The following is a 57,671-nucleotide window of genomic DNA, read 5'->3' as shown; positions in this document are numbered from 1 at the left end:
TAATATTACCCTTATAAGTAATGAAGTCGTTTTATTTATTTTTAAAGAACTCCTTAGCCTGCTGTTCATCAATCTTCATCTGACCAATTAATTCATCTAAGGAATTAAACCGCTGTTCTGGACGCAATAATTGCCAAAATTCAACCGTTGCTTCATGGCCATATACCATTTGATTAAAATCAAAAAGATGAACCTCAAAACGGTGATATTGATTTTCAAAGGTTGGATTATCTCCTAAGTTCCCTACTCCTTCATACCATTGACCATCAAGAAATACACGATTCACATATACTCCATCAGGTGGCAAGGTAAGTTCTTTAGGAAATAAGAAATTCAGTGTAGGAAACCCTAAGGTGCGCCCACGCTGATCCCCTTCAATTACTACTCCACGAAACATGTAGGGTCTGCCCAATAAGGCTTTAGCAAAGGCTAAATCCCCTTTACGAACAGCTTGTCGAATTAATGTACTGGATACATGTTCTTGTACTTCTTGGCATTGTGCTAATGACAGCGCGTGTACAACAATCGGTCTATCTTGTAATAACTGTTGAATTAAAGCAGGCGTTCCTTTGCCGCCAGCACCAAATGTAAAATTTTGTCCTACTACAAAAGCAATCACATTATTATGAGCCGTCAAGGCTACTACAAATTCCTCAGCCGGTATAGCTAATAATTCTTTAGTCATTGGCAAACACAATACATAATCAACACCAAGGTCGTGTAAAATTTCACCTTTCAACACAGCCTGTAAAAGCATGGTCGGACAACGAGATGGATTTAAAATATGCAAAGGGTGATGATCAAAGGTCACCACTACCGTACTAGCCTTCGCCGCCTTTGCTTCAGCTACAGCACGCTGTATTACCGATTGATGACCACGATGAAGGCCATCAAAGGTACCTAATGCATAGACAATATTAGTGTTTAATTGTTGTAACTCTGCAAAGGACGTTAAAATCTTCATACATCAATTCCTATAAAAAAATATTTTTTACTACTTTTAAGGTACTTTCCGTACCCTCTACTATACCAAAGAAACCATTTGAGCTATAGGCACAATATAATTGTTGTGCTACCCCTTCAAAATTGGCAATAGCTTCATAAGGCCATTGCTTGCCTTGTTTTAACGCTAATAAACCAGCTTCAGATACCTGAACTATAGGCATATGACTTAATGCCGACTCTGTAGGCAAAACACAGGTCTCCCCACGCTCTAGCAATTCCTCCGCTGTAATAGCTTGCTCTATTGTATAAGCACCAACAGCAGTACGAGCTAGTTGTGTCATAGTTCCTGGAATACCTATGGCTGTTGTAATATCACGTAATAAAGCTCTAATATAAGTACCTGCCGAACAAGTTACTCGTATTGTAAAATAAGGATACGCATAGGCTAATAATTGGCATTCATAAATAGTAATAGTGCGACTGGGCAGCGTAAACGCAACCCCTTCACGAGCCAATTCATAGGCACGACGACCATTGACTTTTATTGCCGAATATATTGAAGGTTGCTGACTTTTCTCACCAATAAAAGAATGAATCACATCTTCCAATCTTTGCCAAGACGGCACATCGTTGGGCACGACTTCCTCCTGCAAAGGTATGCCTGTACTATCTTCAGTATCAGTACCATAACCAAAGCGACATTCTGCTACATAGGTTTTAGCTACATTTTCAGTATATTCTATAATACGCGTAGCTTTACCTACGAAAATAGGTAATACACCATAGGCCAATGGATCTAATGTCCCACTATGACCAATACGACGCTCTTTTAGAATACGTCGACAAATGCCTACAGCATCATGACTCGTGATCCCTGGTGGTTTCAAAAACGGAAATACGCCATCCATTAATGAATCACCGCTATTAGTTGTGCTATCGCACCAGCTATATCTGCCTGAATCGTACAGCCAGCAGCTTTTACATGGCCACCACCACCAAATTGGCTAGCAATAGCATTTACATCAGTTTCTTTGGCACGTAAACTTACCCGTGTCGTTTTTTTATTTACAGCTTTTAATAAAATAGCTACATCAACTGTATCAACATTACGAATCAAATCAACATAACCATCTGTATCATCCCCTACTTTAGCCATTAATGCTTCATCAAGGGCAATAACTGCGACTTTTCCATCCTTAAAAAACTGAATAGTCTGTAAGGCTTCTTTCATAACTTCAATGCGCGCTATGGTAGTCACTTCTACATGTTCTGAAACAATATTAGGCTGTGCCCCACAAGCTACGCAAAGAGCCCCCATTTTTAAGGTTTGCTCCGTAGTGTTACTAAAGCGGAAGAACCCACAATCTGTGGCAATCGCCATATATAAAGCATTGGCCATAGACGCAGTAATCTTCCAGCCCCAGCTATCACACAGATAAGCTAAAATTTCACCAGTAGCAGCAAAGTCAGGACAGAGGAATAAAGCCTCAGCAAATTGGCTATTAGAAATGTGATGATCAATATTATAAATAGGTGCTTTACAATAAGTACCAACTTCACCAATACGCTCAAACGTACTGGCATCGAGCACTAATAACATATCTGCATCCCAAGTAGTCATTTCCTTAGGCTGCTTAATTTTATCGCTATGTGCTAAAAAGCTGTATTTAGCAGGCACTATATCATCGACTACCATAGTAACGTTTTTGCCTTCATTAGTGAGTGCTTCATAAAAGGCTACCATGGAGCCAATAGCATCTCCATCTGGATGAACATGAACGGTTAAAATAATATGCTGTGCATCATCTAATGCAACTTTTAACTGTTCTTTAGTTATGGCTGCCATTGTCTTCATCCTTTTTTATATCTTGTAACAAGGACTCAATATGCATACTATAATCTAAAGATGTATCGGCATCAAAAGAAATTTCAGGTACATAGCGGAGACGTAATACTTTACCTAATTCGCTACGTACATGACCAGCTGCATGCCGTAAAGCCTGCAAAGAAGCCTTTTTTTCTTCATCTTTACCAAATAAACTTACATAAATAGTTGCTTGTCGTAAGTCCCCCGTCACTTCTACATCAGTAACAGTGACAAAGCCGATGCGTGGGTCTTTAAGACCACGCATCAACATGCTACTCACTTCTTGTTTTATAAATTCTTGTAATTTACGTACACGTACGTCGCTCATTGAGGCCTCCTAAATCTGTGGCGCAATTTCTTCCATTGTGAAGGCTTCAATTACGTCGCCTTCTTTAATATCACGGTAACGCTCAATGGAAATACCACATTCAAAACCACTCTTCACTTCTTTTACTTCATCTTTAAAGCGACGTAAGGAATCAACTTCCCCTTCATGAACAACTACACCATCACGAATTAAACGAATTTCAGATTTATTCGTAATCTTACCTTCTGTAATATAAGAACCAGCAACAATTGCTTTTGGTGTAGAAATTACTTGTCGTACTTCAGCACGACCAAGAATTACTTCTTTAAATTCTGGTGTTAACATACCACGCATAGCGCTTTCTACGTCATTAATAGCATCATAAATAACGCGATATGTACGAAGATCTACGCTTTCTTTCTCAGCGGCTTTACGAACCACAGCATCTGGACGTACATTAAAGCCAATAATAATTGCATTAGAAGCAGAAGCTAACATTACGTCAGATTCATTAATAGCACCTACAGCCGCATGAACAATAACAATGCGCACTTCTGGGTTTTTAATAGCTTCTAAGGACTGGCGTAATGCTTCTACAGAACCTTGTACGTCAGCTTTAATAATAATATTTAAATCTTTTAATTCACCTTGTTGAATTTGGTTGAAAATATCATCTAAGGTTACTTTATGCGTAGCCCCTAATTCAGCAATACGTTGTTTTTCCACACGTTTTTCTGCAATAGTACGTGCTTCGTTATCATCAACGGCATCCATGATTTCACCAGCTTGTGGCACATCAGAAAGACCTAGTACTTCTACTGGCATAGATGGGCGGGCTACTTTAACTTTTTCGCCTCGTTCATTGGTCATAGCACGGACTTTACCATAAGCAACGCCAGCAATGATATTGTCACCTACACGCAAGCTACCTTTTTGTACTAATACTGTACATACAGGACCACGGCCTTTATCTAACTTGGCTTCAATAACCACGCCTTGAGCATTACGATTTGGATTAGCTTTTAATTCCATCACTTCTGCAACAAGCAAGATATTTTCTAATAAATCATCAATACCTTGACGTTGTTTAGCCGATACAGGCACCATTATGATATCGCCACCCCATTCTTCTGGGATTAAACCATGTTCAGCTAATTGCTGTTTTACATGGTCAGGGTTAGCACCTGGTTTATCCATTTTATTAATCGCTACAATAATAGGCACATTAGCGGATTTAGCATGGTTAATCGCTTCAATAGTTTGTGGCATAACACCATCATCGGCAGCTACTACTAATACAGCAATATCTGTTGACTGAGCACCACGCAAACGCATAGCTGTAAATGCTTCATGGCCAGGTGTATCTAAGAAGGTAATCTTATTCCCTTTATAGCGAACCATATACGCACCGATATGCTGCGTAATACCACCAGCTTCCGAAGCCGTTACATTAGTCTGACGGATTACATCCAATAAGGAGGTTTTACCATGGTCAACATGACCCATAATAGTAACAACGGCTGGACGAGGTTGTAAGCTTTCTGGAGAATCTTCAATTTCACGAATTTCAGTAGGATCTTCTTCTGGTGCAGCTTCAGAAACATTAACACCAAACTCTTCTGCTACAATAGCAGCCGTTTCGAAATCAATTTCTTGATTGATTGTCGCCATTACACCTAAAAGCATAAGTTTTTTAATGATTTCACTCACTTCGCGGCCCATAGTTTCAGCCAATTCTTTAACTGTTAATGTTTGGCCAATTTCAATGTGAGTAGCAATCATTGCTTCTGCTTTACGTTTTTCTTCTTCTTTATGTTGGCGATTTTGTTCATTACGCTGTTTTACGCGATTCTTGCTTTTTGCCAAAGAGGTAGATAATAAAGACTGCGGGCGGTTACCATTGCGATTCTTTTTATCTTTTTTATTGCGACGATCATTGTTATTATTGCCATCACGATTGCTACGAGCATCTTTATTATTGCGATTATCACGGGTATCACGATTATTTTTCCGATCATTAGGACGTTCGTTACGGTCATTGCGATTATTTGTTTCGTTCTTCTTATCCGCATGACGAGTATTATTGCGATCTTGCCCTTTATTGTCATTGCGATTATCTTGACGTTGGCCAGCTTGATTAGTTTTATTAGCTGGTTTCTGATTGCGAGACTCTTGCTTATGCTCAGACCCTTTGTGAGTTTGACCAGCTACTTTACGGTTCTCTGGTTTCTGACCATCTGTTTTATGACCTGCAGCTTTATGAGTATCCTGCTTCTTAGGCTGCTCTGCTGTTTTATGAGCTGGTTTTGAATTAGTTTTAGGTGCTTCAGCTTTAGGGGCTTCAACTTTCGTAGCAGCTTCTACTTTTTTAGGTACAGAAGTATCTGCTTTCTTAAAATGCTTTTCTACTAAAGCTACACCGGCTTCATCTAAACCACTAGCTGGCGTTTTTGATTCATAACCATTGCGGCTTAAGAAATCTATAATTCGTTTATTTTCTACATTTAGTTCTTTACTTAAATCACGTATTCTTTTTTTTGACATCTACATGCCCCCTTAATCAATTATCTATTTCCTTGAGCATTGCTTTGGCAAATCCCGCGTCATTAACGAGAACAATAGCTCGTTGTTCTTTTCCGATAGCTTGCCCTAATTCAGCCTTTGTTAATACCTCACGTAAAGGAACCTTATGCTGTTGAGCTAGCCAATTATATTTTTCAGCATTATTTTTTGCACAATCTAAAGCTAATATAGCCAATGGGATATTCCCTCGTTTGATAGCTTTTTCTGCTACAAAGTCGCCTGATAATAATTTACCGGCCCTCTGTGCCATGCCTAATAAGTTTTTAAGTTTAATACTATCCATAAGCCCGTTTATTCCTTAGTTGGAAATAATTCAGCTCGTAAATTTTCATATATATCTGCAGAAACAGCACGTTTCAAAGAACGCTCTAAGCGCTTAGCCTTATAGGCTGTTTCAAAGCAGTCTGTCTTTGGCTCTATATAAGCGCCACGACCTGCGGCCTTCCCCGTCCGGTCGATAGTGATAACCCCTTCTGGAGATGCTACAATGCGCAACATGTCTTTCTTATTTCGAAGTTCGCCACAACCTACACAAATGCGCATTGGTGGTGATTTCTTCTTCATTAAGCCTCACCATCCTCTGTTAGGATAAATTCGGAGGAGTCAGCTGTACTTGGTTCTTCTGTATCAGCTTGAGTTTCACTCTTAATATCAATCTTCCAATTAGTCAATTTAGCTGCTAATCGAGCATTTTGCCCTGCTTTGCCAATGGCCAATGATAATTGATAATCAGGCACTACAACGCGAGATGTTTTCTCTTCTTCATCCACCTCTACAGAAATAACCTTAGCCGGACTTAAAGAGTTTGCAATATAAATAGCTGGATCTTCATCCCATTTTACAATATCAATTTTCTCATCATGTAGTTCATCCACAATATTCTGAACGCGCTGACCTTTAGGACCCACACAAGCGCCTACAGCATCAATTGTTTCATCACGAGACACTACAGCGATCTTAGAACGCATTCCTGGCTCACGAGCTACTGATTTAAGTTCAATAACGCCCTCATAAATTTCAGGCACTTCCAATTCAAATAAGCGCTTTAATAATCCAGGATGTGTACGGCTAATCATAATCTGTGGCCCTTTAGTCGTTTTCTTAACTTCCACAATATAGCATTTGATACGATCGCCTGCTTTATATGTTTCCGTTGGAATTTGTTCAGCTGGTGGTAAAATAGCTTCCGTTTTACCTAAGTCGACAAATACATTACGCCCTTCAACGCGCTGAACAAGACCTGTAATAATATCGCCTTCACGGCTGAAATATTCTTCGTAAACAATGCTGCGTTCTGCTTCTTTTAAACGTTGAATTAACATTTGTTTTGCTGTATGAGCCGCGCTACGACCAAAGTTTTTAGGCGTCACATCTACTTCAACAATATCGCCTACTTCAAAGCGCATATCTTTTTGTTGTGCCTCAACTAAAGCAATTTCTTTTTCAGGATCTGCTACTTCAGCTACTACAGTTTTCTTAGCAAATACTTTATATTCACCGGTTTCACGATTTAATTCTACATATGCTTCCTGATTAGAGCCTGGTTCTTTACGATAAGCCTGCAATAATGATGCCTCTAAGGACTCAAACACCACTTCTGGTGAAACACCCTTCTGCTTTGTTAACACCATAACTGCCTGTACTAATTCTTGACTCACTGATTATTCCTCCAATATCCTATTAGTTTTAAAATTCAAAATGCAATCGAATCTGAGCAATCGCACTACGTTCTAATTCAATCGACGTTTCACCTACCATAATGGTAATTGTCGTATCCGTAAACCCAGCTAATGCACCAGTATATTGTTTTTTCCCATCCACTGGCTTAAATAGTTGTACATCAACATCGGCGCCATTATAGCGTACAAAATCTTTGTCCTTTTTAAGCACTCGATCAAGTCCTGGAGAAGATACTTCTAACAAATAATTCTCTTTAATGGGATCTTTTGCGTCCAGTACTTCGCTCAACTTTTCACTAACTAGCTGACAGTCATCAAGGTCAACTCCGCCTGGCTTATCTAAGTAAACGCGCAAATACCAATCTCGTTCACGAACGTATTCCACATCTACTAATTCCATATCAGTACCTTCTACAATACCTTCCACAATAGAGGACACAAACTCTTCGACGGCTTCTCTTTTCATGGTCATCGCCTCCTTTAATATGATGTAACACTTGTTATCCATGGCTATGCGTATCACTTGCATAGAGTTTTTACTATAAAGTAAAGAGTGAGCCAAGGCCCACTCTTCTAAAAAAGCTTATATCAAATCACGTATATTATATCATGAACACTGCAAAAACACAAATACTACAAACGATTTTCCAAGTCGATTAAAACACGCTCTAATTGTGTTGTCAATTTTTCTTCCAATTCTGGAATTGTTACCGCATCAAAATCGTGATTAATTTCTGGATAATTATGACGACGCAACTCTACAAAGAATTCATCGCGTAGTACATTATAGAAAAGGAGCAGTCCCGACGACTCCTGAGACTTACAATACTCAGCAATAATAAAAGAACCATTAATCATACAAATTCCATTACTGGGCGCAATATCTCGAGTAAAACTGCCTATGGATTCAGGTAATACAGAATCATAGACCCAATCAACTAAGCCTTTTTGCTTATACGCATAAGTGAACATTTGCTGCGGTTCTACCAAACGCTTAGTAATACCGTCTATCCCACGTTCACGTAATACGGCCTCAAATTCACCCCAAGTGTTGCAAACAAAGTTAATGTCTACAAAGGAAAATAAAGGCATAACCACATGAACAGTAAAATCATTGACCTCTTTATCATATACAGCTTCCCAACGCCAGCCTAAAGGATTTTCATAGTGAAAAAAACGAAAACCTAAGACTTCATCTTCCGCTATATCCACTACTAATGTGAAATCTCCAATAGTAGTAGGAAGCCATGAAAAATCATATATTCTATCTTTACACTCTGCTATTATATCAGCCATTAAGAGAACGTCCTTTCTTAACGATTTAATAGATGAAAAATATCTATTAGAGTCTATGGCATACTAATCTCGTTTCACGGAATAAAGAGATTCATAATGCTCTTGATTCTTAAGCACAGTAGCCACATATTCACGCGTTTCAGGGAACGGAATTTCATCAATGGTATCAAAATCAGAATTCCAACCATATTGAGTCATCCACTCTTCCACATGCCCACGCCCTGCATTATAAGCAGCCAGCGCTAATACTTTATTGCCTTTAAACTCGTCTAATAAATACGCTAAATACCATGTCCCTAACTTAATATTAGTTGCCGGCTCGCGAATATCACTATCTGTTAATTTAGCTTCATTACGTTGTTCAGCAATCCAATGGGCTGTTTCTGGCATAAGTTGCATTAAACCTAAAGCACCTGGTGCTGATTCAGCATGTTCATTAAACTTACTTTCTGCTAATATAACACCAGCCACTAAGGAATAAGGCACCTTATTTTCTTGTGCTGCAGCGTATACAAGTTCACTATGTTCTAAAGGATATGCATAGGTGCGCGCTAAATATGGCTCACCTACCCAAAAGTAATATCCTCCTAAAATGACCATACACCAGGCAAAAAATGTAGAGCCTCTCATGAATCCTCCTTAGCAAATAAATGACCTTTCGCTTGCCATAAATCTGCTAGCTGAGTCATTAAATCTTCTAACGTTCCATTATTATCAATTATTACATGACTATATGCCTTTTTATCAGCTAATGGCATCTGACTAGCAATCCGAGCCTTCGCTTCAGCTTCCGTAAATCCATTACGAGCCATTAATCTATCTTTTTGCACATCTGGCTCCAATGATACTAGCCATACTTCATCCATATCCTTATACCAATTTGTTTCAATAAGTAAAGGAATATCATAAATAGCCGCTTCATGGCCCGCGTTAGCAAACTCACTTGCTAACTCTTCAATTCGTTCATGAATATAGCGATGTAAAATTTGATTTAACTCACGCCGTTTCTCTTCATTATTAAATATAATAGCCCCTAATTTAGGCCGATCTAAGGTGCCATCCCCTTGTAATATGCTGGGGCCAAAATGAGCCACTAATTCTGCTAAACCAGCTGTACCAGGTTCTACGACTTCACGAGCCACTACATCAGCATCAATAATAGGCGCCCCTTTTTGGGCTAACCATTCTGAAACAGTACTCTTACCAGATGCAATACCACCAGTTAATCCAATTTTATACATACAATCTCCTACTGTGAAGATTAATTATTATATAATTCTGCCACCATATCTATACTAAGTCATATTATGTACTGACAGTCATACTAATTAATACTAAAAATATTCACTAACAGAAATATACTATACCTACTAATTTTATTTTTGACAATGGCCACAAAATACAGTATGGCGGCCACGTAATGTCATATCTTGTAATGGTCGTTTACAAACTAAACAAGGTTTGCCACCACGACCATACACAAGCAAATAGTCTTGATTTTGTCCTTTATTACCAGCACCATTTTTATAATCTCTGAAACTAGTGCCACCACGCGCTAAACTATCACGCAATACTTTTCGTAACGCCCGATGTAAGGCTTTCACTTCCTTTTCAGTAAGTGAATCTGCCGGCCGTGTAGGTAATACATGCGCTAAAAATAGTGCTTCATCTGCATAAATATTGCCGATGCCCGCTACATACTGTTGCCCTAATAGAAAAGGTTTAATAGGCATACTGCTACGGCGTGTTAACTCATATAGTTTACCACTCGTAAAGGATTGACTCAAGGGCTCCAGTCCCATATGTAAATAAGCTTTTAAATCAATTTGCTTAGGGGATTCGAAAATATATAAAGCCCCTAAAGTACGCACATCGCCATAGGCTAGTAGAGTGCCATCAGTAAAATGAAATAAGATACGATCAAATCGTTCTATTTCAGCTTGAGGTCTAAAGATTAAACGCCCTGTAAGCTTTAAATGAATAATAAGCTGTAAAGAAGTATTTTGAAAGGTAATAATAAGATATTTACCTCGCCGTTTTACTGCTTCAATGGTCTGTCCTACTATAAGTTCTTCTGCCATAGGCGCTGGACAATTTCGCCACATACGGGGCAGCAAAGACTCTACGGACGCCACAGTCTTACCTGCTGTATGTTCGTGAATATATCGCTTTATTAATTCTACCTCTGGTAACTCTGGCATCCTATCACCCTACTTCTTTCACTAGCTTATAATCTATAACACGTATACTCTATTATTTTACATCTACTCTATTATTTTACATCCGCCCAATTCGTAGCACTATGTACATCCACAATAAGTGGTACAACCAATTCTACCACGCTGTCCATAATATCTGCTAATAAGGTTTCTACAATGGCTTCTTCTGCTTTTACTACTTCTAATACTAATTCATCATGTACTTGTAAAAGTAAACGAGATGTGAGCTTCTCCGCTTCTAATCGCTGTGCCACTTGATTCATAGCCAATTTAATAATATCTGCTGCACTACCTTGAATAGGCGTATTCATAGCAGTACGTTCTGCAAAAGAACAACGATTAAAATTACGACTATTAATATCTGGTAATGCTCGTACGCGGCCAAACATAGTACGTACTGACCCCGTTTCATGAGCCTCCGCTACCATAGCATCCATATATTCTTTAACTTTTGGATAACGACTAAAATATAAGTCAATATATTCTTTGGCTTCCCCTCGGGTAATACCTAAATCGCGGGATAGACCAAAATCACTGATACCATAAATAATCCCAAAGTTGACAGCCTTTGCATGAGAACGCTCTGTAGGCGTTACCTCCTCAATAGACTTGCCTAATACTTCAGCGGCTGTAAAACGATGAATATCCTCACCATCTAAAAAGGCTTTAATGAGTGCAGGGTCTTCTGACAAATGGGCCAAGATTCGCAATTCAATTTGAGAGTAGTCAGCGCTTACCAAAGTGTCATAGCCTTCACCAGGCAAGAATAACGCACGAATTTCACGGCCTTTTTCAGAACGGACAGGAATATTTTGTAAATTAGGATCAGAACTACTTAAACGACCTGTCGCTGTAACCATCTGATTAAAGGTACTATGAATACGTTCCGTCTTAGTATTAATCAGTGGTTTTAAGCCTTCTAAGTACGTGGAAATCAACTTAACTACTGTACGATATTTTAATATTAGTTCAATAATAGGATGATCATTACGCAATAAATCCAATACTTCTGCATTGGTAGAATATCCAGTTTTTGTCTTTTTAATAACTGGCAAATTTAGTTTTTCAAATAAAATAACCCCTAGCTGTTTAGGTGAATTAATATTAAATTCTTCACCCGCTTCTTTGTAAATCGCCTCACGAAGTTCATCCGCTTCTTTTTCAAAGAGTGCTTGCGTTTCTTCTAACGCCGCTTTGTCAATATAAATGCCATTTTTTTCCATCACCAATAATGTACGAATTAATGGCAATTCAATAGTTTTATATAAATCCCAAAGGCCATTATCAGTTAATACTTCAACAGCTACGGACTTCATATCGACTAAAGCGTTTACAGTAGCTACAAACTCTACATCATCACCACTTGCAGGTACTACAGGCGCACCAAAACGTTCACATAAATAAGAGATACCATAGTTAGTGCGCGTTGGATCTGCTAAATAGGCCATTAAGGTTATATCCCAAACTCGAGGCTCTTTAGATGTATCAAATAAATCAAGCGGGCCTGGTGTCGTTTCACCCGTTACCTCCATAAGAAGTTTAGCATCTTCCGTTACAATGCCAGCCGCCTTTTGTAACATAGAAGCCACTAATTCTTTTATTGCTTCTGTACTACCATCTAATTTAGCAACTGCTTCACCATTACTTACATAGACTGTATCAATCGTTCTAAATGGATGGCTACCAGCTGTTTTTAAATGAAATGCTAATACCTTATTTGTATAAAAATCAGCACTTACTTCAGTTTCCCCTAAAGTAGTCACTGTTTCTTTTGTATCTATCGGTGAATCTGCAAAAGCGGCAAATAAAGACTCACTATCAGATGGTGCTGGTGCTGTAATCCCCATGGCTTTAATAAGACGTGGCGTTACATTATGAAAACCTAATCGATCAAACAAAGGCACAATTTCTGTTTCATGAGCCGCTGTTACAAAATCCTCTAGCGTATAGTCTAAATCCATGTCAGTTTTAATCGTTGCTAATGTACGAGATAAAAAGGCCAGCTCTTTATTATCTGATAGTTTTTCTTTTAACTTACCTTTAATGCCATCAATATTTTCATACACACCTTCCAATGTGCCATATTCAGTTAGCAATTTAAGAGCCGTTTTTTCACCAACACCTGGCACCCCTGGAATATTATCTGAACTATCACCCATAAGGGCTTTCATATCAATTACTTGCTCTGGACCATAACCATATTCATCAGCCATTGTATCAGGACGCACTTCGAGCATATCACTAATCCCTTTTTTCGTTAAATACACAGTACTATGCTCATCCACAAGTTGTAAACTATCCCGATCCCCAGTAATAATATATACAGCTGTATCCTTACTGCCTAATTTTTTACTCAAGGAGCCAATAATATCGTCCCCTTCATAGCCTTCTTGCTCGATAACTGAAATTCCTAAAGCTTCTAGTACTTCACGAATAAGTCCAAATTGAGGACGTAAATCATCTGGCGCATTAGGCCGATTCCCTTTATAATCAGCATATAGTTCTGTACGAAATGTTTCTTTCCCTTTATCAAAGGCAACCGCTACATAATCAGGTTGTAAATCATTATATAATTTCACAAGCATTGTTAAAAAGCCATACACCGCATTCGTTGGTACACCTAGGGCATTGCTAAGGGGTGGCAATGCAAAAAAAGCACGGTATAACAAGCTACTACCATCTATAATCATTAATTTTTTCATAAAACACCTCTCACGGATAGGAACTATACTGTATGAAAACTTTCCTGTCTATTATATCTTAAACTATTATATCACAAATATATAACAAAACTAATCCTTCAAAGGTATTGCACAACCATACGCTCTATGCTATAATTATTCAGGTATATTATTGTAATCATAAGGAGGTGACTCAATTGCCAAATATCAAATCCAGTATTAGAAGCGTAAAAACAGACGCTGAACGTCGTGCGAAAAACTCCGCTGTGAAATCTCAAATTCGTACAGCTACACGCAAAACGGTTGAAGCTGTAGAAGCTGGCGCAGTAGAAGATGCTAAAAAAGCACTTGTTCAAGCTACTAGCGTAATTGATAAAGCAGCCTCCAAAGGCGTTCTTCATAAAAACACAGCAGCTCGTAAAAAATCCAACTTGGCTGCTAAAGTGAATGCTTTATAATTCTAAGGCACTAAAAGCGTTGTAACCTAGTTACGGCGCTTTTTTTAATTTGTGCATATAAAAAGGAACTACTCTCAAATATTAACTGAGACGTAGTTCCTTTTGTCATTTCGACTCTTATTATTTCTTCAAATCCCCATGCATAATGCAACGGAATAAATTAAGCGCTACAGCTACTGGCTGACCAGCTTCAAGCGCCGTTGTAGCTTGGCCTAAAGCGCGACGAAATACAGCATGCACTTCCTCTGTGCCAGATTGACTCACAGCGTTTACATCTAACTCCATAATATATTTAAATAGAGCATGCAATTCTGTACTATCCATACCTTGTGCTTTAGCTACTTCAGTTTGCTGCTTTGCCCAATCATAGCGTGCTCTTTCTTGTGGATCCGTAGGAATTTCTTTCTTATTATGTGTACAACTCATACTATTTTGCCTCCTTAATACATTCTAAAAAACTTGTGCCCATATGACCAACCAGTCCAAAATTATCTAATATAGTCTGCCCCACATCAGCAAAAGTATCACGGTCCCCTAACGCAACAGGTCGACGTAAACCCTTCCAATAACCTAATAGGGGCACTAATTCACGAGTATGATCTGTGCCAGCCCATGTAGGATCATTTCCATGATCTGCCGTAATTAATAGTAAATCCTCAGGCTGTAATAATTCTATAAAACCGCCTAACTGGTAATCAAAGTCTTCCAAAGCGCGCTTATAGCCTATTACATCACGACGATGGCCATAGAGGCTATCAAACTCAACTAAGTTAATCATCATAAGGCCTTCTTTAAAAGTACCTCCTAATAAACGAGCAGCTTCATTCATGCCATGTGCATTCGATTTTGTTGGATAGGATTCACTAATACCTACATTAGCATAAATATCACCAATTTTACCAACGCCAATAGTTTGTAGCTTATGCTGCTGTAAAATTTCCCAATATAAGGTTTTCTCTGGCATACGACTATAATCATGACGATTAGCAGTTCGCTTAAAATGACCTAATTCACCCACAAAAGGTCGTGCAATAATACGCCCCACGTAATAATCACCAATACATACTTTTTCACGAGTAATCTTACAAATGCGATACAACTCCTCTAACGGAATAATATCTTCGTGTGCCGCAATTTGAAATACTGAATCAGCTGAAGTATACACAATAGGCTTGCCTGTCTTTATATGCTCAGCTCCTAAACGCTCTATAATTTCAGTACCAGAAGCCACTTCATTACCTAAATATCCATATCCGGTTTCACGCGTAAAGGCATCCATCACTTCCTTAGGAAAACCTTCGTAAAATGTGGGAAATGGCACCTCTACAGGATGACCTAATAATTCCCAATGACCACTAGTCGTATCTTTCCCTTTACTCTTTTCATGAAGACGACCAAATAACCCTTGTACGGGTTCTTCATCACGCTGAATATCAGAAATTTCTGCTAAACCTAAACGTTTTAACGTAGGACAACGTAACACCCCACCGACTTTTTCAATATGGCCAATAGTATTAGCACCTTCATCACCAAATAAATTAGCATCTACGGCGTGACCAATACCAACACTGTCCATGACAATTAAAATTATTCGTTTAAACATAGTACGCCTCAATTCTTATTTACGTCACTACAACTTTCTATTACTTTACATTATGTAATATTAGGCCTTATTGCTACTATCAGTTATTTAAGATAGGGCATGGCTAATGCTAAAGCAGCCAAAGTTTTGCCATCTTTAATTTCTTCGTTACGAATCGCTTCCATTAATTCGTTTAAAGTATAATATTCAAGCTCTACATACTCATCTTCATCCCAATGAGTCTGCCCTTTGCTTAACTCTTTAGCAATAAACAAATGAATAATTTCATTACAAAAACCTGGGCTAGTAGCAATAGGTCCTAAAGAAATCCATTCTGCTGCTTTATAGCCTGTTTCCTCTTCTAATTCACGCTTAGCACAAGTCAGCGGATCTTCCCCTTTATCTAGTTTACCGGCAGGAATTTCTAATAAACCACAATCTAACGCATAACGGAACTGACGTTCCATAACAATGCGCCCTTTTTCATCAATAACTACAATGGCACTGGCTCCCGGATGATGAACAACTTCACGCCAGGCTTCTTTACCATTTACTTCCGCCACATCAAAAGTAACTTTGATTAATCGCCCATCAAATTTCATTTCTGAAGATATTTGTTTTTCTTTATGTATACTCATATATACGCTCCTACTAAGCCCTATACGTTATAAAAAGTTAACGCAAGCACTATTTTACAACAATTTACGACTAAATAAACTTACAATCTCTACACTGTAAAATTACAAAATTGAAAGGTATTCTCTATTTATTGTAACATACTACAACCAAAGGTAAAGGAAAAATAAAAATACTCCTCAGAGTATGTTCATTTCTTATTACTTATGCAATAAAGCAAAATAGATAAGAACAGAACTCACTCTGGGAGTATTTGTTTAATTAATTATTACCTGTGCTACCAATGCCACCAGTACGAATACCTGTAGCATCATCATCACTAGTAATTAAATATTTAGAGAAAATACCTTGCGCCACTCGCTCACCTTTTTCAAGACTTACTGCTTCTTGCCCCATATTAATAAGAGCAATTAAAATATGGCCTTCATTTTCTTCATTGTTGTAATAATCACTGTCAATAATCCCAGTGCTATTTACTAGCATGAGATGCCGCTTAATGGCCATACTTGAACGAATATGAATCGCCAAGTATTCATCATAATTCATAAAGGCCTTAAGACCTGTAGCAACTAACTTCATTTCACCAGGGTTAATTGTCACAGCCTCGGCACATTCAATATCATACCCTGCACTTTCCGTTGTTTTACGTCTAGGTAATGCAATATCTTTATCATCATACTGCGAGACAACTTCAAATCCACGTATATCCATCTAACGACTCCTCTTTCAATCGGTAGTTTATTTCAAACAATCTTTACGAGACAAATTAATACGACCTTGTTTATCAATTTCGATAACTTTGACCATAATTTCATCGCCTACGTTAACAACATCTTCTACATTTTCTACACGCTCTTTAGCCAATTTAGAAATATGTACTAACCCTTCTTTACCAGGTAATACTTCAACAAAAGCACCAAAGTTCATAAGGCGTGTTACTTTACCAAGGTATACTTCGCCTACTTCTACTTCTTTTGTCAAATTAGTAATAATTTCAATCGCTTTATTAGCAGATGCTTCTTCTACAGCGGCAATAAAGATCGTACCATCATCTTCAATATCAATTTTGGCACCCGTTTCTTCAATAATGCTGCGAATTACTTTACCACCTTGACCAATAACATCACGAATCTTATCTGGATCAATATGCATTGTAATAATGCGAGGTGCCCACGGTGACATATTGCCACGTGGAGCCTCAATAACAGCTAACATTTTACCCATAATGTGCATACGACCTTTATGAGCTTGTTCTAATGCTTCTTTTAAGATTTCACGGGACAAACCAGAAATTTTAATATCCATTTGGATAGCTGTAACACCTTTTGCCGTACCAGCCACTTTAAAGTCCATATCCCCTAAAGCATCTTCCATGCCTTGAATATCTGTCAAAATGGTATAATGTTCACCTTGTGTAACAAGACCCATCGCAATACCAGCTACTGGTGCTTTAATAGGTACCCCTGCATCCATTAAGGATAAGGTACTACCACATACAGACGCCATAGAGCTGGAACCATTAGATTCCAATACTTCAGACACTAAGCGCATAGCATATGGGAATTCTTCTTCTGTTGGTAAAACAGCTAGTAAAGCACGTTCCGCTAAAGCACCATGACCAATTTCACGACGACCTGGCCCCCGAGAGGAACGAGCTTCACCTACAGAATAAGATGGGAAATTATAATGATGAATGTAGCGTTTTTCTGTTTCAATACCAATACCATCAATAGTTTGTTTTTCAGATAATGGAGCTAATGTACAGATATTAAGTACTTGTGTTTGGCCACGAGTAAATAAACCAGAACCATGAGTCCGAGGCAATACACCAACACGAACGCTAATTGGACGTACTTCATCTAATTGACGACCATCAGGACGAATTTTTTCTACCGTAATCATATGACGCACAATTTCTTTGGTCATTTTTTCAAGAGCCATAGAAACATCAGCCATATTGTCTGGGTAGATTTCTTCAAAATGAGCCTTTGTATCAGCATATACTTCATCTTGTTGAGCATCACGTTGCTGTTTATCAGCACAACGAACAGCTTTATCTAATGCATCATGAGCATATTCTTTAACAGCTGCTAAAATTTCTTCGTTAAGCGCATGGGTTGGCAATACACGTTTTTCTTTGCCCGCTACGGCTACCATTTCTTCTTGGAACGCTACAATGCGTTTAATTTCTTCATGAGCTGCCATGATAGCATCTAACAATACGTCTTCAGCTACTTCCTGAGCGCCACCTTCAACCATCAAAATAGCATCTTTAGTACCAGCAACTACTACATTTAAATCACTCGCTTCTAATTGTGCTACAGTTGGGTTAATCACAAAAGTGCCACCAACACGGCCAATGCGAACCCCGGCAATTGGGCCAGCCCAAGGAATATCAGAAAGCGCTAATGCTGCGGAAGCACCAATCATGCCGCAAATTTCAGGGGCATTATCTTGGTCTACAGACAGTACAGTAGCACATACATGTACATCATTACGGCAACCTTTATCAAATAATGGGCGAATCGGACGGTCAATTAAACGACTATGAAGAATCGCCGTTTCTGGCGGACGTCCTTCACGTTTTACAAAGCCACCAGGAATACGTCCTACAGCATACATTTTTTCTTCATAATCAACGGTCAATGGGAAGAAGTCAATATCTTTTGCTTCTTTAGATGCTGTAGCAGTTACTAACACTACTGTATCACCATAACGCACTAAGGCTGCACCGCCTGCTTGTTTTGCAAGTTCCCCTGTTTCAATAGTAAGGGTACGACCTGCAAGGTCCATTTGGAATTGTTCCATTCCGATTCCTCCTCTGAATCACTCTTCTACAATTTTTACATTCTATCTTATTGTAAAGGATTATAGGATAAAATAAAAGTCTTTTTCGTACTTTTATTAGAATAAGTCTCTATTTTTCTTACTCTATACTAAAATACATATAAAAAAAGCGGCCAAGGCCGCTTTTAAGTTACGCAATTATTTACGTAAGTTTAATTTTTCAAGAATTGCACGGTAACGTTCAATATCTTTACGACGAAGGTAGTCAAGCATATTACGACGTTGACCAACTAATTTTAAAAGACCACGACGGGAGTGATGATCTTTTTTGTGTTCCTTCAAATGTTCAGTAAGATATAAAATGCGGTTAGTTAAAATCGCAATTTGTACTTCTGGAGACCCAGTGTCACCTTCATGAACAGCAAATTCTTTGATGATAGCTTGTTTAGCTTCTGTAGTTAACATTTTGTTTCCTCCTAAAAATAAAAACCTCGTCAAGCCAAAGTAAACGTTGGAGATTCGCATACTTCGCTTGCGTTATAGTGCTCTTTGCACCTCAATCAGTATACTATATAGACTAGTACTTGTAAAGGATTACTTGAATATAATTCTAGTACTTGTAAAGGATTACTTGAATATAATTCTACTACTTGAATATAATTCTGCGATCCTCTTTAACTGATAATACCTACTTGAATCTGATTCAAGTATTCTATCGACTATCCTATTTAGCCCCTAGTACCATGCGGTCACTCACGGTATCACCGGCTACTTCAAAGCGTTCTAATAAATCTTGAACCGTCAATTTCTTCTTTTCTTCGCCTCGTACATCAAAGATAATTCGACCATTATTCATCATAATTAATCGATTACCAAAACGTAAAGCATCACGCATATTATGAGTAATCATAAGAGTGGTAAGGTTATGCTCTTGTACTAACTTATCAGTAAGATTTAATACATTTTCTGCTGTCTTAGGATCAAGAGCTGCCGTATGTTCATCTAATAATAATAACTCAGGGCGCAACATGGTAGCCATAAGCAAGGTAATAGATTGACGTTGACCACCACTTAAGAGCCCCATACGAGCTGTTAAACGATCTTCTAACCCTAAACCCAATAAAGATAAACGCTCTCTAAATAGTTCGCGCTCTTTTGGCACGAAAGCCCATTTCAAGCCCATTCGTTTACCACGGCGTAGTGCTAACAACAAGTTTTCTTCAATCTGCATATTACCAGCAGTCCCCAACATGGGATCCTGGAATACACGACCAATAAAAGCCGCTCTTTTATATTCAGGCATCTTAGTAATATCTGTATCATTAATATGAATGGACCCAGAATCTACAGGAAATACACCAGCAATCGAATTCAATAAGGTACTTTTACCAGCCCCATTACCACCAATAACAGTAGCAAAATCACCTGATTCTAAACGCAAATCTACTCCGTGAAGGGCTACTTTTTCATTAACCGTCCCCTTAAAGAACGTTTTTACAATTTGTTTCACTTCTAACATAGGTAGGCCCTCCTTATCGACTCTGCCATTTTGCCTTTAATGTCGGTAAAGACAAAGCAATAGCAACTAACACGGCAGTAAATAATTTCAAGTCATTTGGTGGCATACCTAAGTATAATACAACAGCAATAACAATACGATATACTACAGAGCCAAGCACTACAGCCACTAAATTTTTTACGAAAGATTTTGTGCCAAAAAGAACCTCACCAATGATAACAGAGGCTAAGCCAATAACAATCGTACCAACGCCCATACCGACATCGGCATACCCATTACCCTGTGCGACTAAAGCACCAGCTACGGCTACAAAGGCATTAGATAATAACAAACCTAGAACAATCATTGAATCTGTATTCACACCTTGAGCACGAATCATTTGTGGATTAACCCCAGTGGCACGAATAGCAGCCCCAATTTCCGTTCCAAAGAACCAAAATAGGAAGATGCCTGTAATAATGGCAATTAATAAACCTACAAGGGCTAGTGCCCAAGTGGCAGAAATATTCATAGATTCAAAATAGGTATAAATCGTCTTCATACGCAATAAAGAAACATTCGCTTTCCCCATTACATGAAGGTTGACAGAATATAAAGCAATCATTGTTAAAATCCCTGCCAATAGAGCGGGAATTTTTAATTTAGTATGCACCCAGCCAGTCACTACACCAGCTAACATACCTCCTACGGCGGCGCCCAAAATCGAAAGAATAGGATTAACGCCTGCTACAATCAAAGTTACCGAAATGGCCGCCCCTAAAGGGAAACTTCCTTCCACTGTTAAATCGGCAATATCCAATACTCTAAAAGTAATAAATACACCAATGGCCAACAATGACCATAATAACCCCTGACCTAAGGTTGAAATAATTAGGTTTTCCATATATTCCTCCATCTATAAAAAGAAAAAGGCCGAAGCCCTTTTCTTTTTGAATTATTTACTTGCTTCCGCTAATACATCAGCTGGAAGGGTAATACCAAGACGTTTAGCTACGTCTTCATTAATAACAAGTTTAAATTCTTTCTGACTTTCAATTGGCATATCACTTACTTTGGCTTCGCCAGATAAGATTTTAGCCCCCATTAAGCCAGCTTGGAAGCCTAATTGATAGTAATCAACGGAATAAGTTGCAAGACCACCAATTTTAACAATATTATCTTCACCTGGGAATACAGGAATTTTAGCTTCATCAGTAATTTTTACTAAATTAGGCATAGCCGATGCCACTACATTATCAGTTGGCATATAAATAGCTTCTACCCCTTGTGAAACCAGATTCTGAGCAGCTTGTTGAATATCATTTACATTCTGAACTGTTGCTTCTACTACTTCAAGACCTTTTGCTTTAGCATGAGCTTTCATACGTTCTGCTTGTAATTGTGAGTTAACTTCACTAGCACTGTAAATTAAGCCTACTTTTTTGGCATTTGGTAATACACGAGTAATTAAATCTACTTGTTGTTCTACCGGATTCATATCAGTAGTGCCACTTACATTAGTACCTGGTTTTTCATTACTATTTACTAATTTAGCTTGTACATAATCAGTAATAGCAGTTCCTAAAATAGGAATATCTTTTGATGCATTTGCCATAGCCTGTGCTGATGGTGTTGCAATCGCTAAAACTAAATCTTCTTTATCTGATACAAAGCGTTGCGCAATACTATTTAAATTAGATTGATCTGCTTGGGCATTTTGTTGGTCAATTTTGACATTATCTTTATAGCCCTTAGAAGCTAATCCATCTACAAAGCCCTTATTAGCCGCATCTAAAGCAGGATGTTCTACCAGTTGAATAACCCCCACTTTGTACGTCTTATCTGCACCACTACCATTGTCACTACCGCAGCCACTAAGCAAACCTACAGCCATCAAAGCTGTGGCAGCAGCCACTACTACACGTTTTTTCCACATATAAAATGCTCCCTTCTACCATACTACATGTATCCACCTACACGGGATATTGCATTTATTATAGCTTGTTTCCTATTCTATTTCAATAGGAAATACAAGCAAATTTCACATTTTTACCATAACCAATTTAGATATGAATTATCAGTTATAACACCACTACAAATATTACTACTATTTTAAATAACCATTACGGCGCAAGGCTTCGTCCCATTCAGCTTCTTTAAAGCCTACTAGTACAGTATCTTCCAATACTAGAATAGGCCGTTTCACAAGCATACCATTAGTAGCTAACAGAGCCAATTTCTCATCTTCATTCATAGCCGGTAAACGATCTTTAATATTTTCACTGCGATACACTTGACCAGACGTATTAAAAAACGCCTTTACCTCTTTGCCACTTTTAGGCTGCCATAAACCTAATTCTTCTACAGTAGGATTTTCTTCTTTAATATTCCGAGCCGTAAACTCAATGTTATGACTTTCTAAATATTTTTTTGCTCGTTTACAAGTCGTGCATGTAGGATATTCTACTAATAACATTAGCTAACTACCTCCTTCATTACCTCTTGGATGCTCTCTAAGGTAAAGCCATTAGCCGCTAACACATATTCTTCTAGTTTACCACGCTCGATAGCCATTTTCATAACAGGAATTTCAAAAGGATCAAGTAAAACAGTCAGTAATATTTCACCAGTTTTAAAATAGCCGACTACCCCTTGCCCTTCTTCTGGATCGAGAGTTTCACGCTTTACCTCTTGGCAATATTTTGCCATAACATCCTCTGCGGCGGTCGCACATTCTTCACGATCTTTTAAATACTGTTGTGCTTTATCTTCTTCAATGTCAAAAATATCAATTCGTACCGTCCGCTTTTCTTTATTTGCTTCTGTCATTATAGGCTCGCTTCCTCTCCTGCTGCCTGTAAAAAGGCTACATAGCATTTTTTAGCTTCATACACATCAGCTTTACTTGTTACTTCCCACGGCGCGTGCATACTTAATACAGCCACACCACAGTCAATTACATTCATACCGTAAAGAGCCATGATATACGCAATCGTACCGCCGCCACCGAGGTCAACTTTACCAAGTTCAGCTGTTTGAAAATTAACTTGATTATCATCCATAATACGACGAATAAAGCCCATATATTCCGCATTCGCATCATTAGAGCCAGCTTTACCGCGCGCACCAGTGAATTTATTAAATACTACCCCCTTACCAAGAAAGGCTGCATTCTTTGCTTCAAAAGCGGATGCATATAAAGGATCGTAGCCAGCACTTACGTCAGAAGATAGCATACGACTCCGCTCCAAAGTGCGACGAACTGCCAATGGTGAATTATGGCCAACCATAGCTAATAATTCTGCCACTACATTTTCAAACCAACGAGATTGCATCCCCGTAGCACCAACAGAACCAATTTCTTCTTTATCCACTAATAACGTACAAGTTGTGCGTTTTACAGAGTCTACTTCTAACATAGCGGCTAATGAAGTATAAGCACAAACGCGATCATCTTGTCCATAAGCTAGAATCATGCTACGGTCAAATCCCATTTCACGAGCACGACCAGCTGGTACGATTTCTAATTCAGCAGATAATAAGTCTTCTTCCGTAAAACCATATTCTTTTTCAAAAATATCACTTAAAAATTTTGTAACCCCATCTTTCAATTCCCCTTTAACAGGTTGGCTGCCAATAAGTAAATCCAAGTTTTCCCCTTCAATAACTTTATTAGCTTTTTTCTCCATCTGTTCTTGCCCCAAATGTGGCAATAAGTCAGTAATGCAAAATACTGGATCCGTATCTTTTTCACCAATCGCTAACGGAATAACAGTACCATCTTTTTTGACAACTACGCCATGTAAAGCTAATGGCATAGCTACCCAGTGATATTTTTTAATACCACCATAATAATGAGTGTCAAAAAATGCTAAATTGCTATTTTCATAGAAAGGATTTTGTTTTACATCAAGACGGGGAGAGTCAATATGAGCGCCTAAAATATTAAAACCTTGTTCTAAAGATTCATTGCCAATATTAAACAAGGCAATAATTTTTTTCATATGAACCGCATAGATTTTATCGCCTGCTTTAATAGGCTGCCCTGCTTTTTGTAAATCTTTTAAATTTTTATAACCCTTCGCCTCTGCTTGACGAATTGTTTCATCAATACATTCACGCTCTGTTTTACCAATATCTAAAAAGCGCATATAATCTTGACACAACGCTTCTATTGCTTTTGTGTCAGCCTCTGTATATTCATGCCATGCATATTTACGTTCCATTGTATCATCCCTTCCTAATTAGTATATAAACTAATATTTAATATCTATAATAAACAACTATCAAAATAATTGTAATTGACCACTTTTATTTACTTTCTTTTTTCTTTTGAGCTGACAAACGTGCTAAATAGGCTTCCTCTTTAATACGGTTCTGCTCAGTACGTTCTGCATATAAAGTCTGCAATTTTTCTGGCGCTTCTGTAAGCATCTTCGTCACATAATACCGCAATACATTACCCCGTTTCATATATTTACCAATGCGCCAATGAACAGCTAATAAGCCATGATTACGACAACGACCTAAACTAATAAATTTATCACCACTAAGGCGTTGTATTTTTTCCAAAGCCAGTAAGGTTTGACACTGAGGACAATGGGCATGACGTACACGGCTATCATGTAATACTGTACGCTTATCTGCAAAATTTTCATAAATAAAAAAACTCAAGGCTTCGGGAAAGTATGCTGGTGAATAAGTATGCTTAATAATCTCATCATATTGAGCAATGCCCTCAGCTAAAGGAATTGCTTTACATACGCGGCCAGTAAAAATAGAATCATTTAATGCATCATGAGCTGGTAAATCATCTTTGGTAATAGCCAACTCTTCTAAAGCTTTACTTAACGCAACTTGCTGTGTATTACCATGTTGCAAATGGGCAAAAATTAATTGCGCGTCATACCAAGTATGCTTAATGCGACTAGGCAAACCAAAGAGACGCAAATTTTCCCGTAACATCACAATATCGTCAGAGCCCCAGGTAAGTAAGACAGCATTAGAGCCACACCAAGTTTCAAAACTCCGATAGGCCTGCGCAAATGAAACGCCCAAAGCTAAGTCAGCAGCTGAAATATGAGTCAACTTTTCCACATGCTTATGCATGCGCGTTAGATACTGTGGTTTGATAAGCATACTAAAGGTATCAATTAACTCTAGATTAGCATCTAATTTAACGGCACCAATTTGAATAATTTCGCCTGATACAGGTAAACCCGTCCGTTTCATAAAGCTAATATCATTCGCAAAGGGCTGATTCCATTCCAAATCGAAAATTACATACTCCATTACGCTTCCTCATTCCCGGTTTCACAGAGTAGCGACTGTGCTGCCTCAATGACGGACTGAGTGGAAATAACACTAACCCCTTTATAATTACCTTCTTTTATAATCTGTTTCATACTCTTACCTACTTCATAGGTATCCATAGATTCTAAGACAACACAGTTTTGCGTATATGGTCCATAAAATTTAGGATTAGACGGCCCATAGAGTGCTACTAATGGTACATGTTGGCTCACCGCTACATGCATTGGTCCAGAATCATTGGTTATAAACAAGCTACAACGCTTAATAGCTGCTGTAAGCTCACCAAGACTAAACTGTCCAGTAGCCACAACAGGTTTATGATGCATATGAACGACTACAGAATCTACCATATCTACATCCATAGGGCCACCAAAGAATATCACTTTATACCCTTTGTCACAGAAATAATCAGCCACTTGAGCAAAACGCTCTTGAGGCCAACGTTTCTCTGGCACAGCACTCCCTACATTAAAACCAATAACAGTATCTACTTCAGAAATTCCATGTTTCTGATAAAACGCATCAACTGTCTGTTCCCATTCAGGACAAGTATATATTTCTAAGCCTTTATTAGAGGTATCCTTTACTCCCAATTGTTCAAGAACATTAATATACATATCAGCCGCATGCCTCGTTTTACGATCAAGCCGTGTATATTTTGCCATGAATGGACGGAATAAAAAGTGACTCATTCCCGTTGTAATCTTCCCCCGTAAAGCCCAAGCAAAGAAACTAGTCCGTTCATTAGGGTGAAGATTTATAACAATATCTGGTTGCCCTCCAGATTGGCGCACATATTTAGCAATATTTTGTAAAGCGGCAATACTATTATCCCGTCCTTTTTTATCAATACATACTATACGGTCAATATTGGGATTATATTGCATTACTTCCTTTAATTTTCGGTCCATTACAAATGTAATGTGACTATCTGGCGCTGTTTGGCGTAGTACGTGTAAAAAAGGTGTTGTCAAAATAACGTCCCCTAAATGCATTAAGAAGGTGACTACGATTCGTTTATGATTTAACTCCATACAAACCTCCTTTATTAAAGTAGGGCTTTAGCTGTATCCCACACTTGATCAATTGAAATTTGAGCCATGCAAGCTGGATCATCCACAAGAGGATTTTCTGGCGTTGCCTTTGAAGTCGGTGATACAATGCAATGCACATGCTCACCACCATAGGGACCAGTCCGCTCAGGTGAAGTTGTACCATATAAGCCTATCAAAGGTCGTTTCAAAGCATTGGCAATATGCAAAGGACCTGTATCAGCACTAATAAATAACTTGGAGCGTCGAATAAGTTCAATTAATTCTTCTAAATTCGTTTGTCCCGTCATATCAATAACAGCTTCACTACTAACTTGCGTTTTAATTGCTTGCGCCTTTTCTTTATCATTCTCAGCACCAATTAAGACTACATACTGCTTAGCTGCCACCAATCGCTTTGCTAACTCACCAAAAGAATCAATGGGCCATTCTTTTACAGACCAACGTGCACCAGGTGCTATCACTACATAATCATGACCGTGTGGAAGGCCCGCTTCACTTAATTTTGCTTCACAACTAGTAGCTGCTGCTGGAGATTCCTTAATAGGAAACTCAACCCCAGCCACAGTGCCGCCAAGGGCTCGCACGGTGTCCAAATAACGCTCAATAACATGACCATATTTATGAGGACCCTCTAACCCTTTATTAATAAGCTTACTACCTTCACGTAGTTCCCAGTATCCATACTTTTCGTTAGCACCCGATAAGGCTGCTACAATAGCACTTTTAGCTAAACATTGTAAGTCTAGACACATATCGAACTGATAACTATGTAATACTTTGCGTAAAGACCATAAATACCCTAAGGATTTCAATTTTTTCTTATCAATAAATAGAACCTCGTCTAACCAAGGCTTCCCTGGCAAAGGACCACTAAATTGTTCATGCACTGCCCAGGTAATATGCGCCTCAGGCCAATTCTTACGAATCGCATATAAAGTGGGCAATGCATGAATAACATCACCAAGGGAACTCATTTTTACAATTAAAATGCGCTTATAATCTTTCATTTGACCGTCCCATTCGTTACATTTTCTCGCTGCTGTAAAATAGGCAATAAAAATTCTTCTAAATTAGTACCTTCAAATAAGTAACCCGTTAACCCCGCTGCTTCAGCAGCAGCTACATCAGACGGCTTGTCACCGACCATAAAACTTTTCGTTACATCAATATCATAATCGGCCATAGCTTGTAATAACATGCCTGGCTTAGGTTTACGGCAATCACAGTCCTTAGTAAAAGTAGCTATAGTCCCCTTTACATGATGCGGACAATAATAAAAATGAAGGATAGAAGCCCCCTGCGCTTTCAGGCGGTGATTAATTTCTGCATGTAATTTATTCATATCAGCTTCTGTATAGTACCCACGAGCAATACCACTTTGATTCGTTACAACAATTAAGTCATAACCCGCTTTTACAGCGGCTGCTAAAGCTTCTGGAGCACCAGCAACAAATTGTAAATCTTCTACTCGGTATAAGTAATTTACATCAACATTAATTACGCCATCACGATCTAAAAATAAAACCTTACGCATAGGCTCCCTTTCCTAACAATTATCGTACATAGATTATATCTAATAATTACCGAACATAGCCTTCATTATTATCCAATAATTCACAATATTCAGCTACGGCCTCTTCTAAATTAGTAAATCCTTTATCATAGCCAACACTCATAAGCTTAGTTGTATCTGCTTCTGTATAGCTTTGATATTTCCCCTTCAACACTTCTGGGAATGGTATATAGCGTAGAGAGCCAGAACCATTATAAGCAATGACGGCTTTCATAAAGCGATTAAAGCTTTTAGCTTCACCAGTGCCACAGTTAAAAATACCACTAATTTCAGGGTGTTCCCAGAAGAAGAAATTAACATTCACAACGTCTTTTACATAAATAAAATCGCGAACTTGTTCACCATCACCATAGCCATCAGTACCTTCAAACAAAGTGATTTCACCTGTTTCACGAAGCTTATAAAACATTTGGCGCACTAAAGAAGCCATATTCCCTTTATGATTTTCATTTGGACCAAATACATTAAAATAGCGCAACCCAACTACTTGAGATTGCAATTGTCCCTCAAAGCGACGCAAATAACGATCAAAGAACAATTTAGAATATGCATATGGATTCAATGCTTCTTCGCATTCTGGCTTTTCCGTAAATCCCTGCGTGCCATGACCATAAGTAGAAGCAGATGATGCATAAATAAAAGGTACACGTCGTTCTTGGCAATAATGGAATAAATTCTTTGTTCCTTCAAAGTTATTGTGCATCATATAGCGCCCATCATAATTCATAGTATCTGCACAAGCACCTTCATGGAAAATAACTTCAATAGGACCAATATCAAATGTGTTGGCAGCCACCGCTTCATCAAAGTCTATACAATCTACATAATCATAGAAATCTAACATTTGTAAATTGCGGATTTTACTACCATCTGTTAAGTCATCTACAATTAAAATATCATTACGGCCTCGTTCATTCAATTGTTTTACAATATTACTGCCTATAAAACCAGCGCCACCAGTAACAATAATCATAATAATCCCTCCTGCACTAAGGCCTTAATTTTCTCTATAATTCCTGTAGTGGAATAGCCCTCTTTGAATGGCAAAATAATAACTTTATCCACAAATTCACAGCCAATCACTTGATCTACCGAATAGTCGCCACCTTTGACCAAAATATTAGGCCGTAATTCATGTAATAGTTCTGCCGGCGTATCTTCTTCAAATACAACAACTCCATCAACAAAGCCTAAAGCCCCCATTAACTCCGCTCGCGATGATTCAGAATTAATAGGTCGTGCCGAGCCTTTTAAGCGCTTCACAGAGGCATCAGAATTAAGTCCTACCACTAAATGGTCCCCTAAACGAGCGGCATCCCGCAAGTACGAAAGATGTCCACTGTGTAAAATATCAAAGCATCCATTGGTAAAGACCACGGTATGGCCTTCATTTTGCCATTGACGAATTTTAGCCGCCATTTCTTCACGGCTATAGGCCGTAATCGGGTCAGCCTGACGATGGCGAATCGCCTCCCACAAATCAAGTAATTCTTGACGATGAATGGGATATGTTCCTACTTTGGAGACGACTACGCCTGCCGCTGCATTAGCTACATGCAAAGTACCACGCACAGTTAACCCAGCCGCCATAGCTGTTATAATCATAGCCACTACTGTATCACCAGCCCCACTTACGTCAAAAACGTCTTGTTGGGTTGCTGGATTATGCCATACTTTCCCTTCTTGGCTTACAATAGTAATGCCTTTTGCAGAACGGGTAGCTACTACATAATCAAAGGATACTTGAGCAAGCGTTTCTTTCGCAGCTGTCACAATGGCTTCATCTGTATTATCTAAAGAACGGCCTATATATTCACTTAATTCCTTCACATTCGGCGTAATAAAAGTAGCACCACTGTATTTAGACCAATCATTCCCCTTAGGATCTACAATCGTCTTAATACCTTTAGCATTCGCCATAGTGATGACAGCCTTTAATACAGCAGGTGTACAAACGCCTTTACCATAGTCAGAAATAACAATCCCATCTAAGCCTATTTCACATAATTCGCTTAACCAAGCCAATAATTGCTTCGCCTCTTGCTCAGACACAGCCTCTGGTTCTTCAAAATCTAACCGCATCATTTGCTGACGGCCACCTAAAATCCGCATTTTAGTAGTAGTTTGACGGCTAGAAAGACGTAAAACACCTTCATGATTAATATGTTCTGTTTCTAGTAAATGTGTCAGTAAATCACCATGACTATCAGTGCCGGCAACACCGCCAAGAAATACATGGCAATCTAAATTAGCTAAATTATTAGCTACATTAGCAGCCCCCCCCAACACTTCTTTTACATCAGTAACGCGATTAACAGGCACTGGTGCTTCCGGGGAAATTCGGCCTACATCACCAAACACATAGCGGTCTACCATAATATCACCAATAACGGCAATGCGAAGTTCTGGCAATTTATGTGTCAAAAACTCATTAATTGTTTTACTTATCATATTCTTCTTCCACCAACTCACAGATTATATGGCCTACCAAAATATGCATTTCTTGAATACGAGCTGTTACTTTTGACGGAATAGGCAAGGTAATATCACAAATCTCCTTAAGCTTGCCGCCCCCTTCACCTGTGAAAGCAATCGTATGCATACCTGTATCACGCGCTTTAAGAGCTGCCTGCACTACATTACCACTATTACCAGACGTAGAAATACCAATTAATACATCACCAGCTCGTCCCAAGCCTTCAACTTGACGGGCAAATACTTCTTCATAACCATAGTCATTCGCTACAGCAGTCAAAATTGAGGTATCTGTAGTTAAGGCAATAGCCGCCAAAGAACGACGTTCTTTTTGAAAACGACCAATCAATTCAGCCGCTAAATGTTGTGCATCTGCTGCAGAGCCACCATTACCACAAAACAACACTTTATTACCAGAAGCTAATGCCGTTTTACAACGTTCTGCAATGAGCTGAATAATCTCCATTTGTTCCATTGTCTGACCAAATACATCTAAATGGTCCGTGAACCGTTCTGCAATTAAAGGATTAATTTCGCCTGCTAATTCCATACTAGCCTCCTATTATAATATCGTCTGCAATAGACGTTCTGCATTCTTACTGAAAATTTTATCTGTGTCAGCCTCACTAAGACCAGCAGCCCGAAAGGCATCATGTAAACGTGGCATTTCACTGGCATCAGCAATTTCTGTATCAGGCCGAATTCCATCAAAGTCAGTCCCCAACGCAACTACATCAGAGCCGCCTATATTGCGTAAATATAAACCATGACGAACAATGTCAGCAATTTGGCTAACTCGGTTCGTTCCTAAAAAAGCTTGTGCAAAATTAAGACCAATTACACCACCTTTATTAGCAATCAAACGAATTAAATCATCCGTTAAATTCCGTGGGTGGTTCGTCAAAGCTCGCGCATTAGAATGGGATGCAATAAAAGGTTTAGTAAGAATTTCACCTAATTGAAATGTGCCTGCATCATTTAGATGTGAACAATCCACAATCATGCCCAGTTCTTCCATATACTGAACAAATTCAATCCCTCTTGGTGTCAACCCTTTACCTTCATGCTCTTTACCATTTGGATAGGATAAGCCATTAGGAAAATTCCAACTAATAGTGATTAAACGAACTCCATCATCATACGCTTTTTTTAATCGCTCTAAAGAGCCCTCAAAAACGCCGCCCTCTTCCACTGATAATAAAGCACTAATTTTACCAGATTCACGAGCTGTCACAAATTCATCATAAGAACGAACATGCACAATATCATCAGCATACCGTGTCATCTGTTCGTTAAAAATTTGACGCATCGCTTCATAACGGCCATAAGGATCTGCTTCTTGATCTAATTCTACAAAGAGTGCAAAATCTTGAAGTGTATAGCCACCTTTTTTTAATCTTGGAATATCAATTTTCCACGGATTCTGCGCTAAATCCCCTTTATCAGGATGGTCAATGAGCATCATTATAGTATCGCAATGTAAATCTATCATTTGGACTCCTCGTGATTGCGTAAATCTTTTAACACGGCAACAAAGGCTTGCACATCTTCAAAATTACGATATACCGATGCAAAACGCACATAGGCTACTTCGTCTATATCTTTTAATTCTTTAAGAACTAAATCACCAATTTCAGAAGATTTAATTTCCTGCTTTGATTGATTACGTATAGCATCCTCTACATTTTTAACTACATTTTCTAAGGTCTCACGAGGGATGTTTCGTTTATTACAAGACCGTAATAAACCATTCAATAATTTACTACGATCAAACATCTCATAACTTCCACTCGATTTAATCACCATAATTGGTACATCTTCAATTACTTCATATGTGGTGAAGCGACGCCCACAGGATAAACATTCACGGCGACGACGAATGCTATTATCATCATCAGTAGCACGAGAATCTGTAACTTTATTTTCTGTATGCTTACAATACGGACATCTCATGAGTACACCTCTTTTCTCTATAAAAACCTATAATTAGGTTATATTGTTATATTAACTTCTTATTATTTTGACAAAACATAAGCTTTACTATTATTAGCAATTTCATCGATAAATTGATCTAACATTTCATAACGCTTACGATACATATTGCGTTTATGAGTTTTAGCTGTTTCATAGGTTTTTCGTTCTTCTGCTAGTGGAATCCGAAAATACTTACTATCTTCCGGACATACTGCGCCGCCTAATTCTTCCCAAAATGGGTCAAATTGAACTTTTTTAGAACGATTACCTCGAATTAAATGGCTATTAGTATAGAAACCTTCATCAGAAATGGCATATAAGGAAGAAATTCCCATATTAGTAGCAAGTTGACGCATCAAGAAGAACATAAAATTCTTTGGTCTATAACTGTGCATCTTTTTCGTAATTTTTTTAGCTTTTTCTAAACCATTTGGAGACCCTTGAATTGTACCAATCCAAATACAAGGTTCACCATTAAATCCATGACCTAGGCGGAAATTAATATGATACACCCATTCGCCATCATAATTTAAAAATAAACTTAAAAAACCTTCTTTACGTTGACCCGTATGAAACCAAAGTTCACTTTTTAAATTTAATTCCTCATTCTCCCAAATAGTAATGGCATGGCTCACATCAGGATTATACATCTCAGTAATAGCCTGTGCCTGAAAATATTGAGGTAACATATCAAAGTGTTCTTTAATAGCTTCTAAGCGCTGTTGTGCCGTAGAGTTTTTAAATAAAAACACACGATTAATCACTTCATAAATACCTTCATGCCGTGATAACAAATTAGGTAATGGAGCATAGGTATCAAAATACTCTATTAATTCTGTTAGTTGCTTCTTATTTTTATAAGAGCGACCTACAAATAATGTAATCCGTCGCTTTTCACGCCAGCTCTTATAACCATAAATAGAACGACCTAAGGCCCATTGTTTTTTTGCATATGAAAACATACTTACACTCCTCACATCTACCTATTACTACATTGCACTACATTGTATTATCTTTTAATGTGTTCTCTCCTTCTATCAATAGTTTGCCATTTTATATGCCCCGAAGAAAAATACACAAATTATCAATATCTTGTATTCTTAATTTTTTAAAACGCCTTATATGGTAAAGGGTTTCTAATCTATTGTAACACGAAATGGCGAAAAGAACTATCAAAGTCCATAGAAAAAAGACTGTTACTTTATGTAACAGTCTTTTTATAAATATCTTAATTAGATACTAGTCTTGTTAACAGTAATTTTCTTTTTCCTCAACCGTCAATTATAGTCAATTTAACATAAATTATTTCTTAACTACCGCCAAATACTGTTCGTCACTTACTGGTTCGAGCCACTCTGTACTTGTATTCTCACCAGGCACTTCAATAGCTAAATGAGAAAACCAATGTTCCCCATCAGCACCATGCCAATGCTTTACACCCGCTGGAATGGTAATCACAGTACCTGTTAAAATCTCTTGAGGTTCTTCACCCCACGCTTGATAAAAACTACGACCGCCTACACCAATTAAAATTTGTCCGCCTCCTTTATCACCATGATGAATATGCCAATCATTACGACATTTAGGCTCAAAGGTCACATTATAAATCCCCAACGACTTAGTTTCAATAGGTGCTAAATAACTAGTACCAACAAAATATTGAGCAAAGGCGACATTTTCTTCCCCTATAGGGAATATCATAGACTTTGCATGTTCACCTTCTGTTGTAGCAACAGTTATAGGAAGTCCATTAATATTAGTATATTCTTTTTTATTTGTGTTCATAGCCATTCATATCCTCCATTTTTACATTAGCTAAATACATAAGGTATATTATTCATATACTTACACTACACCTTGAAGTTAACTTTAAGTCAAGTGTCAAATAAAAACTATAAAAAGAAGAGGCCCTAGGACCTCTTCTAAATTAGCATGAACACAATATCCACAATATTGATGTTATATATTCATACATGATTCAATTATTTGAAATATACCTATTAAGAGTTAGAACGGTCTTGAATCTTAATCAAGCAATCGCCACTTTCAATACGACTACCTTCACGCACATATACTTCGCCAACGATACCATCGATAGGTGAAGTAATGGTAGTTTCCATCTTCATTGCTTCTGTTACGATTAAAGGTTCTCCCTTCAAGACGCTTTGACCACTCTTAACGAGAATCTTAACAACGGAGCCAGATAAAGTAGCACCCACTTCACCAGGTTGTGTTTTATCCACTTTATGACGTACCACACCCGTTGTCTTAACATGTTTATCACGCACTTTAATATCACGTGGCTGACCATTAAATTCAAAGCTAATAATACGATTACCATCTTCATCCACTTCACTAACATGGATTAATTTAATAATCAACATTTTACCTTTTTCAATGGTTACATGAATAGACTCACCACGGCGCATACCAAAGAAGAATGTTGGTGTATCTAGTACAGAAATGTCATCATAATCACCATTAAATTCTACATAATCACTATATACTTTTGGATATAAGCAATAGGCAATAACATCTTCATCAGTAGCGGGAGACCCCATATCAATCAATTTCTTACGAACATCTTCAAAATCAACTGGTTCTAAGGAAGCTCCTGGGCGACCTTTCAATGGCTTCTTACCTTTTAAAATGATTTTCTGTAATTTTTCAGGGAAACCTTGATAAGGAACTCCTAAATATCCTTGGAAGAATTCTACAACGGATTGTGGGAAGTCTAATGTTTCCCCTTTATTGTAAATATCTTCTTCTGTCAAATCATTTTGAACCATGAATAAAGTCATATCACCTACAACTTTAGAGGATGGTGTTACTTTGATAATATCACCAAACATCATGCTAACTTGATGATATACAGTCTTAACTTCATCCCAGCGATCACCTAAACCAACACTCTTAGATTGCTGTTGTAAGTTAGAGAATTGACCACCTGGCATTTCATGTTGATATACTTCAGTGCTAGGGTATGGATTTGTTTTATCTACGCCTTTATAGTATGGACGGATGGAAGCAAAATAATGAGACATGTGTTCCATATAGTTTGCATCCATTTCAGGCTGACGTTCATGACCAGATAAACCATAATATAAAGAGTTCATGCTAGGTTGGCTTGTACCATTAGCAAAAGCAGAATACGCTACGTCAACTACATCAACACCAGCATCAATAGCACGACCATAACTATAAATGGCATTGCCCGCCCCTTCATGAGTATGTAAATGAATAGGTAAATCAACAGCATCTTTTAACGCAGATACTAAGTTATAAGCAGCTTGTGGTTTTAAAAGGCCTGCCATATCTTTAATAGCAATGATATTAGCACCCGCTTTTTCCACTTCTTTTGCCATCTTCACATAGTAATCTAAATTATATTTTGGACGACTAGCATCTAAAATATCGCCTGTATAGCATAAGGAAACTTCCGCAATCTTATTCTGATTACGTACTTCATCAATAGCTACATGCATATTATCTAAGCTATTCAAGCTATCAAATACACGGAATACATCAACCCCATTAGCAGCTGCTAATTTAATAAATTGACGCACTACATTGTCTGGATAGCTAGTATAACCTACTGCATTAGCACCGCGAAGCAACATTTGCAATAATACATTTGGTACTTCTTTGCGGAACATGCGAAGTCGTTCCCATGGATCTTCATGTAAGAAACGATACGCTACATCAAATGTAGCACCGCCCCAACATTCTAAAGAGAATAGATTAGGTACCCCACGAGCTGCTTCACCAGCTACACGAGCCATATCGACTGTACGCAATCGAGTTGCAAATAAAGATTGATGCGCATCACGCCAAGTTGTATCTGTGAAATATACTTGTTTCTGTTCCATCAACCATTTAGAGAAACCTTCTGGTCCTAATTCATCAAATTTTTGTTTTGTCCCAGCTGGTGGTTTAATAGAAAGCAATGGTGGCATCTGAATTGGTTCAAAATCAGGTACATCTTGATGACCCAAACCTTGATAGCCATTAACCGTAACATCAGCAATATAGCGCAACATTTTAGTACCACGGTCACGCACTTGTTTAAAGACAAACAATTCAGGATGTTCATCAATAAAGTTTACATTGCAAGTACCTGCAATAAATTCTGGACTTTCCAATACATTAATCAAGAAGTGAATATTTGTTTTAACACCACGGATACGGAATTCACGTAAACAACGTAGCATTTTTTGAATAGACTCTTCTGGTGTTAAGGCCCAAGAAGACGCTTTTACTAACAAGGAGTCGTAATAAGGCGTAATAACTGAACCAGTAAAGGCGTTACCACCGTCAAGACGAATACCAAAACCGCCGCTTGAACGATAAGCAACTAATTTACCAGTATCAGGCATAAAGTTATTGCTAGGATCTTCTGTTGTAATACGACACTGAATAGCCTGACCATTACATTCAATTTTATCTTGTGTAGGAATGCCTACTTCTTCATCAAATAAGGAATATCCTTCAGCTACACGAATTTGAGTGTGAACAATGTCGATACCTGTAATTAACTCAGTAATAGTATGTTCTACCTGAATACGAGGGTTAACTTCAATAAAGTAGAAATTACCATCATTAGTAACAAGGAATTCTACCGTACCAGCCCCTACGTATTTAACATTTTTCATAATTTTAACAGCCGCATCACAAATGCGTTGACGAGTTTCAAGTGGCAATGCAAAGGCTGGTGCTATTTCAACAACTTTCTGATGGCGTCGTTGTACAGAACAGTCACGTTCATGCAAATGAACTACATTACCATGACTATCCCCCATAATTTGAACTTCAATATGTTTAGGTTCAACAATGAGTTTTTCAACATATACTTCATCGTCACCAAAGGCCATCTTAGCTTCTGATTTAGCACGATCATAAGCTTCACGCAATTCACCCATGGATTCAACAGCACGCATACCACGGCCGCCACCACCATTAACAGCTTTAATCATTAATGGGAAACCATGCGTTTTAGCAAACTCTTCGAGTTCTTCAAAATTATTTAAAGGCCCATCACTACCTGGAATCATAGGAATACCAGCTAGTTTGGCCTGAATACGTGCATTTACTTTATCCCCAAACATTTCTAAATGCTCTAAGCGAGGACCAATAAAAATAATCCCTTCTTCTTCACATCGCTTAGCAAAACGGGCATTCTCTGCCAAGAAGCCGTAGCCAGGATGAATAGCATCAACATCATGTTCATGGGCAATGCGAATGATATCTTCAATATCTAAGTACGCATCAACTGGTTTTTTACCACGTCCTACTAAGTAGGCTTCATCCGCTTGATTGCGGTGCAAAGAAAGCGAATCCTCTTTTGAATAAATGGCTACTGTGCGAATTCCCATTTCATTGCACGCACGGAATACGCGAATAGCAATTTCACCACGATTGGCAACCAATACAGATTTAATTTCTTTCATGAGACTTCCTCCTCAACTTTGTTACCTCTCTACATTGTAGAAGTATTCCCTCCAGAATACAACCTTTATATTTCATGTATACACAATACATACATGAGATAACCTGTTAGTAATAGGTAATTAAAAGGCCTATGAAATACAAGGCTTCTAATACCATAACAATCCCCATTAAACGCTTGAACCAAAGAATACCCGTTCGGTAATTAGGTCGCGTTACTAATTTAGCTAGCCGTTCTAAACGATTCGTCAACCAAAATACAGGGATTAAATATCCAATAATAAAGGATATGATTAACATTGATGCCAATTTCCAACCAGCAATCGCAATCGTAGCAACTAACCAGATATAAATTGGCAACCGATCATATCGCCATGAAAGACCGACTAACAAGCCTTGACGAACTATGGCTAACGTCCGCTGCCACGGTGTACCACGTCGTTCTAAACGTCGCTCTTCACGCCCTCGCAGTGGTGAAGGATGAATAAAAGCAACCCATTCAAAAGCTTGTAAAGCCATGACGACTAATAAAACAGCCCATATTATATAAGCTGCACCACCAATACTATACGGCCCTAAGATCCAAGATCCTAATACCCCTACTACTATAATAGAGGCCGCCATACCAATGGCAAAATAAATACGTTTATAAATGTGCCCAGCTAAGCGTGGCAAAATAGTTGCCACTGTTTCTGGCACTAATGACATGCCTAGCCCAGCTAGAAAAATTAATATAATTAAAATGAGCTTACCATAGGGCGTATTTAGGGCGTCTGTAATAAGCACTGTATACTCTGTTAACATAGGACTCCTATCGTAAAAACGCTCTCATTAAGCTTTCCAACGCTTCCTGGTCATTAGTCCCCATCGTTTCACGAGCCGAATGCATCGCCAAAATAGGAACGCCCACATCCATGGTACGCATAGCCATCAATGCAGATGAAATTGAACCTACTGTAGATCCACCAGGAATGTTTGAACGATTAACATATATTTGATATGGAATTTGATTTGTCTCACACAAAGCCTTTACGGTTGCCATAGCCCAGGCATCACCAGCATAAGACTGACTAGCCGCGACCTTCAAAACTAATCCTTTATTAAGAACAGGCACATTAGTAAGGTCATTCTTTTCTGGATAATTAGGATGATAGCCATGTGCTACGTCCGCTGAAATCATAAAGCCGCCAGCCATATCTGCATAGCATTCTTCCTTAGTATAACCCATAGCCATATAGATTCGCTCTACAATTTGACTTAATACGGTAGAAGCACCACCTTGCTTCGTCCGACTCCCTACTTCCTCATTATCGAATAAGGCTATAAGGCGTAAGCCCTCTGCATCGCTAACCTGAGCGGCTAATAGCCCTTCTAAACAAGCCATACAGGACGTCAAATTATCAATACGTGGCGAACTAATAAATTCTTCATAACGCCCAAAGGTAGTGCCCCCTTCTACAGGGTACAAGGTCAATTCATAGGATAAAATATCTTCCACAGGCCGTTTCACCTGTTCGCTTAAAAATTGCAACCATGCATCAGCTTCCGCTGAATCGTCATCAGCATTTATTCCCGAACTACCGTCTACACCACTGACAGTAATAGGTTCTGCTCCTTCTGACATCATAAAAAGAGGCATCATATGAAGTTGCTTATCTAAAGCAACCCCATTATTAATCTCACGATTCATATGAATAGCCAAATTAGGAATTGTCAATAAAGGCCGAGCTATATCAATATAATGTAATTCTGGGTGAAATGGATCATTAGACCGTGTCACTACTACACCAGCCATAGATAAAGGCCGATCTAACCAAGTATTTAATATCAAACCACCATAAGCTTCTACATTTAACTTGCCATACCCTTTAGTTTCCACTAAAGGATTCGGTTTCACCCGTAAAGCAGGAAAATCAGTATGAGCCGATGCAATGCGTAAAGAGTCTCGCATATCACTGCCAAGATGAAACGCAATTAACGTTGTATCATATACTCTAATAAAATAGTCACCTTCACTAAGTGACCAAATATCTTCTAATTGTAATTCTTTAAAGCCATGAGCCAATAAAATATCAGCACTCGCCTTCACGGTATGATACGGCGATGTGCTATTATCTATATAATCTAATAATCTTGCTACTGTTTTCATAGTTCACCTCATATGTTCAACTATAAAGCTATTATAGCACAATTGCCATTAAAACGAAAAAGAAGGCTTGCCTTCCACGGATTGTAAATAACGGTGATACTACTACAATCAACAAAGAAGTAAGCCTTCGTTTATACTCTTTTATACTCTTTTCAAAATTCAAGTAACTATCAATTCACTACCTAATTAATACATCTCTGACAAACTTAATACTACCAAAGACCTAATACTTTCCACCAAACGGAACCAAGACCTAACCAAATAATTAAGTTTACTACCGATGCAATAAAACCAAGACGCCACCACGTATTTTGTGTCATATAGCCTGCATTGAAGCAGATTGGCGATGGTCCCGCCGCATAGTGTGTCAAAGACATACACAAGTTGGAGAAAAAGGCAAATGCAAACATAGCTAAGTATGGTGGTGTACCAGCACTAATAGCTACCGCTACAAATACTACATACATAGCTGTAATATGTACTGTCAAACTTGCGAAAATATAATGGGAATAAGTATACACTAATAACAAAATTAAGAAGGCTGCTACCCAACTAATACCTTGTACTTCAGCACCTACCATATCCGCAAACCATGGAATAAAACCAAGTTTATTAAGCTGAGACGCTAAAGCCATCATAGTCCCCATCCAAATTAAGGTATCCCAGCCACCTTTTTCTTCAGTTACATCAGACCAAGTCAATACTTTAGAAATTAAAAGAATGCTTACCCCTAATAAGGCTACTGTAGTCGCATTTAAACCAGTAAATTGACTAGTTGCCCATAAAATCAAAGATAAAATAAATACGCCAAGCATTACTTTTTCTGCAAAACTCATAGCCCCTAAGCCTTTTAATTCTTCAGCAATATGAGCTTGAATTTCACGAGTATCTTTTAACTCTGGTGGATAGATAAAGTATAAAACCAATGGCATAACGATTAAGGCCACAAGCCCTGGCACAATAGCCGCCATAGCCCAGTCACCCCAAGTAATAGTATACCCAAAGGATGCTGCAATTAAAGACGCCACTAAAGTATTCCCTGCCATAGAGGTCATAAACATAGCCGACGTAATCGTATTCCCTTGGTAAATCGTTTGGATTAAGAAGGCCCCAATTTTGCGAGCAGTAGGACCTGGTTCAGAGCCAAAGGCCGATGCCAACGATTTAGTAATAGGGAAAATAACACCACCCGCACGAGCTGTATTAGATGGTGTAGCTGGTGATAAAATAAAATCACTAATAACTAACGCATAAGATAATTTCAAAGAATTACTACCTACTGCAGTAATCAAAGTATACGCAATACGCTTACCTAAGCCAGTCTTAATAAAGCCACGGGAGAATAAAAAAGCTGCTACAATCAACCAAATGGCTGTATTGGCAAAGCCTGCTAGGCCATCACCAATTTTTAATGTATTAGTCACTGCGGAAACAACAATACTAATAATAGATAAGGCCCCAATTGGCAATGGTTGTAAAATAAAACCTAAAATTGTCCCTGCAAAAATAGCAAATAAATGCCAAGCTTGCGGTTTTAATCCCTCTGGTACTGGAGAAAACCATATGGCTACCCCCACCACAATTGGAATAATCCAAGACATATACTTTTTCATGAACACGCCCTCTTTCTGATAACAACTTTGTTACTTGAATAATGTGTTATATAAAAAACACAGGCTACTCTTCTTTCATAATTTAAAGATGAGCAACCTGTGATAAGAGTCCGACTATTAATTACCTATTGTGGCAATTCAACGGATTCTAAGTTCGTTTTGTCAATCTCTTCTAACTTACCGGCATCACAAAGAGCTGCTACGTTTGGATCAATTGGTAAACGACCTAATAATAACAAACCATATCGTTTCAATACATCGTCAATATGACTGTCACCAAAAATTTTATAATCTTTACCATTATCTGGACAATGGAAGTAGGAGAAGTTTTCTACAACCCCAATGATTGGAATCTGCATAAGTTCAGCCATTTTTACAGCTTTTTCTACAATCATAGATACCAAATCTTGTGGTGAAGTTACAACTACAATCCCATCCAAGGATAAAGACTGGAATACTGTTAAGGCTACATCACCTGTTCCTGGTGGCATATCTACAAATAGATAATCTAAGTCTTTCCAGATTACATCTGTATAGAACTGTTTCACCACATTGCCCACAATAGGACCACGCCATAATACAGGATCAGTTTCGTTCTCTAATAAAAGGTTAACCGACATTACATCGATACCACCTTCTGACGTTAGCGGATACATCCCCAATTCGTCAACATGAGCCTTGCCTTTAATACCAAATACTTTAGGAATTGATGGACCTGTAATATCGCCATCAAGAATCCCTACTTTAAAACCACGACGCGCCATAGTAATGGCCAATAAAGACGTTACTAAGGATTTACCTACGCCACCTTTACCACTGACTACGCCAATAACGTGTTTAACACTGCTTAATTCATTAAGTTTTGCCGTCAAATCTGGCGGGGTTTGTTGAGCACTACCGCAAGATGAAGCTGACGAGCAACCGCTGCAGCCACCTGAACTGCCACATGCCATAATCAACACCTACTTTCAATCAGCTATTGCTGTTACATATATATAATTAGTGAAGACATATATCTTCTTTTAAAGTTTAGCATATTAATCGGCTTTTTTCAATATAATAGAGCGCAAGCCTATCATAACCTTCGGTCATATGTCCTGCGCTCTCATAATCATATATATTTTACTTTTATCTACCGTAGTATTATTTACTTTTATTATTTGCTTTTATTTAGTAATTTATTATTTTACAAATTCCTTTGTCAATTGCCCTACAATCGTCATGCCTTTAACGATATCTTCTTTGGATGGATACGTAAAACTGAAACGAAAAGATTGCCCTGCTGGCACACCGTCAGCAGCAAACGCCGCCCCTGGTACAATCCCTACCTTATGTTCCATACAAGCTTCAAAGAACGCATCACAGTCTACCCCTTCAGGCATTGTCATCCATAGGAACATGCCACCTGTCGGTTCTACAAAGTGAATTTTATCACTACCATGTTCGCGGAATGTCGCCATCATTAAGTCCGCTTTTTCTTTATAAACCTTAGCTACATGTTGAATTTGCGCATCATAATCAAGCACATCTAATAAACGAGACACAACTCGCTGTGTAACTAGTGGCATTTGTCCATCTGAATTATTTTTAAGTGCTTGAATCGCTTCAATCGCTTGTTTAGGACCATATAAAAAGCCTACGCGCAAGCCAGCAGACAAGGTTTTCGAATACGAACCTGCATAAATAACACGATTATCCGTGTCCATTTCTTTAAAAGTAGGCACACTATAATCAGTAAAACTAATTTCCCCATATGGATCATCTTCATAGATGAATAAATTATATTTAGCCGCTACTGCATAAATTTCTTTACGCCGCTCCAAAGGCATAGTAATGCCTGTAGGATTTTGAAAATTAGGAATTAAATAAATATAACGACCCTTACCTGATTTTGCCCGTTCTGCTAACGCTTCTGGAATCATACCTTTATCATCCATTGGAATGCCAATTGCCTTAGCCCCTACATTACGAACGGCCGTAATGCCATTAGTAAATGTATAGGCATCCATATATACTTCATCACCAGCTTCACAAAGTGTACGCGGTACTAGTCCTAAATCTTGACCAGCACCAATGGAAATAAGCAGCTGTTGCCCTTCACTGGGCATATGTCTAACGGTAATTAAACGGTCTACTGTCTGCTGAGCTAACTTTGCATCACCTGCCATAGGCCCATATTGTAGTAATTCAATAGGATTATTATTTACTACATAGTCAAAAGCTTCTTGAATGGCCTTCACTGGAATCGCTTCTGATGCAGGATTACCAATACCAAAACTAATAAAGCCAGGAATCCCTGCACCTCGTTCAAATACTTTGCGAATGAAATTAGGACCCTTTAACATTGCTTTTTCAGGAATTTGAAATGTAAAACTCATGTAACTCTCTCCTTTAACCTACTATGCTACTTCACTACTATTAACTATATGACACAAGCGTGCCCCTAAGAGCACGCTTATGATAATATGATTATTTATTTTACTATGAAATGCTATACTTGGCTACACAATTAAGAAATTTCTTTCTTTTCTTTATTTTCAGATTTTCCTTGTTCACGCTTTTTCATCCACCGTTTATAACCAAACCAAGCAATAATATACACAACAGTGGCGCCCACAATAACTATTGTCAATCGGTCTAAATGCTCATGAAGCATTACTGCATCATGCCCTACCACAACCTCTAATGCAGTAGATGGGAACTTGCCAATTAAATTAGCAATGGCATAGTCACGAAGGCTGATACGACTAATAGCTCCTAAGGCTGTAATAATCCCTGATGGAAAATACGGAATGGTCCGGGCAAAAAGCATAACAGCTAAGCCATTATTACTACTGAAATCATCTACTTTTAATAAAAATTGGCTCTTTTGAATTAACTTTTCGGCAGAATCACGCAAAAAATAACGCATAATCATAAAACTAATAATAACGCCCACCGTTTCAGCTAACCAGGAAATAATAATCCCCGGAATTAGACCAAAAATCAAGCCATTTGCTGTAGAGAAAAATATAGATGGTAAAAAACCTGCTATATTAATGATTACATCAAGAATAAAGCTAATAACAATAGCCCAAGCGCCATAACTTTGTAATACTTCAGCTATGTGTTGTACATCACCAGTCCCTAATAAATCAACCATATCAGCATAGAATCCAGGCACAAATACTTCAATACTGCCTAGCAATACTACAGCTAATATAGTAACCATTACTTTGATTTTAGTTTCAGCTTTCATATATAGTCCTTAAAATAAAAAGATACGAAGAAAATTTACTCAATTTTCGCCAAATATCAACAAAAAAACCTTCTATAGTACAATATTGTATCATAGAAGGTTTTCTCTTAATAGTATTATATTAAGTTGTTATATTTTGTTTAAAAATTATTAAACAATTATAAACCTACTTTAGCTACTAATTGTTCAATAACTTTACGTTGTGCTTGAAGTTCAGCATCTTGAGCTGCTAAACGATTCTGTTGCTCTGCCACAGTACTTTCTAAATTAGAATTTTTAGCACGAAGATCTTGCACTTCGGAATTTAACTGACGAACTGCGTCTGGAGCATTTACACGTACGCCTTCACCTTTTTGGCCAAAGCGAACAGACACACCAGCATTCACCATTTTTTCGTCACCAAGTGTACCACCAAGGCTGAAAAGTAAATCTTCATTAGCTTGGTAGAAACCACCTAAAGCTACAGCTTGTTCACCTTTATAATTACCAAAACCTGCAGCTACTGTAAATTTGTCATTTTCATCAAATTGAAGCGGATGTAAAGCAGCTAATGCAGCAGCCGAAGCGCCCACTTTATCTACACGTCTGTCTAGTTTATTTACACGATTATTAACAGAGTTTACATTGTCATTAAGGGTTGTAACATCATTTTCTAAATTGTTTACACGATCAGTTACTTCACCAACTTGAGCATCTACAGTATTTACACCTAATTGATCTTTAAGTTTACTTACTGATTCATCAGATAATGCTAAATTAGATCCATCAATGTTAGCCTTATTATCAAGCTCAGGTTTAACAGCCGCTTTGATAGCGTCGTCCGATACATTCACAGCATAAGTTTTTGCTTCTCCATCAGTACCATCGTTAACAACTTCAACTGTTGTATTAGCGCCATCTACAAGTGTTACAGAATCTTTAGCTAAGTCTTTAATATGGTCATCAGTTGCTTGACCTGCTACTACACCTTCTACAGCTTTATCAATGGCATCTTGTAAAGTATTACCTGTCACAAAGCCAGTGTCACCAGCACCTAAGTCAGTTTTTAGTGCTTCATAATCAAAAGCCACTTCATAGTTAGTGCTATAAGCTACATCATTAGGTTTTGGTTGTACGGAAATGTATTTGCTATCTTTTTCAGCTGTAACAGTCACTGCTTCACGAGCTAAGTCTTTAACTACATTCTTACCCTCTGCTGTAATATTACCTAAGTCAGTGTTCACTTTATTATCTAAATTTTGATTAATAGTATAAATATCACCTTGGATAGTATTAATATCGCCTTTTGCTTGAGCTACATCATCTTTTACTTTAGAAATATCCCCTTGAATAGTAGAGATACTACCCTTATCACCTGTCATAGCGTCAACTTTAGTGGCAATATCATGTAATTGGCTGCCATTTACGGCATCAGTGGAATCCTCCGCAATGCGACCAGGTGCTACATGAGTAATTGTATTACCACCCATATCTAAACCGGTGCTAGTCAATTTTACAGTCTTTGTATTGCCCTCTACGACACTACTTAATGTAAGACTACCATCTGTCAAAGTTAAATTTTTATTTAAATCAACAAGGAATTCTTTACCTGTAGAGCTATTAGTTTTCGAATCATCTAAAATTAAATTGCCAGAAGTGCCTACAGTTACAGTTTCTACGCGATCTAGCTTAGTTTTTACGCCATCACTAAGACCTACTTTATAATTTGTTACACCAGTTTCTGACGTTGTATCAGGAGCAACAGAAACTAATACTGTATCAGCACTTGTCACTTTAATAGCTTCTACAGCAGTGTCCTTAGCAAGAGCTGTAAGCTTTGCTTCCCCTTCTTGAGTTAAATTACTTAAAGAAGTATCGGCTGTATTAGCAATCTTATTTTTAATGCCATCTGCTAAATCTAATGTATATGTAGTTGTAAGAGTATCTGTGTCTGAATTAGTAGTTAATTTTAAAGATTCAGAATTAGCTGCTACTACAGCTTTTTCTGCACTAAGTTTATATACTGTGCCCACTGCATCTGGTGTATTAGCAGTTACATCTTCTACTGTAACATTTGTATTAGCATCAGCGAAACTTACACGAGCATTTTTAAGCTGTGCCACATTCACTGCATCTGTGTCAGCTGTACCGGCTGCTACACCAGTGATTTGACGTGTAATACCTGTTGCGGTATCGCCAATGGCAATGGCCCCTTCAGTAGCTTCCCAAGTAGACACTAAAGCGGCATATTCTTTAAACTCTTTGCTGTCATAATAAGCTTTACGCGCTTTAGTAATATCCACTTCAGCTTTACTTCTTTCTTTAGTTAAGTCACTAACTTTTATTAATTTCTTGCTTCTGCTCATCAGTTTGTGCTGTTTTTATTAGACTCTCTTTTAAGTTTTTTATCTGTGTATTAATCTTTGTAAGATTTTCATGATACGCTGCTTCTTTAGTTACATAATCTGCTTTTAATGGTTCTACTTTAGAGGTTAAATCGGCCAATTTAGTTTTATCTGCCTCAGATAAGCCTGTAATTTCATTATGTGATTCCAATGCTGCATTCGTTGCTGGATTATAGCCTAAAATACCAGCTGCTGTATTGGTAACAGATAGTTCACCTAATGCTACACTGCCCATAAGACTTGCCTTCGAGTTCATCCCCAAAGCAATAGTGCCCATTTCAGTACTATTTGCTTCTGAACCAATGGCAATACTACCATAGCCGTTAGCCTTACTGCGATCACCACCAGCAAAACCATAGTACGCTTGGCTTTTAGCCATATGACCTACCGCTACAGAGCGACGCCCAGCCGCTTCTGTAGTATAGCCAAGTGCTACACCATATTCACTATAAGCCTTGGCTGCTGGGCCAATAGCTAGTGTATTACCGGCTCCTGCCACAGATGCTGAACCAATAGCAATGCTGGCTAATTGAAAGGTTTTTGCTGCTACCCCAATAGCAATAGCACTACCGCCATAACTATCTGGTTTACTTAAATCAGTTGGGATCCCCATGGTTTCAGCACGTTCACCAATGGCAATATCATTTCCTCGTTTAGCCATACTTTGATGGCCCAATGCTACAGTTGATTTACCTTCTGCCTTAGCTTTTCCACCAATAGCAATAGCATCTGTACCAGTAGCACCATCATTATCGTAATTTGTTCCTGACGCTTTTTCAGTAGTATTAATACTTACATATTTTAATTGTGTACTGTCAGTTGTACTATCAACAGTATTTGCTGCTTTGCCAGCTGTGGCAGTATTTGTTGCTGTCGTAGCGGCCTGAACACCGAATGCCGATAAACCTACAGTCCCTACTAATGTAGCAGTAACTAGTTTAGATAAAAGTTGTTTATTTTTATTACACTTCATCACTTTACCCTCACTTCTAAAAAACTAACTAACTTAAATTCCATTACAATTAACTCTTCACCAATTAAACTTCTAGAGACTTTCCATTTAATAAGTCAAGATAATATATTAATGAAATTTTCATATAACATTGCTTAATAATAGTACAAATTCTAAAAATGGTCAACCTAGAATGGACACTTATAAAAACCTATTGTGCGTTACAATTACACAAATATAAAGATTATTTATAAATTTAATTTTCTTACTTTCCATAAAAGCTCATATTTACAAAGATTAATAAGAACTATTAACTATCATATTAAATATATGATTAATTTATAACTAAATCATATGTTTTTCACGAATTGAATAATTAAATTAAATCAAAATTTTTATGTATAGATTTATTTAATGCAAGTATTAAATATTCATGATATTTCAACAATTACTAAAGACAAAAAAAGAGGAACTCGCATATATAGCAAGTTCCTCTTTTTTACTTAACTTTATATTATCAATAGCGACAAACTATTATAATATAAAATTTGTGTTATTTTACATACCAACTTTAGCCATTAATTGTTGAATCAATGCACGTTGTTGTTCTAATTCAGCCTGTTGTGCACTTACTTTATCATTTAATGCTTTATTGGTTGCTTCGAATGATTTTTCCTTTTCAGCCATTTTATCATTCAATGCTTTATTTTGTTCTTTTAAAGATGCTACTTCATTAGTTAACTCACGGAAGGATGTGTTATTAGGGTTACGATAAATGTCATCACCTTTGTCACCAAACTTCAAGGATAAACCAATGTTGAACATAGTTTCATCCCCAAGTGTACTGGACACGCTGAACATAGTGTCAGCATTTGGACGATAGAAACCACCAAGTGCAGCAGCGCCTTGACCTTTATAGCTACCCATAGCTACTGCAGCAGAGAATTTATCATCTGGATTGAATTCTAATGGATGTAAACCAGCAAGCGCAGCAGCACCAGCGCCTACTTTGTTCATACGGCTGTCAAGTTTAGCCATGCGGTTATTCATTTGGCCCATGCCATTGTTTACAGCACCTACAACATCATTCAATTCTCTATCAAATTGTCCTTTGCTAATAGCATCACCAGGATTAACAGCTTCGCCAATATTGCTTACTGTATTGCCACCCATATTGATACCTTCGCCAGAAATGCTAACGCCGTCCTTACCATCTTTACCTTTAATGGTAATGCCGTCATTATTAATAATCGTTTGATTATCACCATTACCAACAGTAATGCTATTGTTTACATTTAAGTCGCCAATAGTTGCCTTTTCAGCTGTTAACTCTTTTGTTGTTACTAAGTTTAAACCAGTAATATCTTTTGACAACTGAATGGATAAGTTATTATCTTTAGCAACAACACCAATATTGCCAGTAGTTAAGTTATCTGTCTTAGCACCGCCAGTCACATTGATTACTTGGCCTAACTTAGCTGTAGCAGAGCCACTATCACCAGCAAAATTGCGGCCCCCATTGCTAATTGCTTCACCAATGCCATTGATCTTATCCGCCACATCACGTAATTGACCTTCAGTAGCAGCACGATCTTCTACAATACCTTTTTCTTCTGGCTTCCAAGTTGTATTATCAAGGCCTGTAATGTAATTTCCTTTTTCAGCAGGAAGAACATCAGCGCCATCAGCATTTTTAGCAGTTACTTCTTGTTGGCCAATTACAACACCCGCTTGACCACCAATAGAGATTTTATCACCAAGAGATACTTTTACGCCTTTTTTCGCATCATTAGCATCTACAGCTTCAACTTTAACGCCAGTTTCTGCATCACCATGAACATTAAGATTTCCTTTTTCATTTACAATAAGACTAATATTTTCAGTATTTTTATTAATCTGATTCTTTACTTCTTGCTTTAAATCAACTTGAATATCATTACCTTTACCAACTACGCTTACATCGCCCTCTCCTACAAAATTAATAATAGAGCCTTTAGTAATAGTATTAACCTTAGAACCATTTACTTGTAAATCCCAAGTACCAGCAGTGTCAATCTTCTGCTCCAGTATCGTCTTAAGGCTGTAGATTTGTTTCCCTGTTATAGCGTCTGTTGATTTTTCATTAATATCGCCTGCTTTAACATTGGTAATCTTAGTATCGCCCATGTCAATGCCATTGTTGTTGATAGTTACTTTACCGCCAACAGTTACACTTGTATTAGCTGTTACACTATCTAATGTAATATTGTTGTTTAAATTGTATTTAACTACGCCATTATCTTCTACTACAGCCGTGGTGTTCGTTCCATTTGTGAAATCAAAACCACTGGCTAAGCTTACAGATTTAGCATCAGCACCATTAGCTTTGTACGCCATATTTACTTTATCTGTTTTAACGGATAAATCGTACACAGCATGATTATCTATGGTATCCACTGTTTTTGATACGTCTACTGTTCCATTGGTAGACTTAACTTCGGTTTTAGCACCGCTTACAGAATTGTTAATTTCTGTCTTAAGATCGAAAATTTGGTCCCCTGTTACGGCGTCTTTAGAACCATCTGCAATCTCTCCTGGTCTCACATTGGTAATCTTAGTATCACCCATGTCGATGCCATTGTTGTTGATAGTTACTTTGCCGCCAACAGTTACACTTGTATTAGCTGTTACACTATCTAATGTAATATTGTTGTTTAAGTTGTATTTAACTACGCCATTATCTTCAACTACAGCCGTGGTGTTCGTTCCATTTGAAAAATCAAAACCATTAGCTAAGCTGACAGATTTAACATCAGCACCATTAGCTTTGTACGCCATATTTACTTTATCTGTTTTAACGGATAAATCGTACACAGCATGGTTATCTGTAGTATCTACTGTTTTTGATACGTCTACCGTTCCGTTGGTAGACTTAACTTCAGTTTTAGCACCGCTTACAGAATTGTTAATTTCTGTCTTAAGATCGAAGATTTGGTCCCCTGTTACGGCGTCTTTAGAACCATCTGCAATCTCTCCTGGTTTAACATTGGTAATCTTAGTATCACCCATGTCAATGCCATTGTTGTTGATAGTTACACCACCAGTGTATGTTCCATCTTCACCTTTAGTGGAACCAACATTAATGCTCTCAAGTTCTGTTAAATTTTTGGCCAATTTAACATGTAAACCAGTAGTGTTGCCTTCAGCATCAGTATCTGCTACAACAGCAATATTATTTTCGGTAGTAGTTGTTGCACCACCTTTAATATCAAGTTGTTGGTTAAGCTTCTTAGCAATTACTTTATTATCATCGCCAGCAAACTTTAGACCATCTTCTAAAGTAGCTACTTCAGTAACAACTGGATTACCTTCAGCGTCAGTTTCACCAGTTTCGTAAACAATGCGAGTGATTGTCTCTCCATCTTGACCATTAACACCTGGCGTGCCTGGTTTTACTTCGATTTTAACAATTCCATTTTCGCCATTTTCGCCTACAGGCCCAACAATACCAATGCTACCAGCTTGACCTGGCTCGCCATCTTTACCTGGTGTACCGGCTGTAATATTGTTGCTAAGTTTTATATCATAAATCTTTTTGCCATTCTCATCTTTAACGCCAACAGATAGACCATTACTATCAACATAGTCGCCATAAGCACCATTCTCGCCTGCTTCTATTGCCGTATCATTAACTCTAATCTCAGTATGAGTGCTACCTACTTCATCAATAGCCTCTTTTACTCGTTTAAGCTGAGCTACATTCACTGCATCTGTATCTAAAGTACCAGCCGCTACATTTGTAATTTGGCGGGTAATACCTGCCTCGCTATCGCCTACAGACACAGCACCACTAGTAGCTTCCCAAGCAGATACTAGTTTTGCGTACTCTGTAAAATCATCACTGTTTACATAAGCATTGCGTGCCGAATTAATAGCTGACTCTAAATTGCTACGTTCTTTAGTTAAATCTGTAATTTTTTGATTTAACTCTGCTTTTAGCTCATCTGTTGTAGCCGTTACTAAAGAGTTTCTTGCAGTTGTTAACTCAGAATTTAATGCTGCTATGCGACTATTATAAGCTGTTTCTTTAGCAGTATAATCAGCTTTAAGCGCAGCAACCTTTGGTGCTAGCTCACTTACTTTAGCTTTTTCTGCATCAGTTAAACCGGCAATATCACTAGCAGAATCCAAAACTTTGCCACTTAATGGATTATAACCTAGTTCACCAGCTTCTGTTTTTGCTACAGAGAAGCCACCTAAGGCAACCCCTTCTCGAGCTGGCGCCTCAGCACGTTCACCAAGGGCAGTAGCACTCGTTCCGTTTGAAGATGCTTGTGAGCCTACAGACACCGCGCGATATCCATAGCTATTAGAAAATGAGCCTAGAGAAACTGCTTGATAGCCACGACTTACTGCGCGATTACCTAAAGCTACGCCAGAGTCACCACCAGCTGCTGCATAAGCCCCTACAGCAGTACCAAAACCTCCATTAGTATTAGCTGATTGTCCAAGAGCTACAGAGTACCAAACATTAGTTTTTGCTGATGGGCCAATAGCAACAGAAGATTGATCTAAAGTAATTGCCTTTGTACCAATGGCAATAGAGTTTCCTGCACCTAATGTCTTAGCCGCAGTACCGATAACAATATCTTGGATTCCTGTTGCTAAGCTTTGAGAACCAAATGCCAAAGAGTGTGTACCTTTGCTATTAGCTTGTCCGCCGAGAGCTACGGATTGTAATCCTTCTGCATTAGATTGAATACCAATAGCGGTTGCATTTTGGACTGTCGCTTTGGCTAGATTTCCTACTGCCAAAGCGCCTGTCTCAGTGGCTACTGCTTCCACACCAACAGCAGTAGCACCAATGCCTTTAGCTTTTGCCTTGTTACCTAATGCAGCAGAGCCCGATGCAGTTGCTTCAGATAAAGCCCCTAATGCAGTAGCACCTAAGTCTTCTGCCTTTGCAGATTCACCAATGGCCGTAGCGCTAACACCTGTTGCTGCAGTATTAGCGCCTAATGCCGTACCTAATTCCTGTGTAGCTGTAGCATTTGGCCCAATAGCGATAGAGTCTACACCCTGAGCGCCATCATTCGTTTTGTTTCCTGCTTCGGTGGACTTAATAGATACATATTCCAATGTATTATTGGCAATAGCCGCTTCATTTTCAGCCACTTTATTGGCTACTAATTTAAGCTGCGCTACGTTCACCGCATCAGTATCAGCTGAACCAGCTGCTACATAGGTAATCTGACGTGTAAGCATACCTGCGGTCATGATGCCGCCTGTAGAATTATATTCATTGTCACTACCTACACTGACAGCTGATTTATTTGACATAAATACAGGATTCTTCTCCCCTACAGCTTCGATAGACTTTTTATTATCTTCAGCTGTAGTTGTTGCGCTTTCCCCTTCAAAAACAAATGGGACATAGCCTCTGACATTTGCTGCTCGATCGGCTGTTGCATATCCGCCCAAAGCTACACCATCGGCGGTCTTTGTTCTTGATATGGAGCCAATAGCAACACCATTTCTAATTGTATTAGCATGCGTACCAATGGCAATCCCTTGTTGAAGTGTACTTGCATTATGTCCTAATACAATCCCTCCATAAGAGAATGTATTATTGCCAATAGCAATAGATGCCGCATTAGATCCACCTGTTGGACTAGAGGAATCAATACTCTCTTTAAAATTACCTGCTACAGCACGGTTGCCGATAGCAATACTTTGAAATAGAGAGCGACTGCCATTACCTAAGGTAACAGACTTTGTACCTGCATAAGTACCTAAGCCTATTGCAACAGAATCCTCTGAAGAGTATGAATTAGCTCCGAAAGATGTACTACGCATATAGGCATATGAATTAGAGCCCACTGCTGTAGTAAAATCATTGGTTGCTCTTGCATCATAACCAATCGCTGTAGACATGTGACCTGTAGCACCTTCACCATTTATATTATGAGTGGCTTGTTTATTACTATCTAATCTATAGTCAATATATGTTTTAGCCTCACTATCGGCTGTTGCATATTGATCACCATTTTTAATAATTTTAGTATTTCCGTAAATCTCTGCTGTAGAGTTAACACCTGTATAGGAACCGTCAACAGCTGCCTCTACTGGCACAGTAAATAAAGTGGAGCCGATACCGCCAACTAATAAAGTGGCAACTAACTTTGAAAGAGCTTTTCGTTCTTTGTTTAAAGCCATAAAATAATACCGCCTTCTAATAAAAATAAAATAAATATAAAATATTAAATGATACAACTCTTGTTTAGTTATTTATTGCTTTATACTTTTGATGTGCTGATTAATCCTCCATTAATTCCAACAACTAAGAATAAAGATTTAATATATTACAAAACTGTCACACCATTAGAATATCTATCATCCTCCTAAAGTTCATTATTTAATGAATACTTCATGGCAACAAATTTAAGTTTATCATTTTTATTAATTTAGTCAATCGATAAAATTTCATACTGAATAAATCAATCATTTTTTACTAAAAAATAACTAATTAATCATATATTTATTCATAAATCAATAATTAAAATACATCTAACTTTCAACATTTATCTAATTAAATCAAAAATCATTCTATTATTTATACATCAAAAAATATAATAAATAGTAAAGCATAGTAAAAGAAAATTTATTGAAACATATTACTAAAAAAGAGGTTCCTGCTAATTTAGCAAGAACCTCTTCTTAGTTATTATAGTATTAATCTCTATATTATACTTTATTATTATTTAAAAAATTACATACCTACTTTAGCCATTAATTGTTGAATCAACGCACGTTGTTCTTCCAATTCAGCTTTTTGTGTAGCTACTTGGTCAGCCAAGCCTTTATTTTCAGCTTTCAAAGCATTTACTTCAGATGTTAATGCACCAATATTTGTTGCATTAGCATTGCGGTAAATATCATCACCTTTTTGACCAAACTTCAAAGATAAACCAATATTGAACATTGGATCATCACCGATAGTACTAGATACGCTGAACATAGTATCAGCATTTGGACGGTAGAAACCACCAAGTGCAGCAGCCCCTTGACCTTTATAGCTACCCATAGCTACTGCAGCAGAGAATTTATCATCTGGATTAAATTCCAATGGATGTAAACCAGCCAAAGCAGCAGCCCCAGCACCCACTTTATCTACACGTTGATCAAGTTTATTAACGCGATTATTTAAGTTAGATACATTGCTTTCAAGACCATCCACTCGATTATTAAGACCAGATACTTCATTGGTTACATTTGTTACCCCTAATTGATCTTTCCAGTTAGTAATAGCGTCTGGAGTTAAATTAGAGCCATCAAGATTTGCCTTTTGATCCAATTCAGGTTTTACTGCTGTTTTAATAGCTTCATCAGATACAGAAATTTCATAATTAACACGAGACTTATCATCATTATATGTAGGATCAATTTTTACATTAGCTCCTTCAGATAAAGTAATCGCATCCACATTACCTACTGTATTTTGATTAATACCTAATGCCACCTGCCAATTATTAACCTGCTCAGGTGTAATATTACTTGCATCAATATTTACTTTTTTAGCCGTTTCATCAGCTACATGTTTTAATTGTGCCACGTTAACAGCATCGGTATCTTCTGTACCAGCCGCTACATTAATGATTTGGCGAGTATTTTGGATTGTTTTACCAGTTCTTGCATCAACATAGGCATCGGAACCAACACTAACAGCACCATCAGTAGCTTTAAAAGCAGCTAATGCAGATTGTTGTTCTGCCATAGCTTGAGTAAAATCTTGATGGGAAGCAGTCCATGCATTACGTGCATTAGTAGCTGCTACAGCTTCTTTGCTTAATTTATCATATTCAGCTTTGGCAGCTTTATAAGCAGCATCATCATTGCCTTTAGTGGCTATCATAATCTGTTCTTGTGCGTCTTGCTGTGATTTAATGTCACTGTATTTTTTATTTAATTGATTATATTTTGAAATTTCAGCCGCGTATTTAGTAGTGAAGTTTTTAATGTCATCACTAGCTCCTAAAAAGGTAGCTAATTCCGTATCATTTTTTGCAATTTTGCCTTCAACTCCATCAACTAATGGCATATAGCCAATAGTACCCGCCCCACGATTAGCTACACTAGATGTACCTAAGGCAATGCCACCATTACCTTTAGCAGTAACCTGAGCATTAACACCTAGAGCTACGCCATTGTATGAAACTTTAGAACCTTGACCTAAAGCTACACCATATAAGCTATTAGTTTGAGCTTTAGCACCAATAGCAGTACCACCTACAGCAGTCGCATCCGGACCAATAGCAATACTATTTAAAATAGCGCCATAGTTTTGAGTACCATCGTTTTGAATATATTGGTAAAATACCCCTGCAGACGCACCTTTACCAATTGCTATGCCATCAGCAGCGCGAGCCGCTTCACCTACTGCAACGGCACTATTCGCATACGTATTACGCCCCAAAGCTGCACTATATTGAGTTGCATATGAACCAGAACCAACAGCAGTACTACCACTAATAGCACTACTATAAGTACCAATAGCTGTAGCATACCCACGAGATGCATATGTACCAAAACCAATAGCTGTAGTACCAATCCCTTTTCTGCTATCATTAGCTGTAGCTGTACCATCTACACCTTCACCATTTTTATTGTCGTTAGTTGCTACGCGAGAAAAATCTTCTAAAATCTCATTGCCATCTTTATCTTTATTAAAACGCTTTGTTTGACGATAGTCAATAAGTTTGCTAGAACCAACAATATCTTTAGCATTATACTCACTGCCACTCTTGACAACTGTAGCATCTGTCGGCGCTATACCAATACCTACATAGGAACCAGTTAAACCGGCTGCATCAGCACTATATACACCAGCACTAACTGCACCAACAAGTATAGCTGCTACAAACTTAGACGTCACTTTTACATTCTTTTTCACTTTCATTTCACACCTCACCAGACACACATCACT

49 protein-coding genes are annotated in these 57,671 nt (G+C 38.0%); 1 reads left to right on the top strand and 48 read right to left on the bottom strand.

What is annotated here, in order from left to right; translation table 11 throughout:
• Positions 1-31: 31 nt before the first annotated feature.
• From NFR27_RS01890 to polA, 14 genes are all read right to left on the bottom strand, one after another.
• The gene (locus NFR27_RS01890; protein WP_251440642.1) at positions 32-964 is read right to left on the bottom strand and encodes a bifunctional riboflavin kinase/FAD synthetase; all 933 of its coding nucleotides are present in this window, start codon (positions 962-964) and stop codon (positions 32-34) included.
• Between the two features lie 10 nt (positions 965-974).
• Positions 975-1,853 (bottom strand): tRNA pseudouridine(55) synthase TruB, encoded by an 879-nt coding sequence (gene truB, locus NFR27_RS01885; protein WP_251440643.1) that lies wholly within the window; start codon positions 1,851-1,853, stop codon positions 975-977.
• Positions 1,853-2,791, bottom strand: coding sequence for a DHH family phosphoesterase (locus NFR27_RS01880; RefSeq protein WP_251440645.1), 939 nt, complete (start codon positions 2,789-2,791; stop codon positions 1,853-1,855). The genes truB and NFR27_RS01880 overlap by 1 nt, the downstream gene beginning before the upstream one ends.
• On the bottom strand, positions 2,775-3,140 hold the full coding sequence (rbfA, locus tag NFR27_RS01875; protein ID WP_251440647.1) for a 30S ribosome-binding factor RbfA: 366 nt from the start codon (positions 3,138-3,140) through the stop codon (positions 2,775-2,777). The genes NFR27_RS01880 and rbfA overlap by 17 nt, the downstream gene beginning before the upstream one ends.
• A gap of 9 nt (positions 3,141-3,149) precedes the next feature.
• On the bottom strand, positions 3,150-5,663 hold the full coding sequence (gene infB / locus NFR27_RS01870) for a translation initiation factor IF-2 (protein WP_251440649.1): 2,514 nt from the start codon (positions 5,661-5,663) through the stop codon (positions 3,150-3,152).
• Positions 5,664-5,679: 16 nt separating this feature from the next.
• Entirely contained in the window at positions 5,680-5,985 is a 306-nt protein-coding gene (locus NFR27_RS01865) for a L7Ae/L30e/S12e/Gadd45 family ribosomal protein (RefSeq protein ID WP_251440651.1), read from the bottom strand.
• 8 nt (positions 5,986-5,993) lie between these two features.
• On the bottom strand, positions 5,994-6,266 hold the full coding sequence (gene rnpM / locus NFR27_RS01860) for an RNase P modulator RnpM (RefSeq protein ID WP_251440653.1): 273 nt from the start codon (positions 6,264-6,266) through the stop codon (positions 5,994-5,996).
• Complete coding sequence (gene nusA / locus NFR27_RS01855; protein WP_251440656.1) at positions 6,266-7,360, bottom strand: transcription termination factor NusA; 1,095 nt, start codon at positions 7,358-7,360, stop codon at positions 6,266-6,268. Before nusA ends, rnpM begins: the two co-directional genes overlap by 1 nt.
• Before the next feature lie 28 nt (positions 7,361-7,388).
• On the bottom strand, positions 7,389-7,847 hold the full coding sequence (locus tag NFR27_RS01850; protein WP_251440660.1) for a ribosome maturation factor RimP: 459 nt from the start codon (positions 7,845-7,847) through the stop codon (positions 7,389-7,391).
• Positions 7,848-8,014: 167 nt separating this feature from the next.
• Positions 8,015-8,677, bottom strand: coding sequence for a hypothetical protein (locus NFR27_RS01845; RefSeq protein ID WP_251440663.1), 663 nt, complete (start codon positions 8,675-8,677; stop codon positions 8,015-8,017).
• 63 nt (positions 8,678-8,740) lie between these two features.
• Positions 8,741-9,307 carry a lytic transglycosylase domain-containing protein gene (locus NFR27_RS01840; protein ID WP_251440665.1) on the bottom strand — a complete coding sequence of 189 codons (567 nt, stop codon included), beginning with the start codon at positions 9,305-9,307 and terminating at the stop codon, positions 8,741-8,743.
• Positions 9,304-9,918, bottom strand: coding sequence for a dephospho-CoA kinase (gene coaE / locus NFR27_RS01835; protein WP_251440669.1), 615 nt, complete (start codon positions 9,916-9,918; stop codon positions 9,304-9,306). The genes NFR27_RS01840 and coaE overlap by 4 nt, the downstream gene beginning before the upstream one ends.
• Before the next feature lie 135 nt (positions 9,919-10,053).
• Complete coding sequence (mutM, locus tag NFR27_RS01830; RefSeq protein WP_251440672.1) at positions 10,054-10,878, bottom strand: bifunctional DNA-formamidopyrimidine glycosylase/DNA-(apurinic or apyrimidinic site) lyase; 825 nt, start codon at positions 10,876-10,878, stop codon at positions 10,054-10,056.
• A 71-nt stretch (positions 10,879-10,949) separates the two neighbouring features.
• Entirely contained in the window at positions 10,950-13,598 is a 2,649-nt protein-coding gene (gene polA / locus NFR27_RS01825) for a DNA polymerase I (protein WP_251440674.1), read from the bottom strand.
• A 176-nt stretch (positions 13,599-13,774) separates the two neighbouring features.
• Between polA and rpsT the strand changes: the two genes are divergently transcribed.
• Positions 13,775-14,035 carry a 30S ribosomal protein S20 gene (gene rpsT, locus NFR27_RS01820; protein WP_115309547.1) on the top strand — a complete coding sequence of 87 codons (261 nt, stop codon included), beginning with the start codon at positions 13,775-13,777 and terminating at the stop codon, positions 14,033-14,035.
• A 120-nt stretch (positions 14,036-14,155) separates the two neighbouring features.
• Here the strand turns inward: rpsT and NFR27_RS01815 are convergent, their stop codons facing one another.
• From NFR27_RS01815 to NFR27_RS01640, 34 genes are all read right to left on the bottom strand, one after another.
• Complete coding sequence (locus tag NFR27_RS01815) at positions 14,156-14,461, bottom strand: hypothetical protein (RefSeq protein ID WP_251440676.1); 306 nt, start codon at positions 14,459-14,461, stop codon at positions 14,156-14,158.
• A gap of 1 nt (position 14,462) precedes the next feature.
• Positions 14,463-15,638 (bottom strand): phosphopentomutase, encoded by a 1,176-nt coding sequence (locus NFR27_RS01810; protein ID WP_251440678.1) that lies wholly within the window; start codon positions 15,636-15,638, stop codon positions 14,463-14,465.
• Positions 15,639-15,721: 83 nt separating this feature from the next.
• On the bottom strand, positions 15,722-16,255 hold the full coding sequence (locus NFR27_RS01805; protein ID WP_251440680.1) for an NUDIX hydrolase: 534 nt from the start codon (positions 16,253-16,255) through the stop codon (positions 15,722-15,724).
• A 259-nt stretch (positions 16,256-16,514) separates the two neighbouring features.
• Positions 16,515-16,964, bottom strand: a complete 450-nt coding sequence (gene dut, locus NFR27_RS01800; protein WP_251440681.1) for a dUTP diphosphatase — start codon at positions 16,962-16,964, stop codon at positions 16,515-16,517.
• A 27-nt stretch (positions 16,965-16,991) separates the two neighbouring features.
• Entirely contained in the window at positions 16,992-19,061 is a 2,070-nt protein-coding gene (locus tag NFR27_RS01795; protein WP_251440683.1) for a polyribonucleotide nucleotidyltransferase, read from the bottom strand.
• Between the two features lie 177 nt (positions 19,062-19,238).
• Positions 19,239-19,505, bottom strand: a complete 267-nt coding sequence (gene rpsO, locus NFR27_RS01790) for a 30S ribosomal protein S15 (RefSeq protein WP_115309541.1) — start codon at positions 19,503-19,505, stop codon at positions 19,239-19,241.
• A 259-nt stretch (positions 19,506-19,764) separates the two neighbouring features.
• Positions 19,765-20,559: an ABC transporter ATP-binding protein gene (locus NFR27_RS01785; RefSeq protein ID WP_251440685.1), complete on the bottom strand. Its 795-nt coding sequence runs from the start codon at positions 20,557-20,559 to the stop codon at positions 19,765-19,767.
• A 13-nt stretch (positions 20,560-20,572) separates the two neighbouring features.
• Positions 20,573-21,442, bottom strand: coding sequence for an ABC transporter permease (locus tag NFR27_RS01780; RefSeq protein WP_251440687.1), 870 nt, complete (start codon positions 21,440-21,442; stop codon positions 20,573-20,575).
• 51 nt (positions 21,443-21,493) lie between these two features.
• Positions 21,494-22,474, bottom strand: coding sequence for an ABC transporter substrate-binding protein (locus NFR27_RS01775; RefSeq protein ID WP_251440689.1), 981 nt, complete (start codon positions 22,472-22,474; stop codon positions 21,494-21,496).
• Positions 22,475-22,645: 171 nt separating this feature from the next.
• Positions 22,646-23,014, bottom strand: a complete 369-nt coding sequence (locus tag NFR27_RS01770; RefSeq protein WP_251440691.1) for an arsenate reductase family protein — start codon at positions 23,012-23,014, stop codon at positions 22,646-22,648.
• Positions 23,014-23,367, bottom strand: a complete 354-nt coding sequence (locus NFR27_RS01765) for a hypothetical protein (RefSeq protein ID WP_251440695.1) — start codon at positions 23,365-23,367, stop codon at positions 23,014-23,016. The genes NFR27_RS01770 and NFR27_RS01765 overlap by 1 nt, the downstream gene beginning before the upstream one ends.
• The gene (locus tag NFR27_RS01760) at positions 23,367-24,764 is read right to left on the bottom strand and encodes an aminopeptidase (protein ID WP_251440698.1); all 1,398 of its coding nucleotides are present in this window, start codon (positions 24,762-24,764) and stop codon (positions 23,367-23,369) included. The genes NFR27_RS01765 and NFR27_RS01760 overlap by 1 nt, the downstream gene beginning before the upstream one ends.
• An 85-nt stretch (positions 24,765-24,849) precedes the next feature.
• On the bottom strand, positions 24,850-25,830 hold the full coding sequence (locus tag NFR27_RS01755; protein WP_251440700.1) for a 3'-5' exonuclease: 981 nt from the start codon (positions 25,828-25,830) through the stop codon (positions 24,850-24,852).
• Positions 25,830-26,885: a glycosyltransferase family 9 protein gene (locus NFR27_RS01750; protein ID WP_251440702.1), complete on the bottom strand. Its 1,056-nt coding sequence runs from the start codon at positions 26,883-26,885 to the stop codon at positions 25,830-25,832. The genes NFR27_RS01755 and NFR27_RS01750 overlap by 1 nt, the downstream gene beginning before the upstream one ends.
• 14 nt (positions 26,886-26,899) lie before the next feature.
• Positions 26,900-27,913 carry a glycosyltransferase family 9 protein gene (locus tag NFR27_RS01745; protein ID WP_251440704.1) on the bottom strand — a complete coding sequence of 338 codons (1,014 nt, stop codon included), beginning with the start codon at positions 27,911-27,913 and terminating at the stop codon, positions 26,900-26,902.
• A complete protein-coding gene (locus tag NFR27_RS01740; protein ID WP_251440706.1) occupies positions 27,910-28,440 on the bottom strand; it encodes a D-glycero-alpha-D-manno-heptose-1,7-bisphosphate 7-phosphatase in 531 nt (176 codons plus the stop codon). Before NFR27_RS01740 ends, NFR27_RS01745 begins: the two co-directional genes overlap by 4 nt.
• Before the next feature lie 46 nt (positions 28,441-28,486).
• On the bottom strand, positions 28,487-29,452 hold the full coding sequence (gene rfaD, locus NFR27_RS01735) for an ADP-glyceromanno-heptose 6-epimerase (RefSeq protein WP_251440708.1): 966 nt from the start codon (positions 29,450-29,452) through the stop codon (positions 28,487-28,489).
• Positions 29,449-30,930 (bottom strand): D-glycero-beta-D-manno-heptose-7-phosphate kinase, encoded by a 1,482-nt coding sequence (gene rfaE1 / locus NFR27_RS01730; RefSeq protein ID WP_251440711.1) that lies wholly within the window; start codon positions 30,928-30,930, stop codon positions 29,449-29,451. The genes rfaD and rfaE1 overlap by 4 nt, the downstream gene beginning before the upstream one ends.
• A complete protein-coding gene (gmhA, locus tag NFR27_RS01725; RefSeq protein ID WP_251440713.1) occupies positions 30,920-31,504 on the bottom strand; it encodes a D-sedoheptulose 7-phosphate isomerase in 585 nt (194 codons plus the stop codon). Before gmhA ends, rfaE1 begins: the two co-directional genes overlap by 11 nt.
• 12 nt (positions 31,505-31,516) lie before the next feature.
• Positions 31,517-32,446: a dipeptidase gene (locus NFR27_RS01720; RefSeq protein ID WP_251440715.1), complete on the bottom strand. Its 930-nt coding sequence runs from the start codon at positions 32,444-32,446 to the stop codon at positions 31,517-31,519.
• The gene (nrdR, locus tag NFR27_RS01715) at positions 32,443-32,907 is read right to left on the bottom strand and encodes a transcriptional regulator NrdR (RefSeq protein WP_251440717.1); all 465 of its coding nucleotides are present in this window, start codon (positions 32,905-32,907) and stop codon (positions 32,443-32,445) included. Before nrdR ends, NFR27_RS01720 begins: the two co-directional genes overlap by 4 nt.
• 62 nt (positions 32,908-32,969) lie before the next feature.
• On the bottom strand, positions 32,970-33,890 hold the full coding sequence (locus NFR27_RS01710) for a VirK/YbjX family protein (protein ID WP_251440719.1): 921 nt from the start codon (positions 33,888-33,890) through the stop codon (positions 32,970-32,972).
• Between the two features lie 340 nt (positions 33,891-34,230).
• The gene (locus NFR27_RS01705) at positions 34,231-34,719 is read right to left on the bottom strand and encodes a cupin domain-containing protein (RefSeq protein WP_251440720.1); all 489 of its coding nucleotides are present in this window, start codon (positions 34,717-34,719) and stop codon (positions 34,231-34,233) included.
• A 209-nt stretch (positions 34,720-34,928) separates the two neighbouring features.
• Positions 34,929-38,375 carry a pyruvate carboxylase gene (locus NFR27_RS01700; RefSeq protein WP_251440721.1) on the bottom strand — a complete coding sequence of 1,149 codons (3,447 nt, stop codon included), beginning with the start codon at positions 38,373-38,375 and terminating at the stop codon, positions 34,929-34,931.
• A gap of 106 nt (positions 38,376-38,481) precedes the next feature.
• Entirely contained in the window at positions 38,482-39,177 is a 696-nt protein-coding gene (locus tag NFR27_RS01695; RefSeq protein WP_251440723.1) for a hypothetical protein, read from the bottom strand.
• Between the two features lie 7 nt (positions 39,178-39,184).
• Complete coding sequence (locus NFR27_RS01690) at positions 39,185-40,522, bottom strand: M18 family aminopeptidase (protein ID WP_251440725.1); 1,338 nt, start codon at positions 40,520-40,522, stop codon at positions 39,185-39,187.
• A 212-nt stretch (positions 40,523-40,734) separates the two neighbouring features.
• Positions 40,735-42,135, bottom strand: coding sequence for an anion permease (locus NFR27_RS01685; protein ID WP_251440727.1), 1,401 nt, complete (start codon positions 42,133-42,135; stop codon positions 40,735-40,737).
• Positions 42,136-42,260: 125 nt separating this feature from the next.
• Complete coding sequence (locus NFR27_RS01680; RefSeq protein ID WP_251440729.1) at positions 42,261-43,088, bottom strand: P-loop NTPase; 828 nt, start codon at positions 43,086-43,088, stop codon at positions 42,261-42,263.
• A 228-nt stretch (positions 43,089-43,316) separates the two neighbouring features.
• Complete coding sequence (locus tag NFR27_RS01675; RefSeq protein WP_251440731.1) at positions 43,317-44,513, bottom strand: aminotransferase-like domain-containing protein; 1,197 nt, start codon at positions 44,511-44,513, stop codon at positions 43,317-43,319.
• Positions 44,514-44,644: 131 nt separating this feature from the next.
• Positions 44,645-45,373: a TVP38/TMEM64 family protein gene (locus NFR27_RS01670; RefSeq protein WP_251440733.1), complete on the bottom strand. Its 729-nt coding sequence runs from the start codon at positions 45,371-45,373 to the stop codon at positions 44,645-44,647.
• 158 nt (positions 45,374-45,531) lie between these two features.
• A complete protein-coding gene (locus tag NFR27_RS10085; protein WP_277612517.1) occupies positions 45,532-47,718 on the bottom strand; it encodes a YadA-like family protein in 2,187 nt (728 codons plus the stop codon).
• Positions 47,687-48,730 (bottom strand): hypothetical protein, encoded by a 1,044-nt coding sequence (locus tag NFR27_RS01650; protein WP_251440736.1) that lies wholly within the window; start codon positions 48,728-48,730, stop codon positions 47,687-47,689. The genes NFR27_RS10085 and NFR27_RS01650 overlap by 32 nt, the downstream gene beginning before the upstream one ends.
• A gap of 537 nt (positions 48,731-49,267) precedes the next feature.
• Complete coding sequence (locus tag NFR27_RS01645) at positions 49,268-54,904, bottom strand: YadA-like family protein (RefSeq protein WP_251453895.1); 5,637 nt, start codon at positions 54,902-54,904, stop codon at positions 49,268-49,270.
• 553 nt (positions 54,905-55,457) lie between these two features.
• Positions 55,458-57,644, bottom strand: a complete 2,187-nt coding sequence (locus NFR27_RS01640) for a YadA-like family protein (protein WP_251440739.1) — start codon at positions 57,642-57,644, stop codon at positions 55,458-55,460.
• Positions 57,645-57,671: the final 27 nt, after the last annotated feature.

This window comes from Veillonella intestinalis (assembly GCF_943192895.1).
GTDB classification, from domain to species: Bacteria; Bacillota; Negativicutes; order Veillonellales; family Veillonellaceae; genus Veillonella_A; species Veillonella_A intestinalis.
This window is presented reverse-complemented; position numbering and strand designations above follow the sequence as displayed.

Coding starts and splice junctions, on each gene's coding strand:
- rbfA (WP_251440647.1), bottom strand. CDS start 3,140: ATGAGCGACGTACGTGTACGTAAATTACAAGAATTTATAAAACAAGAA.
- NFR27_RS01720 (WP_251440715.1), bottom strand. CDS start 32,446: ATGATAGATTTACATTGCGATACTATAATGATGCTCATTGACCATCCT.
- NFR27_RS01810 (WP_251440678.1), bottom strand. CDS start 15,638: ATGTTTAAACGAATAATTTTAATTGTCATGGACAGTGTTGGTATTGGT.
- NFR27_RS01695 (WP_251440723.1), bottom strand. CDS start 39,177: ATGTTAACAGAGTATACAGTGCTTATTACAGACGCCCTAAATACGCCC.
- NFR27_RS01670 (WP_251440733.1), bottom strand. CDS start 45,373: ATGAAAGCTGAAACTAAAATCAAAGTAATGGTTACTATATTAGCTGTA.
- NFR27_RS01705 (WP_251440720.1), bottom strand. CDS start 34,719: ATGGCTATGAACACAAATAAAAAAGAATATACTAATATTAATGGACTT.
- NFR27_RS01675 (WP_251440731.1), bottom strand. CDS start 44,513: ATGAGTTTTACATTTCAAATTCCTGAAAAAGCAATGTTAAAGGGTCCT.
- NFR27_RS01765 (WP_251440695.1), bottom strand. CDS start 23,367: ATGACAGAAGCAAATAAAGAAAAGCGGACGGTACGAATTGATATTTTT.
- coaE (WP_251440669.1), bottom strand. CDS start 9,918: ATGTATAAAATTGGATTAACTGGTGGTATTGCATCTGGTAAGAGTACT.
- gmhA (WP_251440713.1), bottom strand. CDS start 31,504: ATGGAATTAGCAGGCGAAATTAATCCTTTAATTGCAGAACGGTTCACG.
- rfaD (WP_251440708.1), bottom strand. CDS start 29,452: ATGATTATTGTTACTGGTGGCGCTGGTTTTATAGGCAGTAATATTGTA.
- NFR27_RS01840 (WP_251440665.1), bottom strand. CDS start 9,307: ATGAGAGGCTCTACATTTTTTGCCTGGTGTATGGTCATTTTAGGAGGA.
- NFR27_RS01680 (WP_251440729.1), bottom strand. CDS start 43,088: ATGGCATGTGGCAGTTCAGGTGGCTGCAGCGGTTGCTCGTCAGCTTCA.
- mutM (WP_251440672.1), bottom strand. CDS start 10,878: ATGCCAGAGTTACCAGAGGTAGAATTAATAAAGCGATATATTCACGAA.
- NFR27_RS01890 (WP_251440642.1), bottom strand. CDS start 964: ATGAAGATTTTAACGTCCTTTGCAGAGTTACAACAATTAAACACTAAT.
- NFR27_RS01865 (WP_251440651.1), bottom strand. CDS start 5,985: ATGGATAGTATTAAACTTAAAAACTTATTAGGCATGGCACAGAGGGCC.
- NFR27_RS01805 (WP_251440680.1), bottom strand. CDS start 16,255: ATGAGTATACATAAAGAAAAACAAATATCTTCAGAAATGAAATTTGAT.
- NFR27_RS01785 (WP_251440685.1), bottom strand. CDS start 20,559: ATGTTAGAAGTGAAACAAATTGTAAAAACGTTCTTTAAGGGGACGGTT.
- NFR27_RS01880 (WP_251440645.1), bottom strand. CDS start 2,791: ATGGCAGCCATAACTAAAGAACAGTTAAAAGTTGCATTAGATGATGCA.
- NFR27_RS01700 (WP_251440721.1), bottom strand. CDS start 38,375: ATGAAAGAAATTAAATCTGTATTGGTTGCCAATCGTGGTGAAATTGCT.
- NFR27_RS01740 (WP_251440706.1), bottom strand. CDS start 28,440: ATGCGTAAGGTTTTATTTTTAGATCGTGATGGCGTAATTAATGTTGAT.
- NFR27_RS01755 (WP_251440700.1), bottom strand. CDS start 25,830: ATGGAGTATGTAATTTTCGATTTGGAATGGAATCAGCCCTTTGCGAAT.
- NFR27_RS01685 (WP_251440727.1), bottom strand. CDS start 42,135: ATGAAAAAGTATATGTCTTGGATTATTCCAATTGTGGTGGGGGTAGCC.
- NFR27_RS01760 (WP_251440698.1), bottom strand. CDS start 24,764: ATGGAACGTAAATATGCATGGCATGAATATACAGAGGCTGACACAAAA.
- rpsO (WP_115309541.1), bottom strand. CDS start 19,505: ATGTTAACTACAGAAGCTAAACAAGCTATCATCAAAGAATTTGCTGTT.
- NFR27_RS01690 (WP_251440725.1), bottom strand. CDS start 40,522: ATGAAAACAGTAGCAAGATTATTAGATTATATAGATAATAGCACATCG.
- nrdR (WP_251440717.1), bottom strand. CDS start 32,907: ATGAGATGTCCGTATTGTAAGCATACAGAAAATAAAGTTACAGATTCT.
- NFR27_RS01815 (WP_251440676.1), bottom strand. CDS start 14,461: ATGAGTTGTACACATAATAAGAAAGAAATTCCTACGGATCCACAAGAA.
- dut (WP_251440681.1), bottom strand. CDS start 16,964: ATGGATATACGTGGATTTGAAGTTGTCTCGCAGTATGATGATAAAGAT.
- polA (WP_251440674.1), bottom strand. CDS start 13,598: ATGAAAAAATTAATGATTATAGATGGTAGTAGCTTGTTATACCGTGCT.
- rfaE1 (WP_251440711.1), bottom strand. CDS start 30,930: ATGATAAGTAAAACAATTAATGAGTTTTTGACACATAAATTGCCAGAA.
- infB (WP_251440649.1), bottom strand. CDS start 5,663: ATGTCAAAAAAAAGAATACGTGATTTAAGTAAAGAACTAAATGTAGAA.
- NFR27_RS10085 (WP_277612517.1), bottom strand. CDS start 47,718: ATGAGCAGAAGCAAGAAATTAATAAAAGTTAGTGACTTAACTAAAGAA.
- NFR27_RS01795 (WP_251440683.1), bottom strand. CDS start 19,061: ATGGAACAATTCCAAATGGACCTTGCAGGTCGTACCCTTACTATTGAA.
- NFR27_RS01745 (WP_251440704.1), bottom strand. CDS start 27,913: ATGAAAGATTATAAGCGCATTTTAATTGTAAAAATGAGTTCCCTTGGT.
- NFR27_RS01850 (WP_251440660.1), bottom strand. CDS start 7,847: ATGAAAAGAGAAGCCGTCGAAGAGTTTGTGTCCTCTATTGTGGAAGGT.
- NFR27_RS01650 (WP_251440736.1), bottom strand. CDS start 48,730: ATGAAGTGTAATAAAAATAAACAACTTTTATCTAAACTAGTTACTGCT.
- NFR27_RS01645 (WP_251453895.1), bottom strand. CDS start 54,904: ATGGCTTTAAACAAAGAACGAAAAGCTCTTTCAAAGTTAGTTGCCACT.
- NFR27_RS01710 (WP_251440719.1), bottom strand. CDS start 33,890: ATGTTTTCATATGCAAAAAAACAATGGGCCTTAGGTCGTTCTATTTAT.
- NFR27_RS01775 (WP_251440689.1), bottom strand. CDS start 22,474: ATGTGGAAAAAACGTGTAGTAGTGGCTGCTGCCACAGCTTTGATGGCT.
- NFR27_RS01780 (WP_251440687.1), bottom strand. CDS start 21,442: ATGGAAAACCTAATTATTTCAACCTTAGGTCAGGGGTTATTATGGTCA.
- NFR27_RS01640 (WP_251440739.1), bottom strand. CDS start 57,644: ATGAAAGTGAAAAAGAATGTAAAAGTGACGTCTAAGTTTGTAGCAGCT.
- NFR27_RS01750 (WP_251440702.1), bottom strand. CDS start 26,885: ATGGAGTTAAATCATAAACGAATCGTAGTCACCTTCTTAATGCATTTA.
- truB (WP_251440643.1), bottom strand. CDS start 1,853: ATGGATGGCGTATTTCCGTTTTTGAAACCACCAGGGATCACGAGTCAT.
- rnpM (WP_251440653.1), bottom strand. CDS start 6,266: ATGAAGAAGAAATCACCACCAATGCGCATTTGTGTAGGTTGTGGCGAA.
- NFR27_RS01845 (WP_251440663.1), bottom strand. CDS start 8,677: ATGGCTGATATAATAGCAGAGTGTAAAGATAGAATATATGATTTTTCA.
- NFR27_RS01770 (WP_251440691.1), bottom strand. CDS start 23,014: ATGTTATTAGTAGAATATCCTACATGCACGACTTGTAAACGAGCAAAA.